Below are 55,726 nucleotides of genomic sequence, written 5' to 3'. Positions count from 1 at the left end.
GCCGGTAGGGCGGCGCCGGTCATAATGCAGGCTGCCGCCATGCGGGGAATAGAGGCGGGCTACGCAATACCTGTTTGCCCGCAGCCGTGAGCCGATCAGACGTGCAACGACACCGCCCTTGGCGCCATGTCCGTGCAGAATGTCCGGCTGCAAACTCTTGATGTGCCTGTAACTGGCCCGCAGCGCCACGATATCGGAAGGACTGATCGCGCGCCGGATCGGCAGGCGGTTCAGGCCAAGCGAAAGATGCGGCAGAAGCGCCTCGAACAGTTTCTCCTCGTGTGGCCCGCCCGTCGAACTGTCGCACAGGATGCCGACCGCATGGCCTTCCGCCGCATGACGTTCCACGAGATCGCGGACATGGCGAAAGATGCCGCCGACCGGCGAGCGGAAACAGTGGATGATCCGGAGCGGGGGCTCTGCGGCGGCCATGAAATCAGAACAGCCGTTCGCGAACGTAGATCGTGTCTCCTGCGAGGACCGTGCTCGAGATCGTCGTGCGTCCGGTCAGCACCCGCCCGTTGATCTTGCGGGTGACATCCACGTCACGCTGATTGCCGCGGGCGGTAAAACCACCGGCCACCGCCACGGCATTCTGCACCGTCATGCCGGGCACGTAGGAATACTGGCCGGGGCGTCCCACTTCGCCCATCACGAAGACGGGGCGGTAACGATCGACTTCGATCGTCACGTCTGGATCGCGCAGATATCCCTGGCGAAGCTTGGTCGCAAGCGCGCCCTCAAGGCTGGCAAGCGTTTCGCCGCGTGCCGGCACCTGACCGACCAGCGGGAAGGAGATGTAGCCGGCCTGGTCAACCGTATAGGTGTTGCTGAGGTTCGGCTGGTCGAACACCGTCACGCGCAAACGGTCGCCGCTGTCCAGCCGGTAGGGCTGGATGGTCGCCTGCTGGAAGGATTTCGGCGCCGGCTGGTAGGAGGTGCAACCGGACAGCGCCATTACGACGGCGCTCCCAAGCGCCAATGCCAACAATGGTTTGCGACGTGCGAAGATCATCCGCGCGGACTCCGGCTGAAAAAACATGAGCCTGTTATCCAACCATTAGGGTTAATGCCCGGTAAAGAGGTGGCGCATCGGGCCGTTTTCTTGCCTGAGATGCAGCAGGACCCGGCTTTCCCGCACTGTTAACGCCCTGCTTACCATGTTCCTTTACGCTCACCCGCGAGTGTTCAAGTGGAGAAGCGCGATGTCAGGCGTAAGCGGCAATCAGGATGCGGATATCGATATCGGCCAGCTTTTTGCTGCGGTCTGGGAACGACGCAAGACCATCCTGACCACCACGGCCATCGCCGCCGCCGTCGCGTTTGTCGGCTCCAGCCTGATGACGCCGGAATACAAGGCCGAAACGCGCATCCTCATCGAAGCCCGCGATACACACATGAGCGGGGAGGCGCCGCAGGGCGCCAATGATCAGGTTCTCGACCAGTACAACGTCGTCAGCCAGGCGCAGATCCTGCAGTCGGCGGATCTCATCCGCCAGGTGGCGCGCGACCTGAAGCTTTTTGATCTGAAAGAATTCGATCCCGAGGCGCATGCATTGCTGCCCGATCCGCTGGTGCTGCTCGGCCTGAAGCAGAACCCGATGGATCTGCCGCCCGAAGACCGCGTGATCAAGGCCTTCCGCGAGAAGCTGCAGGTCTATCCGGTGGAAGGGTCGCGCGTCATCGCGATCGAGCTTGCCTCGGAGGATCCGAAGCTTGCCGCCGGCATCCCGAACAAGATGGCGGAAGTCTACCTCTCGATGCAGAGTGGCGCCAAGCTCGATACCCACACCGAAACCACCCGCTGGCTGGAGCCGGAAATCGCCACGCTGCGGGAAAAGGTGCGCGAAGCGGAAAAGCGGGTCGCCGATTACCGCACCAATGCCGGTCTCTTCCAGTCCAGCGAAAACACCAGCTTCTCCTCGCAGCAGCTGAACGACATTTCCCAGGAACTGGCGCGTGTGCGCGGCGAACGGGCAAATGCCGAGGCGCGGGCGGAAAATGTGCGCACCGCGCTGAAGGCCGGTTCCGGCTTCGATACGCTCGGTGATGTCGTCAGCTCCTCCGTCATCCAGCGGCTGAAGGAAACCGAGGCGAATATCCAGGCCGATATTTCCCAGGCGCAGATCGCGCTGATGGACGGTCATCCGCGGCTGAAGGGCCTGCGTGCCCAGCTGGCCGGCATCCGTCAGCAGATCGAGGCGGAAACCCGAAAAATCCTCGCGAGCCTCGAAAGCGAAGCGACCGTTGCCAAGCTGCGGGAGCAGCAGCTGGTACAGCAGTTGAACGGCGTGAAGGCGGACAGCGCCCGCGCCGGCGAGGAGGAAGTCGGTCTGCGTGCCCTGGAGAGGGAAGCCGCGGCCCAGCGCCAGCTGCTGGAAACCTATCTCGCCCGTTACCGCGAGGCCGCCTCCCGTGTCGATCCGAATTCCACGCCGGCGGATGCCCGTGTGGTGTCCACTGCGATCGAACCGGTCGAAGCCTATTTCCCGAAGATCCTGCCAATCACCATCGTCGTCGCGCTGGCAACGTTCATTCTCTATTGCATCGGCATCATCGTGATCGCGCTCTTCACCGGCCGCGGGCTCCGGCCTGCCGATGATGGCACGCTGGACGCGGCGCAGGGGTATCGCCACGCCGGGCGTCAACCGCTTCTTGCGCAGAACGCATCCGAGGACGAGGCGGAGGAAGACGCCCGCCGCGACGAGTTTGCAGCGTCTGCGGAACGCGATCTGGCGGCTCTGGCCGGCTATCCGGCAAAGGATGGACGTGACTTTGACGAAAGCGACGCCGACGGGGAGGGGGCACCGGAAGATGTGGCCGCCTCGCATGCGGCCCTCAGCCTGGAAGCGGTGCGCGATTACCTCTTGCGCCGCGAGGCACCGATTGCGGTTGCCGTATCGCCGACGGGAGACGAGGGGTCGACCGCGACCGTGCTTCTGGCGCGCGAGATTTCCGAAGCCGGCCGGTCGGTCGTGCTCGTCGACATGACGGGTTCGGGCTGCCCGACGCGCCTGATGGCCGAAAGCGTCAGCCTGCCGGGGATCACCGATCTCCTGTGCGGCACGACCCCCTTCGGCGAGACTATCCATCCGGACCGGCTGTCCGATGCCCACATCATTCCGCAGGGCACTGCCGATACGGAACAGGCCATGCGTGGTGCCGACCGGCTGACCATGATCCTTGACGCGCTGTCCGGCGCTTATGAAGTGGTGCTGGTCGAGTGCGGCCAGGCGCAGGCCGCAGGCCTTGGCCGGCTGACACGCGGCGGCTCGAGCGAGGTCATTCTGTCGCTGCCACAGGCAAGCCCTGCCGAAATCGCCGAACTGCTGGAGGATTATGCGGAAGCCGGTTATCGCCATCCGCTGGTGATGTCCGCCGATATCGCCGGCCGGCCAAGCCGCAGCGGGCGCTACGCCGCCTGATCAGACGCCAATCAGTCGTCCCGGTCGCTCGGTGCAGTCGCCTGCGCCGAGCGAATGCGTTGCAGCACCCTGTAGAGAAGCGGATTGCGCTTGATCACCGCCTTGGTTCGCGTCACCGCCGTATGGGCTCGCGCCGCAATGTGGCCCTTCAGCGAGATCGGCAGCACGATATCGTATTGCACCGTCTCGACCGGGCACCAGCTGCGTTTGTAGAGCTGGTCTCCGACGCCGAAATCGAAAAGCGCCGCGCCCGTTCCGCAGGCTTCCTCGATCATGTGCCAGAACAAAAGCTCGCCGGGGCTCGTGTCCGGCACGCGGCTTTCGTCAATCGAACCGAACTGGCAGATGATGTGGTCGCCCTTGCGCGAGAGGCCCGCAATCGCCGGAATGTCCTTTTCGCCGCCACGGCGCAGGCGGATCGCGTGCAGCACCAGCGGATGGTCGTGCCCGTGGGGCGGCACATCGAGAAGCGCATGCAGGAAGGCGCGCACTTTTGCATCGGCAAAGACATCCGGCAGTCCTTGCGTCCGGAACCGCACGCTCTTCTGCTGGAAGAACAGGTCGAGCAGCGCGTGACGCTCGGACGCGGTCTGCGGGGTGACGTAGTCATACCCGCCGATCTCTTCCATGCGACGCGTCTGGACCCGGAACTTTTTGCGCCGACGTTTGGCGTTGATCTGCGCCAGCGTCTCCTCGAAACGGGAAAACAGCGGCAGCTGGAAGGAGTGGTTGGCGTGTTCCTGCACGGCAAGGCTTGCAAGCGGATGGCGGTGGCCGCGCCATTCCCGCGGCACCGCCTCCAGCACGATCATGTCCGCCCGACCGTGCAGAAGGCTTTTGAGCCGTGTCGCAATCTCCCGCTGTTCGTCGGCCGAGGGGACGAAATCCGCGGCAAACAGGCCGGTGTTGAGATTGTTGTAGCGACCGCCTGGAAAACCGGCCTGGCGGGTGCCGTGGCGCAGCTTCAGCGACAGCGGCAGCAGGAAAAGCGTCCGTGCGTCGCGCTGGCCGCGCAGCACGACGACCTGTTCACCACTCTTTTCGGACCAGGCCCGGGACCAGTCAAAACCCTGGTGCAGCGAATTACAGGAATGAGCTTCGAGCGCCCGCCAGTCCGTTTCGACCTGCCCCAGGTCCGTGACAAGGTCGAACTCCAGCGCCAGCGCGGCAGAGACTGTGGGGTGCTCCACGCGCGGCGTCTGTTCCGCGCCCTCGGTCATTGCTGGACGGTTGGTGTGCACGAAGGACCCCCTTGCCATTCAGGCGCAAGGGTAGGGGCAAGGTTCCAACAAGCGGTTTATTTCGGCACATAATCAAAGCACCGATCGGCCGTCATGGTAAACACTTGGTGAAAGAGCAGGCTGACGGCCAACACTTCAGCCCTTACGCGGGCCTGCCATCCAGCGAATGATCAGCATGGCGGGCAGGACCCACAGAACGCCGCTCAGGCCGAAATAGAGAAGATGCACCCACCAGGGGGCCGTGGCGAGCGTCAGCGTCGCAATCGTGGTGGCGAGAACGGCATAGGCCATGACCAGGATAACGATCAGCACCGTGCCGATGAGTTTCTTCAGCCGAACCGGCATGATACGCCTCCCACATTATTCTTGTCGTGCAGTTGATGCCGCGACGGCATGCCGCAAACCCTCAGCCCTTGTTTTGCACCGGGGCATGAGGCAAATCAACGGCCAACGGCATTGTTGACGAATGTCAGGAGACGGTCATGGCGACAACAGAGGCAATCCTTGCCGGTCAGGCGGGCGAGCAGGTGCGGGGCGTGGAACGGAACCGGCTTCTGCTGCGCCGCTGGCTGCAGGTCGTCATCGTCACGCTCTTCTGTCTGGTGCTGGTGGGGGGCGCCACCAGGCTCACCGATTCGGGTCTGTCGATCACGCAGTGGAAACCGATCCACGGCGTCATCCCGCCGCTGTCGGTGGCCGAATGGCAGGAGGAGTTCGATCTCTACCGCCAGATCCCGGAATACCAGCAGATCAACAAGGGCATGTCGCTCGACGAGTTCAAGTTCATCTTCTGGTGGGAATGGGCGCATCGCCTTCTGGCCCGCACCATCGGGCTGATCTTCGGCTTGCCGCTCCTCTATTTCTGGCTGACGGGTCGGGTGGAAAAACGCCTGCGCCTGCCGCTGGTCGGGCTGCTTGCGCTTGGCGGTTTCCAGGGTTTCATCGGCTGGTGGATGGTGTCGTCCGGCCTGTCGGTGCGCACCGACGTCTCGCAATACCGGCTGGCCACGCATCTGACGATCGCCTGCCTGATCTTCTCCGCCTGCGTGTGGATCATGCGCGGCCTGACGCCGCAGAAGGTCGACCGGCCACCGACGGCCTATTCGCATCTCGCCGCCGGCGGGCTTGCGTTTCTGGCACTGTTCCAGATCTATCTCGGTGCGCTTGTGGCCGGTCTCGATGCCGGTTTTGCCTACAACACCTGGCCATTGATGGACGGGTCTCTGGTGCCGGGCGATCTTTTCCTGCAACAACCCTGGTGGATCAACCTGTTCGAGAACCCGAAGACGGTGCAGTTCGTCCACCGCTGCGGTGCCTACCTTCTTCTGACGCTCACCTTCGTGCACATGATCGTCTCGATCAGCAAGACGCCGGGCTCGACCCATGCGAAGGGTGCCATGATCCTCTTCGGCCTCGTCTGCCTGCAGGCCGCAATCGGGATTGCGACCCTTCTTTTGCATGTGCCGATCGAGCTTGGCCTGCTCCACCAGGGCGGCGGCCTCGTTGTGCTCGCTTATGCGATGACACACTGGCGCGGTTTCTACGGCGAGTTTCGCCGCAGTGCGCCGGCCGCGAGTGTCGGCTAAGCGGGTTCAGCCGAAACGATAGGCTGAGTAGGGTTTGCCGAGGACGGTGGCCCGCAGGATCTGCCGGCCTGCATCGGACCCGGCGGCCCCTGCTGCGACGAATAGCGGCACCAGATGGTCATGGTCCGGCACATGGCAGGCCCGCGCATCCGGATTGTCCTGCCAGCCGGCGAGCCGAGCTTCCCGCTCCGATGGATCCTTGGTGGACACGGCCTGTGTCAGCCAGTCGTCGAAGCGGACGGCTTCCGCCACATGCTCCGGTTCGGCGGTACGGAACTTGCGCATATTGTGATAGCTCATGCCGGAGCCGATGATCAGCACGTCCTCATCGCGCAGTGGTTCCAGCGCCTTGCCGATCGCCACATGACTTTCCACGTCGAGTGTGTTCTTCAGCGAGATCATGGTGATCGGCACGTCCGCATCCGGATAGATCAGCATGAAGGGAATGAAGACGCCGTGGTCGAAACCGCGCGCCGGATCTTCCGCCGAGGCAATACCGGCATCGGACAATAGCTGGCGAGCGCGGGCGGCGAGCTCCGGCGAACTGGAAGCCGGATAGGACAGTTCGTAGGTGTGCGGCGGAAAATTGTAATAGTCGAACAACATCGGCGGCTTGGGAGCCGTGCTCAGCGTCGGCACCGGCTCGGTTTCCCAATGGCCGGAGACCACCAGGACCGCCTTCGGCCGCCGGCCGATCTCGGCGTCCAGCCCGCTCAGGAAATCGCGAAGCTCGTCCCAGGGACCGCGCCCCGCCGCGTCCTTCGGAAACTCCATGAACGGCCAGGGGCCGCCGCCATGCGGGATGAAATAAACGGGAAAACGGGCGTGCTGCATGACATAGGCCTCCGATGCTGTCGCAACGATAGCGCGGTTCGGCTGTTCACACTATGGCATAAATCTCAAACAGATTGTTACGCAATCAGTGAACGAATAAAGCCGGCGACAGCTGCACGCTCGCGGATGTTCTCCGCCGCCTCCGGGCTTTGCGGCGGGCGCAGCGACCAGGCGATCGAGACGACGGCATGGACGCCGGCGAACCGCAGGATCCGCAAGGGGCTGCAGTCCAACAGCGGCGCGAAGACCTCCGCCAGCGCCGCGACACGCTCCGGCGCAAAAAGATGCGGCCCGCCGGGATTGCCGAAGATATTGGCCACCTCATAGGCGGGATCGCCGATCAGTCCGTGCGGATCGATCACCCGCCAGGTGCCATCCGCGCCCTTCAGCACGTTGTCATGATGCAGGTCGCCATGCAGCGGGATCTGGCGCGTCTGGTGGTTGAGCAGGTCGCGCGCCTCCGCCGCCGCCCAGTTTGCCATCTCCCGGTGCGGGCCGTCCTGTTCCGCCAGTTCGAACAGGCAGCGGAAATGTCGCTCCAGCGTCGTCAGGTCTTGGGGGAACGGCCGGTCGGACGGTGCATGCAGCAGCGGCAGAAGCTGGCAGAGGATAGGTGTCGCAGCCGCGTCCCCCTCCGCCTTGTGCAGGGCGGCCAGGCTTTGCGTGCCAGCATCCTCCAGCAGGCAGGCGTCATCGTCCTGTGCCAGCAGGCGCACGGTGCCATGTCCCTCGCGCCAGGCGAGATAGGCAAAACCCGCGCGTTCATAGTGCCCCTCGGGCTTCAACTGCTTGAGGATGGCACTGCTGCCATCGGCGCGCCGCACGCGGTAAAGGCGGCTCGAATGCGTGTCGGCGATGAGCTCCGGTGATTGCAGCCGCCAGAGCGCCAGCAGATCTGTGCGCAGGTGCGGATCGTGAGGCGTGGCCTTGGCGTCGGTACTCATTGTGCCGCAGGTGGCAGGTGGCAGACAGCCTCGATATTGTGACCGTCCGGATCGAGCACGAAGGCACCGTAATAATTCGGATGGTAATGCGCACGGATCCCGGGCGGGCCATTGTCGGTGCCACCGGCTGCGATGGCCGCCGCATAAAAGGCGTCGACGGCCGCACGGCTTTCCGCCACGAAGGCGACATGCAGCGAGCCCTTTGTGCGCCCGCCGCTGCCGATCCAGAAGGAGGGTTTGCCATTCCGGCCGTAACCGGCGCCCTCATAGGTGCCGCCGGTCTCCTCCGCCGTCACCGCCATCACGCAGGCCGCTCCGAGTGTCGGCATGACCGCGTCGTAGAAGGCGCGGGAACGGGCAAGATCCGCAACCGAAAGACCGATGTGATCCAGCATTCCCGCCTCCCTCTTCTGTCGTCAGGCCGAGAGCATCAGGTCCATGTTCTGCACGGCCGCGCCCGAAGCCCCCTTGCCGAGATTGTCAAGCACGGCGACGAGGTTCACATGTGCGCCGCCGGTCGAACCGAAGACGAAGAGCTTCATCGTATCCTGACCCACCAGCTCTTCCGCATCGATGCGGGAAAGTTTGGCGCTTTCCTCCAGCGGCACGACGGTGACGATATCCTGGCCGGCATAATGGGCCGTCAGGGCCGCATGTACGCTTTCCAGCGTCGCGCCGTCCTTCAGATCCTCGAGGAACAGCGGCACCTGCACGATCATGCCCTGAGCGAAACGGCCGACGGAGGGCGAGAAGAGCGGGGCACGGTCCAGCAGGCCGTGGATCTTCATCTCCGGCACGTGCTTGTGCTTCAGCGTCAGCCCGTAGACGAAATTATTGGCGGTGATCGCATCCTCGCGGCTGGCGTCTTCCATCTGCGCGATCATCTGCTTGCCGCCGCCGGTATAACCGGAGACCGCATTGACCGAGACGGGATAACCGTCCGGCAACAGGCCGGCAGCGCGCAATGGGCGGATGAGGCCGATTGCCCCGGTCGGATAACAGCCCGGATTGGCAACGCAGCGAGCGGAGCGGATCTTGTCCGTCTGTGCCTTGTCCATTTCGGCAAAACCATAAGCCCAGTCGTCCGCCACGCGGTAGGCGGTGGAGGTGTCGATGATGCGCACCCTGTTGTTGCCGGACAGCATCGAGACCGCCTCGCGCGAGGCATCGTCCGGCAGGCAGAGGATGGCGATGTCGGCGCTGTTCAGGAGGTCTTCGCGCATGGCTGCATTGCGGCGTTCCGCTTCCGGGATCGACAGGAGCTCGACATCGCGGCGGCCGGCCATGCGGGTGCGGATCTGCAGTCCCGTGGTGCCGTGTTCGCCATCAATGAAGATCTTCGCGCTCATGTCATTCGTCCAATCGATCAGAGGGTTAGCAGCAGTAGCGGATTCACTTTATCCGCTTCATGATTCAGTTTGTTAACGGGATGCCGCAAGGCGTTCGGCCCGAAGGCCCAGCATATACATGGCGACCGTCGCACCGGCAATGGCGGTGATGTCGGCGTGATCATAGGCGGGTGCCACTTCCACGACGTCCGAACCACGGATGTCGAGCGGCCCGAGCTTGCGCAGCACGGACAGGATTTTCGCCGAGGAGGGGCCGCCGGCCACCGGTGTGCCGGTGCCGGGGGCAAAGGCGGGGTCCAGGCAGTCGATGTCGAAGGTGAGATAGCAGGGGCGGGTGCCGACATGGGCAAGGATCGTCTCGGCAATCGCCTGCGCGCCCATGTCCTCCACGTCGTAACCGTGCAGGATGCGGATGCCGAAATCCTCCGGCGCTTGCGTCCGGATGCCGATCTGGATCGAATGGGCGGCATCGATCACGCCTTCGCGCACCGCCCGGCAGACGAAGGAGCCATGGTCAATGCGGTGTCCGTCATCATCCCAGGTGTCCTGATGCGCATCGAAATGCACCAGCGCCAGGGGGCCGTGTTTGGCCGCATGCGCCTTCAGGAGCGGCCAGGTGACGAAATGATCGCCGCCGAGCCCGAGAAGATAGGCGCCGGAGCTTAGGATCGCCGCGGCCTGTTCCTCGATCCGTGCCGGTGTGCCTTGATGGTTGCCATAGTCGAGCAGCACGTCGCCATAATCCACCACCGCCATCTGTTCGAACAGGTCGCGGGCGAAGGGATATTGCGGGTCATTGTCGAAAATCGCTGAGGCCCGCCGGATTGCCTGCGGCCCAAAGCGCGCGCCGGGACGGTTGGAAACCGCCGCGTCGAACGGAATGCCGAGCACCACAGCATCGACGTCCGCCAGCGATTTCGAATACGGCCGGCGCATGAAGGAAAGCGCCCCGGCATAGGTCGGGTCGGTTGCGGCAGCCCGAAGGTTTTTCGCGGTAAAGGCATTGTCGATGGACTTGGACGGCATGGGTCAGGTGCTTTCCTTGCTGAAGCCATAGGCGCGCTGAATCACGCCGATGCGCACCGCATAATGCCGATACCAGTCGCGCCGTCCACGCTGTTGTGCGGCCAGATGATCGACGACCCGTTTCCAGGCGCGAATGCTTTCCTCGTCGGCCCAGAAGGAATTGGTGATGCCAAAGCCATCGGCCCCGCGCGCGCTTTCCACGCCCAGAAATCCCGGCTGACGGCGCGCCAGATCCACCATTGCCTCCGCCATCTCGCCATAACCGTTGTCACCTTGCGTGCGCTGCGAGGCAAAGGTGACCACGTAGTAGGGCGGGTCCGGCAGGCGGATGGGCAATGACATCTCGGTTGATCCTATCCGGAGAAATGCATCAGTAGTGTCAAAAGCTGTTCCAAAAGGCCGAAGCTGCGAAGAGCGTAATAGTGGTCCGGCGAAAGAGCCAGACCAATGATAATGAAAAAGGACAGCGCCAAGGGTCGTAACCGTTGTCGGAAGGAAAGCTTCGCCTGTAGACCCATCGTGCAGACAATAAAGACCATGCTGGTGATCTGCATGTCTAGCCACCGGCCCCAATCGATGGCGATCAGGTAAAGGGGCATGATTGGAACGCAGGCGATGAAGCAGGCGAGAAGGAGAGTCTTCCGGTTGATCAGTTGCCGGATAAAGTAAAGCAGCGGCAGCGCGGCCGCGATCCCCGCAACGCAGAATTTCCAGACGAAGTTTGGTTCCGCCGTGATGGCCCAAGTTCGGTTGATACCTTCGGCAAGTGGTACGTTGATCCAGGCGATGGCGCCTTGGCACAGAGACTGTGGTGCGCCACGTTCGAGAAGAGGAGCGCAAACGGCATCCACATCGCCATGAGAATGCATCAAGGCGTATATGAGGCCGGCAAGTGTGCCAAAAATTGCCAGGAACGCTGGCGAAAGCGTAAACCACCGATCTGACAACCAGGCTCCCGACATCCAGAGTAATGTTAGGAAGGCTGGCATCAGGAAGATGTTCCCTTCATGGGCCAGGCAACTGAGTGCGAATATCAGTCCGGATACGGTAAGCCAGAATCGGCGAAGGTTAGGTCCGTGATGGCCAAGCACCGGAAATATGCTTAGCATCGCCATTGCGCAGAATGCGATCAACTCCTTGCGTAAACTTCCCGCAGGATCGGCCGCCCAGAACAGGACATAAAAGCCGGGCGACAGAAGAAGCAGAAGATAATTAGATTGTAGAATCAAAGGGTTGAAGAGGGAGAATGTGAGCGCTAGCAGTGCGGAAAGAGCAGCGGACTGTATCAGCGCAACCACGACCACCGGGCTTGTTGATGTCCAGTCGGCGATATGCACAAACAGGCTGCCCGCAAGTCCGCGGCGCACATATCCGTTCAGCGCGTTGATCAACCAGTCGCCCTGTTGCCATTTGCTACCGCCCTGCTGGACCTCAAGCCAAACGTTTATGAGAATGATCATGGCGCTGATGGCCAGCAACCCAATCAGGGTAAGGCGTCTGCCGTCTGTGAATGGTCCAATTGCCTTGTCCATCAGGCGCCCTGTCGCCGATACAATTGCGTGCAATCTGGAGCCAAAGCATTGATTGCCGGTTAATCCCGTCTTCGCACCTAGGGCTGGCAACAAAAAAGGCGGAGCCGAAGCCCCGCCTTGATCTTGGACCGTAAACCGGTCTCCAGCGATTAACGCTTGGAGAACTGGAACGAACGGCGGGCCTTGGCCTTGCCGTGTTTCTTACGTTCGACAACGCGGCTGTCGCGGGTCAGGAAGCCACCCTTCTTCAGCACCGAGCGCAGGCCCGGCTCGAAGTAGGTCATGGCCTTGGAGAGACCATGACGAACGGCACCGGCCTGGCCGGAGAGACCGCCGCCGGCAACCGTGGCAACCACGTCGAACTGGCCCGAACGGGCAGCGGCGACGATCGGCTGCTGCAGGACCGGACAGGCGAAGTATGCCGATACCAGTCGCGCCGTCCACGCTGTTGTGCCGCCAGATGATCGACGACCCGTTTCCAGGCGCGAATGCTTTCCTCGTCGGCCCAGAAGGAATTGGTGATGCCAAAGCCATCGGTCCCGCGCGCGCTTTCCACGCCCAGAAATCCCGGCTGTCGGCGGGCCAGATCCACCATCGCCTCCGCCATCTCGCCATAACCGTTGTCACCTTGCGTGCGTTGCGAGGCAAAGGTGACCACGTAGTAGGGCGGGTCCGGCAGGGTCGCAAAAGGCAGGTTGGCGGCGGTCGACACGTCACAAGGCTCCAAGAGGCAAGCTCGCAAATGATGCCGATCGACGGAAGAGAATCAAATTCCGATTCGTGATGAATGGCATCACGGCCTGCTCCTTACCTCTCGGCGATTGAACTTGTGCGTGCGGAACGGCGTGTCGTCCCGAATCAGGGCGCTTTCCAGTCATTCCTAATAAAATATTGGCATCTCTCGGTGAGTGATCTGTTATTCATACAGACAATATTTGAACGCCCCTGTTTATGTTAGCGGTAACTATTATTGATCGGGCGCTGCCCGCATCTACACTCGCCTCCGATCAGAGGAGGAGGGTCATCGCATGTGCAATCAATGCGTGAACATGAGCAGACGGGGTTTCTTCGGAGTCACCGCCAGCGCCGCCATGGGGCTGACGGCATTCGCAGGCGCCAGCCTGTGGGGAGCCGTTCCTGCGGTCGCGAGCGCGGGAACGGCGATGACGCCGGATCAGGCGCTTGACCGGCTGAAGGCCGGCAACTTGAAATACCAGAAAGCGCCGGACATCTGCGCTGCGGACATGCTGAAGACGCGCGAGACGGTGGCAAAGGGGCAGAGCCCCTGGGCGATCGTGCTCGCCTGCGCCGATAGCCGCGTCGCACCCGAACTGGTTTTCGGCGGGGCAGGGCTTGGCGATCTCTTCGTCTGCCGCAATGCCGGCAACATGGCCGATACGGCAACGATGGGGTCGATCGAATATGCCGTCGAACATCTGGGAACGCCCCTGGTCGTCGTTCTGGGGCATGAACGGTGCGGTGCCGTGGCCGCGGCCTGCGAGGTGGCGGAGAAAGGAACGAAACTGCCCGGCTCCATCGGTCCGATGGTCAATGCCATTCTGCCCGCCGCCAGCGCCATGCGCGGCAAGACGGGAGACTTTACCGATAATGTCGTGCGCGAAAGCGCCCGCCGGACGGCGGTGAAGATCGCGACCGAAAGCCCGATCGTCGCCGAGTTCGTCCATGGCGGAAAGGTGAAGGTCACCTACGGCCGGTATGACCTGGACAGCGGCGCAGTCGATTTTCTCGGCTGAACCGGCGCCCGGCGCCGTGCCGGGAACACCGCAAGGCAACAAAAAAGGCGGGGCCGAAACCCCGCCTTGATCTTGGACCGTAACCGGTCTCCAGCGATTAACGCTTGGAGAACTGGAACGAACGGCGGGCCTTGGCCTTACCGTACTTCTTACGTTCGACAACGCGGCTGTCGCGGGTCAGGAAGCCACCCTTCTTCAGCACCGAGCGCAGGCCCGGCTCGAAGTAGGTCATGGCCTTGGAGATGCCGTGACGAACGGCACCGGCCTGGCCGGAGAGACCGCCGCCGGCAACCGTGGCAACCACGTCGAACTGGCCCGAACGGGCAGCGGCGACGATCGGCTGCTGCAGGATCATCTGCAGGACCGGACGGGCGAAGTATGCCGAATAGTCCTTGCCGTTGACGATGATCTTGCCGGAACCAGCCTTGACCCATACGCGGGCAACGGCGTTCTTGCGCTTGCCGGTTGCGTAGGAGCGGCCCTGTGCGTCAACCTTGCGCTCGCGAACCGGAGCGGAAGCCTGGGCGACCGTGCCGAGGTCCTTGAGAGAGGAAAGGTCAGCCATAATCAGGCGCTCCTTGTGTTCTTGTTGCTGAGCTTGGCGACGTCGAGCGTGACCGGCTGCTGGGCTTCATGCGGATGGTTGGAACCGGCGTAAACGCGCAGGTTCTTCATCTGGCGACGGCCGAGCGGGCCGCGCGGGATCATGCGCTCAACGGCCTTCTCGACAACGCGCTCCGGGAAGCGGCCTTCGAGAATGGCGCGTGCGGTACGCTCCTTGATGCCGCCCGGGTAACCGGTGTGCCAGTAGTACTTCTTGTCGGAGTACTTCTTGCCGGTGAAGACGACCTTGTCGGCATTGATGACGATGACGTTGTCGCCGTCGTCAACGTGGGGCGTGTAGGTGGCCTTGTGCTTGCCGCGCAGGCGGGTTGCGATGATGGTGGCGAGGCGGCCGACGACGAGACCTTCGGCGTCGATCAGCACCCACTTCTTCTCCACCTCAGCGGGCTTCTGTACGAAGGTAGACATGATAGCTCTCTTCTTGGTGATCCCGGAGCAAGGCCAGGGCCTCGTCTCAGGGCGTTTTTTGTTGCTTGGTTTTGACCGTCAGACGGTCGAGGGAGCGCGCACGAGACCGGGCCCGCATCCTGGCGGCGCTTATACGCAAGGCCTCGGCCAGCGTCAATTGACGTGGTTTCGACGCCTGCAAAAATAGACAAACAAATTCAATGGTTTGATTGTGTGGTTATATGTTACCACAAAATTATTCACGGCAGACCGAAGCAACCGGGCTCGAAAAAGCCACCGCAGTCCTCGGGCGAGGGGCGTTTCACGCAATGCTGGACGGGGCAATCCGCCCGGTCGCGCGTCGGAACGGTGTCGTCGTCGGCGAAATCGCCTCCCGAACAGAACCGGCTGGAGGCCACATAACGGTCGTAGAGCGTCACGCCCGTGCGGCCCGGATAACGCAGCACGACGGCGCCTTCGCGGGCGATCGCCGATTGCACGGCCTGGCAGGTCATGCCGGTCGAAGTGTAGCGGGAAATGGCGTGCGCCGGGGCGGAAGCTGTCAGACCCAGGGACAGGACGGCAAGGAGAACGGGAAGGGTCTGTCGCATCTTAGATTTCCTGTTAAAGCTCGTGGAACGGAAATAGCGCACAATGATTTACGGCCAAGTGGTGCTAATGGCGAATTGGCCGAACTTGGGAGGATGACGCGATGAATCACGATCGGTATGACGACGGTTATGTTGCAGAGATCCTGAAGACGGTCAAAACCATTGCCGTGCTCGGAGCTTCCCCCAATCCGGTCAGGCCCAGCTACGGGGTGATCGGGTTCCTGTTGTCGAAGGGTTACCATGTGATCCCGGTCAATCCGGGCCAGGCCGGCAAGAAGATCCAGGGACAGACCGTCTACGCCGCGCTGAGCGAGGTGCCGCAGGCGGTCGACATGGTGGATGTCTTCCGCGCGCCGGAGTTCCTGGAGGAGATCGTCGACGAGGTGCTGACGCTGTCCAGCAAACCGAAGGTGGTCTGGACCCAGCTCGGCGTTCGTGACGATGCCGCCGCCGCCCGTGCGGAGGCAGCCGGCATCAATGTCGTCCAGGATCGCTGCCCGGCAATCGAATATCCGCGGCTGCTCGGTCATCACTGAGCCGAACGGACGGGGCCGGGCGGAAGGGTCAGCACGGGCGCAATAAAAAGCCGCTGCCATCTCGTCATTGGGCAAATCGGAGCGGGCAGCGGTCGGGAAATCAGTCCCGCAGCAGCGGCGGTTCGGCCCGCATGACATTGAGCGCCGGCGCATTGGCGCAATATTCGGCAAAATTGACCGGCGCCGAGCCGTCCTTCAGATCATGCCGACAACGGCCCTTGTCCTGGCAGGTGGCGCAGGTCACCTGCATGTCGCGGAAGAGGTCCGGCAGATGCGCCTGGAGATCCGCCGGATCGATATGCAGCGCCTTCAGCATCTCGATCATTTCGTCGGCGCCATGCGCACCCGCGCGCACCACTTCCAGAAGCGTGTCGAAGTTGACGTTGCAATCATCCGCCAGCTGGCGGCGGCTTTCCGGATCGAGGTTCACCAGTGCCCGCTCATCGTCGTGCCGGACCCTGAGATCGGAATACCAGTCGACGAGTTGTTTGCCGACCCGCTGTGCAAGATGGGATTTGGCATCGTTCATGGTCATGTCACGGCTCCAGGCTGATCATTTGCCAGAAGCATGCCAGAGCGGTCGCCCCCGGCCTTGATCCTGGTCAAATCGGAACAGGCGCACGTCTTTTCCCCGATACGGCAGCATGCAGCAAAAAAATCCTCGGGATGTCGCGTTCCCGTTCGCTCCCGCCTGTCCGGCTGCAAGAAGCCCCGTTATAGTCTCGGCGCTTGGCGTCCGAGGGCGCCGACAAGAGACAACCATAGGGAGGAATTTTCATGACCGATCCGATGCCAGGCTTTTCGACGCTGGCCATTCATGCCGGTGCCAAGCCGGACCCGGCGACCGGCGCGCGCGCAACGCCAATCTACCAGACCACCTCCTTCGTCTTCGAAAATGCCGATCATGCGGCGGCCCTTTTCGGCCTGCAGCAGTTCGGCAATATCTACACCCGCATCATGAACCCGACCCAGGCGGTGCTCGAGGAAAAGGTGGCGGCGCTCGAAGGCGGCACTGCAGCGCTTGCGGTCGCCTCCGGCCATGCGGCGCAGATGCTGGTCTTCCACACGATCATGCAGCCGGGCTGCAATTTCGTTGCGGCAAAGCGGCTTTATGGCGGTTCGATCAACCAGTTCGGCCATGCGTTTAAGAATTTCGGCTGGGAGGTGCGCTGGGCCGACCCCGCCGATCCGGCAAGTTTTGCGTCCCAGGTGGACGAAAACACCCGCGGTTTCTTCATCGAGAGCCTCGCCAATCCCGGCGGGACTTTTGTCGATATCGCCGCGATTGCCGAGGTCGCCCAGGCGCATGGCTTGCCGCTGATCGTCGACAACACCATGGCGAGCCCTTATCTGGTGCGTCCGCTGGAACACGGCGCCGATATCGTCGTGCATTCGCTGACAAAGTTCCTCGGCGGCCATGGCAATTCCATGGGCGGCATTATCGTTGATGGCGGCACCTTCGACTGGTCGGCGTCGGGCAAATATCCGATGCTGTCGGAGCCGCGGCCGGAATATGCCGGTGTCGTGCTGCACCAGACCTTTGGCAATTTCGCCTTCGCAATCGCCTGCCGCGTGCTCGGGCTTCGCGATCTCGGCCCGGCGATCTCGCCGTTCAACGCCTTCATGATCCTGACCGGCATAGAGACGCTTTCCTTGCGCATGCAGCGCCATTGCGACAATGCCGCCGCGGTTGCCACTTGGCTGAAGGCGCATGAGAAGGTGTCCTGGGTGCATTATGCCGGCCTGGAAGACCATCCGAACCACGCGCTGCAGCAACGGTATTCGCCGTCCGGTGCCGGTGCCGTTTTCACCTTCGGCCTGAAGGGCGGTTACGAGGCGGGCAAGAATTTTGTCGAAGGGCTCAAACTCTTCTCGCATCTCGCCAATATCGGCGACACGCGTTCGCTGGTCATCCACCCGGCCTCCACCACGCACCGGCAGCTGACGCCGGAACAGCAGGTGTCCGCCGGCGCCGGCCCGGATGTCGTGCGCCTCTCCATCGGCATCGAGGATGTTGCCGACATCATCGCCGATCTGGAACAGTCGCTGGCGAAGGTCTAAGAACTCAAGGAGGCGGCGCAGCAGGCGCCGCCTCCCTCACCGGAGCCCGCCGATGTCTCGTTTTCTTTCGTTCGATCTGTCCGCCATCACCCCGGAAGAGGGCGCGCCGGCACCGGACCGCCTGATCTCGGGCGATCCACGCTTCACCACCTGGGATATCGAGGAGGCAGACGGCGGGCTTTATGCCGGCATCTGGCAATCGACCCCGGGCAAATGGCGGATCTCCTATGACGAGTGGGAATATTTCCACATCCTCGACGGTTATTCGATCGTCACGCAAGAGGGCGGCGAGCCGATTCACCTGAGGGCAGGCGACCGCCTGATCCTCCGACCTGGCTTCAAAGGAACCTGGGAAGTGATTGAAACAACTCGCAAGGACTATGTGATCCGGCTCTAGTCCGAATCTGCCAGCAGCTATTCCAGTACGCCGTCACCGAGGCGTTAATAATGAAGCGCATTAGCCCTTTTGGCTCTCACGGCGGAATTTCGCCAGCTCATGGAGCGTAAAGCCTTTCATTGAGGCACGCAGTTCCGCCAAGTCCCGCTGCAGCGCGCCGATATCCACGGGCTTCATTGGGGCTGGCGGAGCCTTTAGCTCGACGATGTTGCGACCATCCTCGGTCAGAACGACGGTCTCGCCGGCACGCACGAGCGTGATCAGCTTGTCGAACTTTTCCTTTGCTTCGGCAATCGAAACGTGGCGTATGCTCCAAACCATGGATCGCTTCGTCAGAATACACGCCTTCGGCTCTTTTCACGAGAGGCGGCAGGATCAAACCGTGCTATCTACCAGTGCAGAACGACGCCAAACTCGGCAATCTTCTCATCCGTCGAGATCAAGCCCATTCCCTCCTGGATCGCCTGTGCCGCAATAATGCGGTCGAAGGGGTCGCGATGCATTCCCGGCAGCAGACAGCTGCGAACCATGTGGACGCTCGTCACCGGAAGTTCCAGGAAACCTTCTTCAACGACCACAGCGACAAAATCAGGAAGTAGTAACACGGCAGAGGGCAACTTACCCCGCACCCACTTGGTGGTGACCTCCCACGCGGATGCCGCGCTGACGTAGATGTCATTGTCGCTGTCTTCTATCAGCCTGACGGCGGCGGGTGACAGTTGCGGGCTGTCTGCCAGCCACCAGAGGAGCGTGTGCGTATCCAGCAGATACTTCATGCCCGGTCGAAATCTTGCAGAACCTCCGGCGACAGCGGTTCGAAAAAATCGTCGCCCACCAGAAGACGGCCCTTAAATCGGCCGGGACGGCGTCTGCGTGTGGTCGCCATTTCGATCTTCGCAAGGGCCTGCTCGCTGGTCTGGCGGTCGCCCGTTTCCAGTGCCTCCACAACAAGATCGATCTCAGTTTGCTCGAGCCAGGTCTGCGAGCGGTCGGTGTCCCCACCGGCTGGAACCATGCGCGTATCGCGTGATGATCTGGTCGACATGACGAGCGTCCTGTTTCGTGCGGAAAACTATATCCTCCCCCAGGGAAAAGGGGAAGGATCTGCTCACCACGCCAGATCCAGCCGCTCCAGTCCGTGGAAATGATAGACGTCCTTCACGATAGGCCTCTCGGCAATCCTGAGCCCCGGCAGTCGCTTGAACAGCAGCGGCAGCACGATGTTGAGCTCGAGTCTCGCCAGCGGCGCGCCGATGCAAAAATGGATGCCGGCGCCGAAGGAGAGGTTGGCGCCCTCGTTGCGCTCCGGCTTGAAGGTCAGCGGATCGGGGAATTTCTTCGGATCGAGATTGGCGGCGGCGAGGATAAGGCTCACCTTGTCGCCGCGCTTGAAGGAAACGCCATCCACGTCGACATCTTCCAGCGCCCAGCGCTGGAAAATATGCACCGGTGCGCAGATGCGCAGGGTTTCCTCGACGGTGCGTTCGGTGGCTGCGGCATCGACAAACATCGCCTGCGGATCAAGCCCGCTTTCGAGGATCACCCTGACCGAATTGCCGATCTGGTGCACGGTCGCCTCGTGGCCGGCATTCAGCAGCACGATGGTGGTCGAAACCAGCTCGTCTTCGGTCAGCAGCTGGCCCTTGTGTTCGGTATGGATCATATGGCTCAAGAGGTCGTCGCGCGGATTGGCGCGGCGTTCAGCAATGACCGTCTTCACGTAATCGGCAAATTCCTTCGCCGATCGGTCGGCGGCCTCCTCGTCGGCGCGAGAGCGCTTGAACATGTACATGCCGACGTAATCATGGCTCCATTTGAGCAGCTGCGGCCCCATCTCTTCCGGAATGCCGATCATCCGCGCAATCATCGTGACCGGGATGATATCGGCGAAAGAGGAAAGCAGTTCTGTCCGCCCGTCTGTCTCGAAACGATCGATCAGGCGATTGGCAAGCGCTTCGATTTCCCCGCTCATCTTTTCCACATGCCGCGACACGAAGGCGCGGTTGACGAGCGTGCGCAGCCTTGTATGTTCCGGCGGTTCGATCTCCAGCAGCGAATGGCGCTCGGCGAGGTCGAAATGCGCGGTATGGGCGGCAGGTTCGGCCAAGCCCAGTTCCTCGCGGCTTGCAATATGCAGGATCTGCCGGCCGAAACGGCGGTCGCGCAGAAGCGCGTTCACGGGATCATAACCGCAGAAGAACCACTGCTTCTGTTCCTGCCAGTAGAAAGTCGGACAGTGCGCATGCAGCGCCGCGTAAGCGCGGTTCGGATCGCCGTAAAAGGCGGGGTTACGGGCATCGAGCGAGACCGTGCGGGTAGCGGGGTCGATATGGAGAAAGTCGGGTATCTGTGTCATACCTGCCTGCCTAGAACATCCGCTCGCGAAGGAAAAGAGGGGTGTCGTTGACGCAATCCCTGATTGATGTACGATATCGTATACACCTCAATGCCGTGGGGATCTGTCCATGAAGCATCCAGCGTCGCGTGAATACAAGATGATGCTGAAGCCCGGCCCCTTTGCCGGCAGTGATGCGGCGCGCGCCGCCGCGGTGGCTGCTGTCTGGCGAGACCTCGACCAGCATCTGGCCGATCATTCCGTCTCCGCCGCAAAACAGCTGGAACTGGCCGTCCGGCGAAAGGTGGTTTTCCTCGATACACCGGATCGCCAGCTTTATGGCCAGTTCGACCTCATCCTGCGGCTGCGGCAATCGCAGGAGGGCATGGCGCGCGCGGATGTCACCCTGAAATTCCGCCACGGCGACCGGCTACAGTCCGCCGCCCAACCGTTCAGGCCCCGCAAGGCCTATGCCGGCGACGGCCGCGAGGTGACCTTCGAGGAGGATGTGAAGGCGGTGCCGAGCGCCCGCGGTCTCGGTTTCTGGGCGCTTTTCAGCCGTTCTGCCAAGGCAGTCATCGAAGAGGTGACGATGCTCGCCACGGTGGAAGCCCTCGGCAGCGTCTATGCCAAGCTGCCGGCGCATCTGACGGTCATATCCGATCAGCCTCTGGTGATTGTCGGCGGGCTTGTGATCACCGAAGAGGTTTATGCCGGCGGCTGGTTCGACATCGCCGATGCGCGGGCCGAGGCCGCCGTGATCCTCTGGTTCCGCCCGGACGATCCCCGCATGCCGATCGCCGCGGAACTCAGCTTTCGCTTCGATCTGCACAAGGGGCGCGCCGATCCCGCGCTTGCCGCAGGGGCCTGGCGTCTCTTCCAGGCCCTTCACGCTCTCGACGACGTCGACCCTCAGGGGCCGACGAAAACGGCGCTCGTCTACGGAACCGCCCAGCCCTGATTATTCGCCGACGGCCACACCTTCACGCCGCGGGTCGGCGCTTCCGGCAAGGCCAGTCGGGGTGATCTCGATTGCGTGCAGTCCGGAATTCATTTCGGCCAGGTTCACGTCAAAGCCCAGCGCATTCAGCGGATCGGCAAACTTTTCCGCCGCGGTGCCGGCTTCCAGGTCGTATTTGCCGAACCGATTGATGAGATGCGGCTGTGCGACGATCTGCTCCACCGGCATGCCCCAATCGATATAGGCGATCAGCGCCTGGGCGACATAACCGATGATCTGGCTGCCGCCCGGCGAACCGATGGCAAGCAGCGGTGTGCCGTCCTTCATCACAATGGTGGGCGCCATCGAAGAGCGCGGCCGTTTGCCGGGTTCCACACGGTTTGCCACCGGCACGCCCTTGTCATGGGTCTTGAAGGAAAAGTCGGTCAACTCGTTGTTGAGCAGGAAACCACCCGTCATCAGCCGCGAGCCAAAACCGTTTTCGATCGTCGTCGTCATCGAAACGACATTGCCGGCCTTGTCGACGATGACGAAATGGCTGGTGGAGGGCAGTTCGATCGCCGCATCGCGTCCGAAGAGAAGCGCGTGATCCCAGGTCGGTTCGCCGGCCTTCACCTGGTCGGCGGCCAAAGCCCGCTCGCCATCCAGCAGTTTTGCCCGCTCGCCGAGATACTCCTTGGAGATAAGGCCCTTGATCGGCGAGGGCACGAAATCCGTGTCGGCGAGATAACGCTCGCGGTCGGCGAAGGCGAGCCGCTGGGCGTCACCAATCAGCCGCCAGCTCTGCACATTGTCGGGGCCGTACCCCTTGATATCGAAATTCTCCAGCAGGCCGAGCATCTGGCCGACGGCGACCGCGCCGGACGAGGGCGGTCCCATGCCGCAGACATCGAGCGCCCGGTAGGTCACGCAGACCGGTTGCCGTTCCTTTGTCCGGTAGTTGGCGAGATCGGTCAGCGACAGAACGCCCGGATTGCCGGTCGCCTCGCGCACGGTCTTGACGATCGCCTCGGCGATCGGCCCGGTGTAGAAGGCATCGGCGCCGCCCTTGGCGATGGCAGCCAGGGTCTTGGCGTAATCCGGGTTCTTCAGGACGGTGCCGGCCTTCAGCGGCGCACCGTCGGCCCCGAAGAAATAGGAGCGCGGCCCGTCAAAACGTTTCAACCGGTCGCCTTCGCCAGCCACCAGCGTCGCCAGTCGCGGCGAGACGACAAAACCGTCTTCTGCCAGTCTCTCCGCCGGGGCAAACAGGTCGGCCCAGGCAAGTTTACCGAATCGTTTGTGCACATCTCCCATCAACCGCACGGTGCCGGGTGTGCCGACCGAGCGCCCGCCGACCACGGCATCCATGAATTTCAACGGCTGACCCTTGTCATCGAGAAAGAGCTTGGGAGTTGCCGCCATCGGCGCCGTCTCGCGCCCGTCGAAGGTGGTGAGCGTCTTCGATGCCGCCTCGTAATAGACGAGGAAGGCGCCGCCGCCGAGGCCGGAACTCTGTGGTTCGACCAGGCCCAGCACCGTCTGCACCGCAACCAGGGCGTCGATCGCATTGCCGCCTTTTTCGATGATGGCGCGCCCGGCCTCTGCCGCGAGCGGATTGGCGGCCGCCACCATGAAGGACTTCGCCTCGACCCGCTTCGCCGTTGCAACGGTCGTGGCTTTTTCCGGCGCAACCGTGTCGGATGCCTGCTGCGCGCTACCGGTGGCTGTCTGCATCAGCAGTGTTGCGAAGGTAGTGACGAGGAAGATGTGACGCATGATTGCCTCCGGATATCGGGACGTCAGATGCCGGAGCGTCCCGGATCGGTACGCCCGTGTGAAAGAGGCAAGTGTTGCCGACAATCTGCGGCAGGGCAAGCTCTGCGAGAGGATATCAGATTCGTCCGCCGATGATCGGCACCAGGGCATGACGCTTCAGGGGCGTGACTTCCCGTTCCTCGGCGGCGGGATCGACGAAACCTGGACCGATCAGCTGGATGTCGTCGCCCGTGCCGGTTGCCAGCGCCGTGCCGTTGCGACCGGCAAACTTTGCGGCATAAAGCGCCCTGTCGGCGCTGATCAGCATGGCATCCAGGTCTGCCGAGGAGAGGGGAGAAAGCGCAATCCCGCAACTGACGGTGACCGGGATCGGAGCATCGCCCTCGGCAATGCGGATTTCGGTATGTTCGAGCGTCAGGCGGATCGCCTCGGTCACGCCGATTGCTTCGGGCGGACCGCCGACCTGCATCATGCAGGCAAATTCCTCGCCGCCCATGCGCCCGAAGATGCCGCGTTCGCCGAGGCAGGTCGTGGCGATGCGGCAGAATTCGGTCAGCACGACATCGCCCGCCTTGTGGCCATGCCGGTCATTGATCTGCTTGAAATGGTCGAGGTCGAAGAGCACGATGGCAATATGGCTTTTCGCGCCCGTGGTCTTGCGGCACAGCTGCTGGAAACGATCGAGCAGGCCGCGCCGGTTGAACACGCCGGTCAGCGGATCGCTGTCGGCCAGGCGCTGCAGGTGCGCCTCCGAGCGCGCCATCAGCAGTTTGGCGCCGAGAAGGATGCCGGCCACCAGGCAGAAGATGTTGCCGACGGCATAGGAGGCGACGTTCGGCATCTCCAGGAAACCCGCCGGGCGGAGATGCAAGCTGTCATAAGCCATCTTCAGCATCAGGCCGGCCTGCAAGCAGGCAACGCCGGCCAGGACGATCCGGGTCCTGTAGGCCTTCCGGCGTCCTGCAAAAACGATGGCAGCGAAGATCAGATAGGCCGTTGCGCCCGAGATCTGAAAGGCCGAGGTCCGCGCCCAGAAATGCGCCATGATCGCAGGCACCGTCAGTGCCGACAGCCACATCCCCAGGGGAATAAGCACCAGGGCCGTGGGGCGGCGCTCGTCATACACCAGCATTCCGTTGCACCAGCATGCGACGCCGACGAGGGCAAGGCCGTTGCCGCCGACGATCGAGACGAGATCGGGGATGATGCCACGCAGTGCGACGAGGAGGATCCCGCCTCCGTGCAGGGCAAAACCCAGGCCCCACAGGCCCGTGACCACCAGCCGGCGGTCATAGAACCAGGCGCCGATCATCAGGACGGCGAGGGTTGAGGCCTCCGTAGCCCAGAGCATCATGGCGGTGGAATAATCCAAACGGCGGTCTTTCCTGCAGATTTTCTACCGTGACAATGTGGGATAGAGTTTAAAGGCTGGTTGCCGCCGGAAGGCAATTGCTAACGATCTGCGCAGTTACCTGATGAAAAGCCCAAGGGATTAAGGATATCCACCGCCGAGTCTTGAAGTGCGGGGCTTCCAAGCTCTATGTAGGGAGCTGACCTGATGAAGACGATTCCTGGCGCGCACTTTAAGTCGTCGGGCGCCGATGAAACAAAGGAACACCATGAGAAATCCCGTTGATACCGCTATGGCCCTGGTGCCGATGGTCGTCGAGCAGACCAACCGCGGCGAGCGCTCTTACGACATCTACTCGCGCCTGCTGAAAGAGCGGATCATTTTCCTGACCGGTCCGGTCGAAGATCACATGGCCTCGCTCGTCTGCGCGCAGCTTTTGTTCCTCGAAGCCGAAAACCCGAAGAAGGAAATCGCGCTTTACATCAATTCGCCGGGCGGCGTCGTGACGGCAGGCATGTCGATCTACGACACGATGCAGTTCATCAAGCCGGCCGTGTCGACGCTCTGCATCGGCCAGGCGGCCTCGATGGGCTCGCTGCTACTGGCTGCCGGCGAGAAGGGCATGCGTTTTGCCATGCCGAATTCGCGCATCATGGTGCACCAGCCCTCCGGCGGCTTCCAGGGTCAGGCCTCGGACATCGAGCGCCATGCTCGTGACATATTGAAGATGAAAAAGCGGCTGAATGATGTGTATGTGAAGCACACCGGCCGCACCTACGAGGAAGTCGAAAAGACCCTCGATCGCGATCATTTCATGGATTGTGACGAGGCGCTTGCCTGGGGTGTTGTCGACAAGGTTCTGACCTCGCGTCAGGAACTGGAAGGCGGCTCCGCGGATTGACGCTGGCGGGGCCAGCGAAAGTGTCACCCCGTTGTGACCGAAAACGGGGTTTCAACTCGCTGTGAAAGCGCTAATAGTTGCATATTAATGCTGTGTTGAAATTTTATGACATAGCATTCGGTCTGGACGGGGTTTCGTTGCCACCGGACCGGGGACAGAATTGATCCCTGCCGGCAGAGTACCCCTTGAAGGAGTGGCGGGCACTGCCTCCCCGCGAGGCATGCTGGTCGGCAAGAGAAGTGTCCGCGCCCGGATGACGGGCTGGCGGTGTGCTGGAAGGGAAGTGATATGAGCAAGGTCAGCGGCAGCAACGGCGGCGACTCCAAGAATACGTTGTATTGTTCGTTCTGCGGCAAGAGCCAGCACGAAGTCCGCAAGCTGATTGCAGGACCGACGGTGTTCATCTGCGATGAATGCGTCGAATTGTGCATGGACATCATCCGCGAGGAGAACAAGAGCTCCATGATGAAGTCCTCGCGTGACGGCGTTCCGACGCCGCAGGACATCATCAAGGTGCTGGATGAATACGTGATCGGCCAGAGACAGGCGAAGAAGATCCTGTCGGTTGCCGTCCACAACCACTACAAGCGCCTGGCGCATGCCTCGAAGAACGGCGAAGTCGAACTGGCGAAGTCCAACATCATGCTCGTCGGCCCGACCGGCTGCGGCAAGACCTATCTCGCCCAGACGCTCGCCCGCATCATCGATGTGCCTTTCACCATGGCGGACGCCACGACGCTGACCGAAGCCGGTTACGTCGGCGAGGACGTCGAAAACATCATCCTGAAGCTTCTGCAGGCGGCCGACTACAACGTCGAGCGTGCCCAGCGCGGCATCGTCTACATCGACGAAGTCGACAAGATCTCCCGCAAGTCGGACAATCCGTCGATCACCCGCGACGTGTCTGGCGAAGGCGTGCAGCAGGCGCTTCTGAAGATCATGGAAGGCACTGTGGCTTCCGTTCCGCCGCAGGGCGGCCGCAAGCATCCGCAGCAGGAATTCCTGCAGGTGGATACGACGAACATCCTGTTCATCTGCGGCGGTGCCTTTGCCGGCCTCGACAAGATCATCTCCGCCCGTGGCGAAAAGACCTCGATCGGTTTTGCCGCTACCGTCAAGGCACCGGACGATCGTCGTGTGGGCGAAGTGCTGCGCGAACTGGAGCCGGAAGATCTGGTGAAGTTCGGCCTCATCCCGGAATTCATCGGTCGTCTGCCGGTTCTGGCAACGCTGGAAGACCTCGACGAGGACGCGCTGATCCAGATCCTGTCGGAACCGAAGAACGCGCTCGTCAAGCAGTACCAGCGCCTGTTCGAGATGGAAGACGTGGAACTGACCTTCCACGAGGACGCGTTGCGTGAAATCGCCAAGAAGGCGATCGTGCGCAAGACCGGCGCCCGTGGCCTGCGCTCGATCATGGAAAAGATCCTGCTCGACACCATGTTCGAACTTCCGGCGCTGGAAGGTGTTCGGGAAGTGGTGATTTCGGAAGAGGTCGTTCGTGGCGCTGCCCGTCCGCTCTACATCTATGCGGATCGCCAGGAAGAGAAGGCCAACGTTTCGGCCTGATGCATAAAGGGCGAGGGGCCTTGGGGCGCCTCGCCTTGACCGCCCTGCGGGTCCGATGCCGGAATGAGGCATCACGCCGCAGGTGCCGCGCCGGGCCGGGAGGCTGATCGGCAGCGAAGAACCGAGAGGGCATGGGTGCGCGGCGCGCAGGCCCTTCCAGGGTTCCGACGGACTAGCCAGTCACGCGTAAGCATCCCGTCATACCGTACCTCTTCAGCGCTCCAATCCACGGTGCGATGCGCAAGGCTTGAAAAGACCCGGTAAAACCTCCACTTTGGGGAGGAAAGAAGTGCCCGTCTCCTATGGTCGGGCCAGCTCCCGGAAACGGGACGAGTGAAAGGAAATGACATGACGAATACAGCGTCTGCGGCACCTGGCGGGGATGTCTATCCGGTCCTGCCTTTGCGCGACATTGTGGTCTTCCCCCACATGATCGTACCCCTGTTCGTCGGGCGCGAAAAATCCATTCGCGCGCTGGAAGAGGTCATGGGCTCCGACAAGCAGATCATGCTCGTCACCCAGATCAATGCCGGTGATGACGATCCGGCCCCGGCCGCAATCCACAAGGTTGGCACGGTTGCCAACGTCCTCCAGCTGCTGAAACTGCCCGATGGAACCGTCAAGGTTCTCGTCGAAGGCCGTGCCCGCGCCAAGATCGACAACTACACGGGCCGCGAAGACTTCTACGAGGCACATGCCAAGGTTCTGGGCGAGCCGGACGATGATTCCGTCGAGGTCGAGGCATTGGCTCGCTCGGTGGTCTCGGAATTCGAAAATTACGTCAAGCTGAACAAGAAGATCTCCCCGGAAGTGGTTGGCGCGGCAAGCCAGATCGAGGACTACTCGAAGCTGGCCGATACCGTTGCCTCGCATCTGTCGATCAAGATCACCGAAAAGCAGGAAATGCTGGAAACGGTGAGCGTGAAGATGCGCCTGGAAAAGGCGCTCGGCTTCATGGAAGGCGAGATCTCGGTCCTGCAGGTCGAAAAGCGCATCCGCTCGCGCGTCAAGCGCCAGATGGAGAAGACCCAGCGCGAGTATTATCTGAATGAGCAGATGAAGGCCATTCAGAAGGAACTCGGCGAGGGTGAGGACGGCCGCGACGAGATGGCCGAACTCGAAGAGCGCATTGCCAAGACGAAGCTGACCAAGGAGGCCCGCGAAAAGGCGGAGGCCGAACTGAAGAAGCTGAAGCAGATGAGCCCGATGTCGGCGGAAGCCACGGTCGTGCGCAACTATCTCGACTGGCTCTTGACCATTCCGTGGAACAAGAAGTCGAAGATCAAGGCTGACCTGAACAATGCCGAAAAGATCCTCGAGCAGGATCATTACGGCCTCGACAAGGTCAAGGAACGCATCGTCGAATATCTGGCGGTCCAGGCGCGTGCAACGAAGATCAAGGGCCCGATCCTGTGCCTCGTCGGTCCTCCGGGCGTCGGCAAGACCTCGCTCGCCCAGTCGATCGCTAAAGCCACCGGCCGCGAATATGTCCGTATGGCGCTCGGCGGCGTGCGTGACGAGGCCGAAATCCGCGGTCACCGCCGCACCTATATCGGCTCGATGCCCGGTAAGGTCATCCAGTCGATGAAGAAGGCCAAGCGCTCGAACCCGCTCTTCCTGCTCGACGAAATCGACAAGATGGGCATGGATTTCCGCGGCGATCCGTCGTCTGCTTTGCTCGAAGTGCTCGATCCGGCGCAGAACTCCACCTTCATGGACCATTACCTGGAAGTGGAATACGACCTGTCCGACGTGATGTTCATCACCACGGCGAACACGTTGAACATCCCGGCACCGCTGATGGACCGCATGGAGATCATCCGCATCGCCGGTTACACGGAAGATGAGAAGCGCGAAATCGCCAAGCGGCACCTGCTGCCGAAGGCCATCAAGGAACATGCGCTGAAGCCGGAGGAATTCTCCGTCAGCGACGACGCCCTGATGTCTGTCATCCAGCAGTACACCCGCGAAGCCGGTGTTCGTAACTTCGAACGCGAACTGATGAAGCTCGCCCGCAAGGCGGTCACCGAGATCATCAAGGGCAAGACGAAGACGGTGGAAGTCACCGCGGCCAATATCCACGACTATCTCGGCGTTCCGCGGTTCCGCCACGGCGAGGCCGAGCGTGAGGATCAGGTCGGTGTCGTCACCGGTCTCGCCTGGACGGAAGTCGGCGGCGAACTTCTGACGATCGAAGGTGTCATGATGCCCGGCAAGGGCCGCATGACCGTGACCGGCAACCTGAAGGACGTGATGAAGGAATCGATCTCGGCGGCTGCATCCTATGTGCGCTCCCGTGCAGTCGACTTCGGCATCGAGCCGCCGCGTTTCGACAAGTCGGACATCCACGTCCACGTGCCGGAAGGCGCAACCCCGAAGGACGGTCCGTCCGCCGGTGTTGCCATGGCAACCGCGATCGTCTCGATCATGACCGGTATCCCGGTCGACAAGAACGTGGCGATGACGGGTGAAATCACCCTGCGCGGTCGCGTGCTTCCGATCGGTGGCCTGAAGGAAAAGCTGCTCGCAGCCCTTCGCGGCGGCATCAAGAAGGTTCTGATCCCGGAAGAGAACGCCAAGGACCTGGCGGAAATTCCGGACAACGTGAAGAACAACATGGAGATCATTCCGGTCTCCCTGATGTCGGAAGTGCTCGAACATGCGCTGACCCGCAAACCGGAGCCCATCGAGTGGGACGGCACGGTGGAAACGCCGGTGATTGCGACGGTCGAGGGCGCCGAGGAAACCGGCACTTCGCTCGCCCATTGACGGGCTCTGAACTGTGCGAAAATTGCACATAGCTGTGAAAAAGGCCGGCAAATCGCCGGCCTTTTTTGTGAAAACTGGTCTGTACCCCTTGTTTTTCAGGTCATTGCGGAGCTTTTGGATTTGCGAAGGGGTCGTCGAAATCACGAGTCGCCCCCGACAGATCCATTGTATGTGAAACCATTGAAAGGGGTGGAAACATGAACAAGAACGAATTGGTATCCGCCGTCGCCGAAAAGGCAGGTCTCTCCAAGGCTGATGCAGCGTCCGCAGTTGACGCCGTATTCGAAGCCGTTCAGGGCGAGCTGAAGAACGGTGGTGAAGTTCGTCTTGCTGGCTTTGGCAGCTTCTCCGTTTCGCGCCGTGAAGCATCGAAGGGCCGTAACCCCTCGACCGGTGCCGAAGTCGATATCCCGGCTCGCAATGTTCCGAAGTTCTCGGCCGGCAAGGGCCTGAAGGACGCCGTCAACAGCTGAGGTTAGGCGCCGTCAGGCGGCAAACCTCTCGCGACCTGATCAAGGCCCGGCGACCCAGCCGGGCCTTTTTCGTGTCGCTTGTCACACCGGCGGTCATGCGTTAACGAAGGGGGTCGGCAAAAAGCCGGCAGCGTTCTCAGGGCGGGGTGCAACTCCCCACCGGCGGTAGGAAGCGCAGCTTCAAGCCCGCGAGCGCCCGTCAATACATCGTGTATTACGGGGTCAGCAGATCCGGTCGAATTCCGGAGCCGACGGTCACAGTCCGGATGAGAGAGAACGAGGCGCGCCTGCATTGCAGCAGGCGTCTGCAGGCTGCGTCTTGCCTTCTGACGAGGGCAGGGAGCGGCGTGTTGCTTCGTCGTCCTGGTATCGCAGAATTCGAGCGCCAGGAGCCTGCCGTGACTGCCAAGAGTGCCACAAAGCCTGCCAATCCCTCTGCCCTTCGTTCCCGTGCGGTCTTCGGCGCACTCTTCATGGTGCTGGCCGGCATCGTTTTTGCCGCGCTGAACGTTGCCACGCAATGGCTGGCCATGGTGCTGCATTTTCCCGCCGCCTCCACCGCCTTCTGGCAATATGGTTTTGCGCTCGTCTTCAGCCTGCCGCTTCTGTGGCGGCTCGGCCTGCGTTCCATGCGCACGCGTTATCCCGTCCGTCATCTGGTGCGGGTGGCACTCGCAGCACTCGGCGTGCAGGCCTGGGTGGTGGGGCTGGCGACCGTGCCGATCTGGCAGGCCATCGCGCTTGTGATGACCTCGCCCTTTTTCGTCATCATCGGCGCGCGGCTCTTTCTTGGCGAACGCATCGGCCTTCACCGCTGGCTTGCGACGGTGGCCGGTTTCCTCGGTGCGATGATCATCCTGCAGCCCTGGTCGGATGGGTTTACGGTCGCCGCGCTCCTGCCGGTTCTTTCGGCGCTTCTGTGGGGCGGTTCGTCGCTGATCATGAAGAACCTCACCCATCACGAGGCGCCGGAAACGGTCACGGTCTGGCTGCTGGTCCTGCTGACGCCGATCAACGCCGCGCTGGCATTTAGCACCGGATTTGCAATGCCGGAGGGGCTGAGCCTCTGGCTGCTCTTGGCCGCCGGCCTGCTGACTGCGTTTGGCCAGTATCTGCTGACGCTCGCCTACAATGCCGCCGATGCCGCCTATGTACAGCCCTTCGACGACCTGAAGCTGCCGCTCAATGTCTTGGCCGGCTGGCTCGTCTTCGGTTACGCCCCGAGCGGCACGCTCTGGCTCGGCGCGCTGCTGATCCTAGCCGCCTCGCTGTCGCTTCTATTACGCGAGGCGCGCCAGGAGACCCGCCAGGAGATCCGGCAGGCCTGAGACCCCCGGCAATTCGGGGTCGTGTCATCCCGCTGTCATGTGCATGCCGCAAAACCGCCCTGTTCCAATTCCCGGACATGGAGGGCTGTCTCATGAAAACGAAGATTTCGCGCGCCGCTTTGACGGCGGCACTGCTGGCATCGGTCGCGGCACCGGCCGCTGCCGAGCCGGTGTTCAACCGCATCGCCGCTTTCCCGGTGGCGCAGAATCTGCCGGCCGACAAGGACAAGCTGGCGCCGAGCTCGGCGGAAATCATCACGGCGTCCGAAGACGGCAACATGCTGGTCTATTCCGACAGCCCGCTTGGCGCCATCGGTTTCATCGACATCACCGATCCGAAGGCCCCTAAGGCTGCCGGCGCGTTGATGATGGATGGCGAGCCGACCTCGGTCGCGGTTGCCGGCAAGAAGGTTCTTGCTGCCGTCAACACCTCGGAAAGCAAGGTCAAGCCGTCCGGCCAGCTGCGCATCGTTGACATCGCCACGAAGAAGGTCGAGGCGAGCTGCGATCTCGGCGGTCAGCCGGATTCGGTTGCCGTTTCGCCCGACAAGAGCTTTGCCGCCGTCGCCATCGAGAACGAGCGCGACGAAGACCTCAATGACGGTGCCATCCCGCAGATGCCGGCCGGTGACCTCGTCATCGTGTCCCTGAAGGATGGTGCTGCCGATTGCGCCTCGATCAAGCACGTCACGCTGACGGGCCTGTCCGATGTTGCCGGCGATGATCCGGAGCCGGAATTCACCGCCATCAACGCCAATGGCGAGATTGCGCTGACGCTGCAGGAAAACAACACGATCGTCATCATCGACGGCAAGACCGGCACCGTGAAGACCAGCTTCACCGCCGGCAAGACCGCCGTCGAAGGCGTCGACACCAAGTCCGACGGCGCGCTGATTTTCACCGGCAAGGTGGACGAGCGCCCGCGCGAGCCGGATGCCGTGAAGTGGCTGGACAATGACCGCCTCGTCGTGGCCAACGAAGGCGATTGGAAGGGCGGTACCCGCGGCTTCACCATCTTCGACAAGACCGGCAAGGTTCTGTTCGAATCGGGCGCCTCCTTTGAACAGGCAATCGCCCGCCTCGGCCATTTCCCGGACAAGCGTGCCCGTTCCAAGGGCGTCGAGCCGGAAGGCCTGGAAGCCGCAACCTTCGGCGGCCAGAAGTATTTCTTCGTGCTGGCCGAGCGTGCCTCGATCGTCGGCGTCTACAAGGATACCGGTGCCGAGCCGCAGCTGACGCAGATGCTGCCCTCCGGCATCTCTCCGGAAGGCGCAGTGGCGATCCCCGGCCGCAACCTGCTCGCCACCGCCAATGAAGTCGATCTCGGCGAAGACGGCGGCGTGCGCTCGCATGTCATGCTCTACCAGTACGCCGAAGGCACGCCGAACTATCCCACGATCGTCTCGAAGGATGTCGACGGCAAGATCATCGGCTGGGGCGCGCTCTCCGGTCTCGTCGGCGATGCGGAAAAGGACGGCACGCTCTATGCCGTCTCCGATTCCTTCTACAGCATGCAGCCGTCGATCTTCACCATCGACGCCACCAAGAAGCCGGCCGAAATCACCAGCGTCCTGCGTGTGACGCGCGGTGGCCAGCCGGCCCAGAAGCTCGATCTGGAAGGCATCGCACTGGATGGCAAGGGCGGCTTCTGGCTGGCCTCCGAAGGCGACAGCGCCAAGCTCGTGCCGCATGCGCTCTACAATGTCGATGCCAAGGGCGAGATCAAGGCCGAGATCGCTCTGCCCGCCGAGCTTCTGGCCGGTGAGACCCGCTTCGGTTTCGAAGGTGTCACGAGCGTCGGCAAGGGTGACGACCTGACGCTGTGGATGGCCGTGCAGCGCGAATGGAAGGACGATCCGAAGGGCAGCGTCAAGCTTCTGGCCTACAAGCCGAAGGCCAAGGAATGGTCTGCCGTGCGTTATCCGCTGGATAAGGCGGGTGAGGGCTGGGTCGGCCTGTCGGAAATCACCGCCCATGGCGATTATCTCTACATCGTCGAGCGCGACAACCAGATCGGTGACAAGGCGAAGCTGAAGAAGCTCTTCCGCGTGGCGATCGCCGACCTGAAGGGCGCCAAGATCGGCGGCGAGCTGCCGGTGGTCAAGAAGGAGGAAGTCCACGACTTCCTGCCGGACCTGAAGGCCGCAACCAACGGCTACGTCGTCGACAAGCTCGAAGGTTTTGCCTTCGACAAGTCGGGCAAGGCCTATGCCGTCACCGACAACGACGGTGTGGACGATTCCTCCGGCGAGACGATCTTCTTCCCGGTCAACATGAAGGCGATCAACTGATCCTTTCGTCAGTCTTGTTTGCAGAACGCGAATGGGCCCCGGCAGCGATGCCGGGGCCCATTCTCATTGTCAAAACTGTCGGGCGTCGTTCAAGCCGCGCGGTTGAGGCCGTGCGTTGTGCGCGCCAGCTTGAAACGGGCGGTCAGCTGCATCAGGCTGGCGGTCTCGTCGGCAAGGCGTGCGGTGCTGGCGGCGGCTTCCTCCACCATGGCGGCGTTCTGTTGGGTCACCTGGTCCATCTGGTTGACGGCGGCACTCACTTCACCAAGGCCGGTTGATTGCTCGCGTGCGGCGGTGGCAATGGAATTGACCTGACCGGCAATGCCGACGACCTGTTCGCGGATCATCCGCAAGGCTTCGCCGGTCGAGTTGACCAGCTGCACGCCGCTTTCCACTTCGCCGGTGGACCGGCTGATGAGGGTCTTGATGTCCTTGGCGGCGGTGGCGGAGCGCTGTGCGAGTTCGCGGACCTCCTGGGCCACGACGGCAAAACCCTTGCCGGCCTCGCCGGCGCGGGCGGCTTCGACACCGGCATTCAGCGCAAGCAGGTTCGTCTGGAAGGCGATCTCGTCGATCACGTTGATGATCTGGCTGATTTCGTTCGAAGCCTGTTCGATCCGGTTCATCGCGGCGGTCGCATCCTGCACGACATTGCCGGACTGGTCGGCAAAACGCTGGGCATCGCTTACCATGCGGCTTGAATCCTGCGCGCGTTCGGTCGAATTGCGCACGGCTGCGGTGATTTCCTCAAGTGCCGAGGACGTTTCTTCCAGCGACGCGGCCTGGGTTTCGGTTCGCCGTGACAGATCCTGCGAGGCCTTGCGGATTTCACTGGCGCCGCTGTTGATGGCATCGGCGGAGTGCTGCACCTGTTCCATCACCTGGCTGAGGTTCTGCAGCGTTGCGTTGACGTTGCGCTGCAGGTCGGCAAAGACGCCCTGATAGGTGCCGCGCATCTGGTCGCTGAGGTCGCCCTGCGCCAGGGCCGAGACGACGCGCTGTGTTTCGGCGATGCCTGCATCGACGGACGAGACGAGTGTGTTGACGTTTTCGGCGAAGGCATCGAGATCCGGTCGGTCGTAACGTTTGGTGATGCGGCGGGTGAAATCGCCCGCCACGGCCGCTGCAACGACCGTTGCGATGTTCGACTGCAGATCCGCATTCTTTTCCTGCAGCGCAGCCTCCTGTGCGGCAAGGTCGCGCACCCGGATGCCGTTCTGCTTGAAGACGTTGACCGCACGCGCCATGGTGCCGATCTCGTTGCGGTCATCCAGGCCTGGAATGGTCACGGCAAAATCATTGTCCGCCAGTCGTCCCATGGCATCGGTCATCTGCCGGATCGGCAGGATGATGCTGCGGGCGATGGTATAGGCGAGGAAACCGGCGATCAGGATGGCCACGCCGCCGAGCACTTCGGCGATCAACACCGAGCTTTCGAAGATTTCGGCGAGTTCCGGCCCCAGAACATTCTGTGCGTCGCTGGCCTCCTTCTGCATGGCTTCCGTTTCTGTCGTCATTTTCGGCCCGATCTGGCTCATGACATCCTGGAAGATGTCATTGCGGCTGGCGATTGCCTTGTCGGCCGCATCAATCCCGGCGGAATAGGCGGCAAGTTCCTCTTCGACCTGGCCGAGGAGAGAAATTCGCTCGGGATCGGAGAGGGCCGCGCGCACAATGGTGATCTGTTGTGTGCCGACGGCAATCGCCTCGCGGGCCTTGACCAGCGTTTCCGGCGTGTTGTTGAGCAGGTATTTTGCAAGCGCCAGACGCATGGCGTAGATCTGGCCATCGAGAATCTTGGCCTGCAGCGTGGCGGCGACATTGCCGTCCTTCTCCAGGGCTGCTGTCAGAGCATGCATCTGTGACTGCATCGCCGGCCCCATCTTGTCCAGCGTCTCGTTGACGATCGTGTTGCGTGCCTGCTGGGCGGCGACATACTGCTTGAAGCCGCTGCCATAGGACTCGATCATCGTGACGAAGGTCTTGGCGACGTCACGGTCCGCCTGGTTTTCGCTGACCGCGATAACGCGCTCCGCAGCCTGTTTGGCGAGCTTCAGTCTTTCCTCGACCCGCGCAACGGACTCCGGGGTCTGTGCCGTCCGGTACTGGTAGAAGGCGAGACGCGCATCGAGGAAGGAGGACTGCAGCGTCGACACCTCGTTGGAGAACCGGGACATGCCGCGATATTCCGTAAAGTCCGCCTCGCCGGTCGTTCCGGACCAGATCGAGAAGCCGGCCAACACCGCCAGAATGGCGATGACGAGACCAAAACCCGTGTAGATCTTGGCGCCGATGGATAGGTTTTGCATGAACAGGACCCCTGACGGACGGTGGAGGATGAGGGCCTCATTTAATTCAGAATATATTTAAGTTAGAATTAAATAACCAAAGCATGTTGAGGGCGTGGGATGTGATGCCGCATCTCGGGCGATCTTCGGTAGAATGATTTTTTGTTCTTCCGCCTAAGGCTGCAACCATTGACGGTTTAAAGCCGATGATCCGTCACACTTCGCATTCTTTCGGCTTTCTCTCGACTATTCTTGGTGTGAACCTCGGCCACACGGCGAACGGCCGATCCGTTGCTCCCGTTGAATACGGTCGTACCGTACCGGGCGCTGCGGGGAATGCGGTTGCATCTCAAAGGCGGATGGTCTTCTATCCGCGCGCAATGACATGGGGTGCCACACGATGCATTATCTGATCACCGGAACCGCGGGTTTCATCGGCTTTCATCTGGCCAGGCACCTGCTGGAGGAGGGGCACCGCGTCACCGGTTTCGATGGCATGACCCCCTATTACAATCTGCGCCTCAAGGAAGCCCGCCACGCGGCACTCGGCCAGTTTCCAGGCTTTCGCCCGGTGATCGGCATGCTGGAGGATCAGCGCCTTCTGGAAAGCACGCTGGAGGAGGGGGCGCCGGAGGTGATCGTCCATCTCGCCGCCCAGGCGGGTGTGCGTTACAGCCTGGAAAACCCGAAGGCCTATCTTGATTCGAACCTCACCGGCTCCTGGAACATCCTCGAACTGGCAAAAACCGTCGGTGTTCGTCACCTGATGCTCGCCTCCACCTCCTCGGTCTACGGTGCGAACGACAAGATCCCGTTTGCCGAGAGCGACCGCGCCGACGAACCTTTGACCTTCTACGCGGCCACCAAAAAGGCGATGGAGATGATGGCGCATTCTTATGCCCATCTGCACAAGGTGCCGACCACCGCTTTCCGGTTCTTCACCGTCTACGGCCCCTGGGGCCGTCCGGACATGGCACTCTTCAAGTTCGTCAAGGCGATGCTGGAGGACCGCGAGGTGGACATCTACGGCGAAGGCAAGATGAGCCGCGACTTCACCTATATCGATGATCTGGTCGAGGGAATCGTTGCGTTGTCCAAGGTGGTGCCCGACGAATCGAATCGGGTGACGACCCCCGGCGTCACCGACACGCTGTCGCGCCAGGCGCCGTTCCGCGTCGTGAATATCGGCGGCGGCCAGCCCGTAGGCCTCCTGGATTTCGTGGAAACGATCGAACAGGTGATGGGAAAGCCGGCGCGGCGCAAAATGCTGCCGATGCAGAAGGGTGACGTGCCGCGCACCTATGCCAGCCCGGACCTGCTGGTGGCGCTGACCGGCAAGAAGCCGGAGGTCGGCCTTGACGTCGGCGTGAAGGCCTTTGTCGACTGGTACATTGAGCATCGCCAAGAGCTGGAGCTTTGAGCCCAGCCGGCAGCGCGAGCCTCTGACTGTTGGGGAAGGATGAGGGCGGCCACGTGGTCTCGTGGCAGCAACGTGACGTCAATCTGTCGCCCGAACCCGTTCTAAAGTTAACGGCGGTCGCGCCCTCAAGCGGGCTTGTGACAGAGGCGCAGCGGCGTGTCCAGAGATTGTTGGGACGGCGATTCGGGCGTAGTTGTTTCGCAAGCCGTGCAAGCCGACCCTCATCCGCCCTTCGGGCACCTTCTCCCCGACGGGAGAAGAAGGCGCCGCAGCCCTTGCGAGTCTCCTCTCCCCTCGGGGAGAAGGTGGGCGAGCAAAACCGAGGCCCGGTAAGTGATGACCTCAGACCGAAACGTTCAGAACAGATAAACAAGGGGATAGAATGGTGGGCGATGAGAGACTCGAACTCCCGACATCTTCGGTGTAAACGAAGCGCTCTACCAACTGAGCTAATCGCCCTGACGTCTGTGCGAACCAGTGTCCGCCGCGTCGGTGGCCGTGATCTATGCGGATCGCGGAAAAGACGCAAGAGTGTTTGTGAAGTTTTTTTGATTTTTTTCGCCGAAATCGTTTGGGTGGTTGCGAAAAGCCCTGAAAAACCGGGCGTTTGCCAAGATGCAAAGGATGCATCATCCACAGGCTCGTGCAGGCATGGGGGAAGGTTGGCGCATCATTTTCAGCCTCGTCACGGTTTTGTCTTGAAACCTGCTTGACACCTCCAAGTGAACCCCTTAGAGAGCCGCACATCGATTGGCGCTGCCGGTCGACGGGGTTGGTTTTCCCCTTTGAAATGCGCGGGTGTAGCTCAGTCGGTTAGAGTGCCGGCCTGTCACGCCGGAGGTCGCGGGTTCGAGCCCCGTCACTCGCGCCATTCAAAATCAACAACCATTGTCACGCAAGTGACAACAATGCGCGGGTGTAGCTCAGTCGGTTAGAGTGCCGGCCTGTCACGCCGGAGGTCGCGGGTTCGAGCCCCGTCACTCGCGCCATTTTCACTTCCCCTTACCTCCTCATTTCGTTTTGACGATGCCGCGCGGAACCGCGGTTCGCCTTGCTGGTTGTCTCTTCGGTACACCTTGCGTGATCGATCTGATGGAGGCGGCACATGGCAGACGAACGGAAGCTCGTGGGCGCAACCGACAAACACCGCGGCGAGGCGCCAAAAGACAATGTGCGACCCGACAAGGGCGGCGCGCTGGACGTCAAGGATGCCATGCTGGAACGTGTCGAATCGGACCGGGCGTTGAAGCGGGGTGACGCCGGGACCGATGGTCCGTCGCGCCCGAAGCGGCCGGAAGGCGAGCGCTAGGGTAGGGCGCTTATGCGTCCGCCTCTCCGTGCCTTGTTCGGATACGTTATTCTGATCCGCGTTCGGATGCCTTGATCTCTTCGTCCACCTGCCGCTTCAGTGTGTCGCGCGGCGAGGGTTCACCGAGTGCCCGGCGAACCGCCTTTTCTTCCTGCGGGGTCGCGCGGATGACGGCGCCCGAATCGTCCGGCAGGCCTGTGGCCGTTTGGCCAATGCTGGCATCTCTGGGGCGGTCATTGGTGCCCGTGCTCATCTTTTCGTGATCGACCATGGTTTTTGTCTCCTGTTTGGTGTCCAAACAGTCGGTAGCGCCGTTTGTGCCAGTGCATGTCAAAGTTTAGGTGCGGCGTTTTATCTCGTTGTGCTAAAATAATCCGTCGGGAACATTGCACCGTCCTTCCTCTGTCCTTATCTGCCTGTCACAAGGTCGTTTGCCTTGCATACCTTTGCGGATCAGGGAGGGGTGGCAGGGTGTGTCGCGACCGTCGTCGTAACATGATGAAGATTATCATGTTATTCCTCGTCTCCGACAGTTTTTGCTGATATGTTCGCATGGCGGGCCGAAGTCTGAAGCAATACATAGCGCGCTTTTGGCTTTGTGCCATTTTGGTGCGGGACCGGTCGTTCAAAGCTCTTGCGCCCGGACCCCGCCTGCGCTAGTCACGGCTTGTTGCAATGCACGTTCGCTTGCCGCGCATTCGCTTTCGTGCCGCCCGGCACTGCTTGGCAAGCAGGGATCGAATACCATGACAGAACTCCTGAGTTCCTATGTTCCGATAGCGATCTTCATAGGCATCTCTCTCGTGATCGGCATCGCGCTTCTGATTGCGCCGTTTGCCGTTGCCTACAAGGCGCCTGACTCGGAAAAGCTCTCGGCCTACGAATGCGGCTTCAACGCGTTCGATGACGCGCGCATGAAGTTCGACATTCGTTTCTATCTGGTGTCGATCCTCTTCATCATCTTCGACCTGGAAGTGGCGTTCCTCTTCCCCTGGGCTGTGTCCTTCGGGGAAATCGGCTGGTTCGGCTTCTGGTCCATGATGGTCTTCCTCGGGGTTCTGACCATCGGCTTTATCTATGAATGGAAGAAAGGAGCGCTCGAATGGGAGTAGTGGATAATTCTGCGACCCTCATGGCGCCGCAGCCCAAGGGCATCATCGATCCCCGCACGGGCAAGCCCATCGGCAGCGACGACGCTTTCTTCGGCGAGATCAACAATGAGCTCGCCGACAAGGGTTTTCTCGTCACCTCGACCGACGAGCTGATCAACTGGGCCCGTACCGGCTCGCTGATGTGGATGACCTTCGGTCTCGCCTGCTGTGCGGTCGAGATGATGCAGCTCTCGATGCCGCGTTATGACGTCGAGCGTTTCGGTTTTGCGCCGCGCGCCAGCCCGCGCCAGTCCGACGTCATGATCGTTGCCGGCACGCTGACCAACAAGATGGCGCCCGCTCTGCGCAAGGTCTATGACCAGATGCCGGAGCCGCGTTACGTCATCTCCATGGGCTCCTGTGCCAATGGCGGCGGTTATTATCATTATTCCTATTCGGTGGTGCGTGGTTGCGACCGCGTCGTACCGGTGGATATCTACGTTCCCGGCTGTCCCCCCACGGCGGAAGCGCTGCTTTACGGCGTGCTTCTGCTGCAGAAGAAGATCCGCCGGACCGGAACGATCGAACGCTAAGGGCGAGGACGGACAATGAGTGAAGCCCTGAACGAATTCGCCTCCTACCTGGCCGAAGTGCGGCCGGGTCTCGTCGCATCCTCGACGATTGCCTATGGCGAGCTGACGCTGACGGTGGACGCCGACAAGCTGATCCCGCTTCTGACTTTCCTTCGGGATGACGTGCAGTGCGGTTTCGTCAACATGATCGATGTCTGCGGCGTCGATTGGCCGCAGCGTGCGCGCCGCTTCGATGTGGTCTACCATCTCTTGTCGCCGCGCCAGAACATGCGTGTGCGCGTCAAGGTGGAGACGGCGGAAGACGAGGCGGTGCCGTCGTCCTGTTCCGTCTATCCGGGCGCCGACTGGTTTGAGCGCGAGGCCTGGGATCTCTACGGCATCATGTTCACCGGTCACCCGGACCTGCGCCGCATCCTCACCGATTACGGTTTCGAAGGCCATCCGCTGCGCAAGGATTTCCCGATGACCGGGTTTGTCGAGGTGCGTTACGACGACAGCGCCAAGCGCGTCGTCTACGAACCCGTCAGCCTGAGACAGGAATTCCGCAGCTTCGATTTCTTGAGCCCCTGGGAAGGCACGGATTACGTGCTTCCGGGGGATGAGAAGGCAGCGAAGTAGGAATGAGGCAGTAGGCAGTAGCCAATAGGCAAGTGCCGATAGACGAGAAGGAGCAGGCCGACGACGATCAACTCCTACCAGGATCTAAAGGTGTGGCAACGCGCGATGGATCTGGCGGTAGAGAGCTATGAGCTAACCAGGAATTTTCCGCGAGAAGAGGTCTATGGACTGACCTCGCAGATCAGGCGGGCGGCGACATCCGTTCCGGCCAATATCGCGGAAGGTCATGGTCGACATGCGACGGGCGCTTATGTCCAGCATCTGAAAATCGCTCAAGGGTCTCTCAAGGAGTTGGAAACGCATCTTATTCTCAGTTCCCGCCTCGGGTTGGTCTCCAGAGACAGAATCCAGGTCGCCATGGCAATAAGCGAGGAGATTGGGAAGATGATGCGTTCACTGATCCGAAGCCTGCAGGAAGAACGCAATGGTCGAACCACTGATTAAAGCCCTACTGCCTATTGCCTACTGGCTATTGGCTCAAGGCGCGGAGCGCATTGATGACTGAACACAACGTCCGCAATTTCAACATCAACTTCGGCCCGCAGCATCCTGCGGCGCACGGCGTTCTGCGGTTGGTTCTCGAGCTGGACGGTGAAATCGTCGAGCGTGTCGACCCGCATATCGGGCTTCTGCACCGCGGCACCGAAAAGCTGATCGAGGCCAAGACCTATCTGCAGGCGCTGCCTTACTTCGATCGCCTCGATTACGTGGCGCCGATGAATCAGGAACATGCCTACTGTCTGGCGGTGGAAAAGCTGCTCGGGATTACGGTTCCGATCCGCGGCCAGCTGATCCGCGTGCTCTATTCGGAAATTGGCCGTATCCTGTCGCATCTTCTGAACGTCACGACGCAGGCGATGGACGTCGGCGCGCTGACGCCGCCGCTTTGGGGTTTCGAAGAGCGCGAAAAGCTGATGGTGTTTTACGAGCGTGCCTCGGGCTCGCGCATGCACGCCGCCTATTTCCGTCCGGGCGGCGTTCACCAGGACCTGCCGGTCGAGCTGGTCGAGGATATCGGCAAGTGGTGCGACCAGTTCCCGGAAAAGCTCGATGACATCCACGGGCTCATCACCGACAACCGCATCTTCAAGCAGCGCAACGTCGACATCGGCGTCGTCAAGCTGGAAGACGCCTGGGCCTGGGGTTTCTCGGGCGTCATGGTCCGCGGTTCCGGCGCCAAGTGGGATCTGCGCAAGTCGCAGCCTTACGAGTGCTACGCCGACCTCGACTTCGACATCGCCATCGGCAAGAACGGCGACTGCTACGACCGTTACCTGATCCGCATGATCGAGATGGCGGAATCGGTGAAGATCATGAAGCAGTGCGTCAATCGCCTGCTGTCGGATGCCAAGACCGGTCCGGTCTCGTCAATCGATGGTAAGGTGGTTCCGCCGAAGCGCGGCGAGATGAAGCGCTCGATGGAAGCCCTCATCCACCACTTCAAGCTTTACACCGAAGGTTTCCACGTGCCGGCCGGTGAGGTTTATGCCGCCGTCGAAGCGCCGAAGGGCGAATTCGGCGTCTACCTCGTCTCCGATGGCACCAACAAGCCGTATCGCTGCAAGATCCGCGCGCCGGGTTATGCGCATCTGCAGTCGATGGACTTCATGTGCCGTGGCCACCAGCTCGCCGACGTGTCGGCCGTGCTCGGCTCGCTCGACATCGTGTTCGGAGAGGTGGACCGCTGATGCGTCGTCTGGTTCTCGCACTCCTGGCCTGCTCGGTTGCATCCGGCGTCTCTGCGCAGACGCTCGGTAATGCCGTCTCGTCGGAGCGCGGAACCGATGCCACCATGGCGCAACTTCTGTCGAAAGAGTATGAAATCAAGTCTGCCGTGCCCAATGGATCGAAGCTGATCGTCTTTCATGCAGAAGGGCACGTCTGCTTATGCCTGCGAATTCGTCAATGTCGCGAAGACGCGTTGTGCATCGATCAATTGATAAGGCGTGAGAAAGAATGTCCGTTCGTCGACTAGCCGAAGATCAGTTCCAGCCGGCCGCTTTTGCCTTCACTGCGGATAACGCAGCCTGGGCCGAAGCGACGATCCGGAAATACCCGGAAGGTCGCCAGCAATCGGCGGTCATCCCGCTGCTCATGCGTGCGCAGGAGCAGGACGGCTGGGTGACCCGCGCGGCGATCGAATTCGTCGCCGAAAAGCTGTCGATGCCCTATATCCGCGTGCTGGAGGTTGCCACCTTCTACACGCAGTTCCAGCTGAAGCCGATCGGCACGAAGGCTCACATCCAGGTGTGCGGTACAACGCCGTGCATGCTGAGAGGTTCCGAAGCGCTGATGGAAGTCTGCAAGCGCAAGATCCATCACGATCCCTTCGAGCGTAACGCGTCGGGCACGCTGTCCTGGGAAGAGGTCGAATGTCAGGGCGCCTGCGTCAACGCGCCGATGGTGATGATCTTCAAGGATGCCTACGAGGACCTGACGCCGGAGCGTCTCGAAGAGATCATCGACGCGTTCGAGGCAGGCAAGGGCGCTGAGGTCAAGACCGGCCCGCAGGTCGATCGTCACACGTCTGCACCGGAAGGTGGCCCGCTGACGCTGCTCGAAGAGGTGAAGCCGGTTCGCACAAACCTCGAGGTTCAGCCGGAAGCTCCGGCCGCCGCGGTGCCGCCCGCCGATGCCGCACGTCCGAAGGACACGGCTGCCGAGACCAATCCGGCGGTGAAGACACCGGCAACCGCACCGGCTGCGGCAGAAGCCAATGCCAGGGCTGCCGAAGCAGGCCCGCTGTCCGGCACCAAGGCCTCCGATCCGGATCCGAAGGCGCCCGGCAGCACCGCGGAAGGCGCTCCGGTGAAGGTCTCGCTTGACGATCCGTCGCGCCCGCAGGCCATCGAGAAGCCGGCGGTTGTCGATGACCTGAAGCTGATCTCCGGCGTCGGCCCGAAGATCGAAAATACGCTGCACGAACTCGGCATCTACACCTTCGCACAGGTTGCGGCCTTTACGCCGGAACAGTCGGCCTGGGTGGACAGCTACCTGAAGTTCGGCGGCCGCATCCAGCGCGATGACTGGATCCGCCAGGCCGATGCGCTCGCGCGTGGCGGTGAAGAAGAATATATCCGGGTTTTCGGCAAGAAGCCGCGGTAAGAGGTGAGACATGCTTAAGGATCAGGATCGCATCTTTACCAATATCTACGGCCTCAAGGACAAGTCCGTGAAGGGCGCCATGAGCCGTGGCCATTGGGATGGAACCAAGCAGATCATCGAAAAGGGCCGCGACTGGATCATCAACGAGATGAAGGCCTCCGGTCTTCGTGGCCGTGGTGGTGCAGGCTTCCCGACGGGCCTGAAATGGTCCTTCATGCCGAAGGAAAGCGACGGTCGCCCGCATTACCTCGTCGTCAATGCGGATGAGTCGGAGCCCGGCACCTGCAAGGACCGCGATATCATGCGCCACGATCCGCACACGCTGATCGAAGGCTGCGTGATTGCCGGTTTCGCCATGGGTGCGCATACCGCCTATATCTATGTGCGCGGCGAATACATGCGCGAACGTGAAGCCCTGCAGGCGGCGATCGACGAATGTTACGAGGTCGGTCTCCTCGGCAAGAACAACAAGTGCGGCTGGGATTTCGACGTCTACGTCCATCACGGCGCCGGCGCCTATATCTGCGGTGAAGAAACCGCGCTGCTGGAAAGCCTGGAAGGCAAAAAGGGCCAGCCGCGCCTGAAGCCGCCGTTCCCGGCCAACATGGGTCTCTACGGCTGCCCGACCACGGTCAACAACGTCGAGTCGATCGCCGTTGCCCCGACCATCCTGCGTCGCGGCGCCTCGTGGTTTTCGTCCATCGGCCGCGCCAACAATGTCGGCACGAAGCTGTTCATGGTCTCCGGTCACGTCAACAAGCCCTGCACCTTCGAAGAGGCGATGGGCCTGTCGTTCCGCGAAATCATCGAGCGCCACTGTGGCGGTATCCGCGGCGGCTGGGACAACCTGCTCGGCGTCATTCCGGGCGGCGCATCCTGCCCGGTCGTGCGTGGCGAAGACATGGCCGATGCGATCATGGATTTCGACGGCATGCGCGAGGTGAAGTCCTCGTTCGGCACCGGCGGCATGATCGTGATGGACAAATCGACGGACATCATCAAGGCGATCTGGCGTATCGCGGCTTTCTTCAAACACGAAAGCTGCGGCCAGTGCACGCCGTGCCGTGAAGGCACCGGCTGGATGATGCGTGTTCTGGAGCGCATGGTGAAGGGCAACGCGCAGAAGCGCGAGATCGACATGCTGTTCCAGGTTTCCAAGCAGATCGAAGGACACACGATCTGTGCTCTGGGTGATGCGGCCGCATGGCCGATCCAGGGCCTGATCCGCAACTTCCGTCCGGAGATCGAACAGCGGATCGACCAGTACACCGCCCGTGCGACCAGCGAAGGCGCGGTACTCGAAGCAGCGGAGTGACAACCGATGGCAGGTGACGCAGGCAAGACTGGTGCGGATCAATCGACGGAGAAATCGTCGATCGGATTTTCTCTGCCCTTTGCCGAGCGCGCGCCGGCCAATCCGATGGAAGTCATGGCGGTGGCAACGGCAGCCGGCATGGCACTCACCACCCAGTTCGCCAATGCCTTTTTCGGCATGATGCAGGCGGCCATGGACGCAACGGGCAAGCCGGCACGCGCCGAAAGCCCGGCAGCGCCGGTCGTGCAGGTGGCCGAGACGGTCAAGGCAGAGGTGAAACCGGAGCCGGTGGTGGTCGCAAAGGCGGCGGCGCCGGTGGCGGAGGCAAAACCGGCAGTCGCCGCAAAGCCTGTCGCCACGCCGGTGGCAAAGGTGGCGAAACCGAAGCCCGCGGCGAAAGCCGTTGCGGCGACGGACGAAAAGCCTGCGGTGAAGGCCAAGGCCGCGAAAGCGGCTCCGGTTGCAAAGGCAAAGGCCGAGCCGGCAGCGGCGAAACCTGCCGCGGCTGGCAAGACGGCAAAGGCTGGCAAGGCGACAGCGGCTCCTGTGGCGGAAACGCCTGCGCCGGTCGCCGCAAAGCCTCAGCCGCGCAAGAAGGCAGCAAAGGCCGCCGACGATCTGAAGAAGATCTCCGGCATCGGTCCGAAGCTCGTCGAAATGCTGGGTGGCATGGGTGTGACCCGTTTTGCGGAGATCGCCGCCTGGACGGACAAGGATGTGGAGCATTTCGACCGCGAGCTCGGGCTCGATGGCCGTATTGCGAAGGACAATTGGATCGCGCAGGCCAAGGCCCTGCTGCGGTGACGGAATGTGTCGCTGGTCTCTTCCGGTGGAAGAGGGCAGGGGACTGGAAACAGGACGTAAGTGACGATGGTTAAGCTCAAGGTAGACGGCAAAGAGATCGAGGTTCCGGATCACTTCACGCTGTTGCAGGCGTGCGAGGAAGCTGGTGCCGAAGTTCCGCGCTTCTGTTTCCATGAACGCCTGTCGGTGGCCGGTAACTGCCGCATGTGTCTGATCGAGGTGAAGGGTGGCCCGCCGAAGCCGGCAGCCTCCTGCGCCATGGGCGTACGCGACATCCGTGGCGGGCCGAATGGCGAGCTGCCGGAAGTCTACACCAACACGCCGATGGTCAAGAAGGCGCGCGAAGGGGTGATGGAGTTCCTGCTCATCAACCACCCGCTGGATTGCCCGATCTGCGACCAGGGCGGCGAGTGCGACCTGCAGGACCAGGCCATGGCGTTTGGCATGGACGCCTCCCGTTACACGGAAAACAAGCGCGCGGTCGAAGACAAGTATATCGGCCCGCTCGTCAAGACCGTGATGAACCGCTGCATCCACTGCACGCGCTGCGTCCGTTTCACGACGGAAGTCGCCGGCATTTCCGAACTCGGCCTGATCGGCCGTGGTGAGGATGCGGAAATCACCACCTATCTCGAACAGGCGATGACCTCCGAGCTGCAAGGCAACGTCATCGACCTCTGCCCGGTCGGCGCTCTGACCTCGCGTCCCTTCGCTTTCACCGCCCGTCCGTGGGAACTCGGCAAGACCGAATCGATCGACGTCATGGATGCCGTCGGCTCGGCAATCCGCGTCGATACCCGTGGCCGCGAAGTCATGCGCATCATGCCGCGCGTCAATGAGCAGGTGAATGAGGAGTGGATCTCCGACAAGACCCGTTTCATCTGGGATGGCCTGAAGACCCAGCGTCTGGACCGGCCTTATGTGCGCCGCGACGGTCGCCTGCAGCCGGCCACCTGGGGTGATGCCTTTGCCGCGATCAAGGCTGCAGTCTCCGCAACGACCGGCGCTCGCGTCGGCGCGATTGCCGGCGACATGGCCTCGGTCGAGGAAATGTATGCCATGAAGGAACTGCTGACCGCCCTCGGTTCACAGAACATGGATTGCCGCCAGGATGGTGCCAAGCTCGACCCGTCGCTCGGTCGCGCTTCCTACATCTTCAACCCGACCATCCAGGGGATCGAAGATGCCGACGCACTGCTTCTGATCGGCGCCAACCCGCGCTTCGAAGCTGCCGTCTTGAACGCCCGCATCCGCAAGCGCTGGCGCCGTGGCACCCTGCCGGTCGGCGTGATCGGCGAAGCGTCTGACCTGCGTTACACCTATGAGTATCTGGGTGCTGGCGCCGATACGCTGAACGACCTGGTGAATGGCTCGAACAGCTTCGTCGAGAAGCTGCGTGCTGCGAAGAAGCCGATGATCATCGTTGGTCCGGGCGCGCTCGTGCGCGAAGACGGCGACAGCATTCTGGCTGCGGCAGCAAACCTTGCCGAATCGGTCGGTGCGATTGGCGAAGAGTGGAACGGTTTCGGTGTGATCCACACCGCAGCTTCCCGCGTCGGTGGCCTGGATCTCGGTTTCGTGCCGGGTGCCAACGGCGCCAATGCCGCCACCATGCTGCGTTCGATGGACGTGCTCTTCCTGCTCGGCGCCGACGAGATGGAATTCTCGTCCAAGCACGCAAAGTTCACCGTCTACATCGGCAGCCACGGCGATGCCGGTGCGCACAATGCCGACGTCATCCTGCCGGGCGCTGCCTATACGGAAAAGTCGGGCACCTGGGTCAACCTCGAAGGTCGCGTCCAGATGGGCAACCGCGCCGGTTTCGCACCGGGCGAGGCCCGTGAGGAATGGGCGATCCTGCGTGCGCTATCCGACGTGCTCGGCAAGAAGCTGCCCTTCGATTCGCTCTCGCAACTGCGCCAGAAGCTTTATGCGGCCTATCCGCATTTCCGCGAGCTGGACGAGATTGCGCCGGGCACCGCCGACCAGATTGCCACGCTCGCCAAAAAACCGGTGAGCATGGCGAAGTCCGGGTTTGCGTCGCCGGTCAAAGACTTCTATCTCACGAACCCGATCGCACGTGCTTCGGCCGTGATGGCGGAATGTTCTGCGCTGGCCCGCAACAACTTCAAGGCTGCGGCAGAGTAAAGGCTGAAATAACATGGACTCTTTTTTCTTGACCTATCTCTGGCCGGCGATCGTCATGATCGGTCAGTCCCTGTTGCTGCTGGTCTGCCTTCTGGTCTTCATCGCCTACATTCTTTTGGCTGACCGCAAGATCTGGGCTGCCGTTCAGCTGCGCCGCGGCCCGAACGTCGTCGGTCCCTGGGGTCTGTTCCAGTCCTTCGCCGACCTTCTGAAGTTCGTCTTCAAGGAGCCGATCATCCCGGCCGGCGCCAACAAGGGCGTCTTCCTGCTGGCGCCGCTCGTCTCCGTGACGCTTGCGCTCGCCACCTGGGCGGTCGTGCCGGTGAATGAAAACTGGGTGATCGCCAACATCAATGTCGGCATCCTCTACGTCTTCGCGATCTCCTCGCTCGAAGTTTACGGCATCATCATGGGTGGCTGGGCGTCGAACTCCAAATATCCGTTCCTCGGCGCGCTGCGCTCTGCGGCACAGATGGTCTCCTACGAAGTCTCGATGGGCCTCATCATCGTCACCGTGCTGCTGACGGTCGGTTCGTTGAACCTCTCGGACATCGTCCTGGCGCAGAAGGATGGCATCGGCACCATGCTCGGCCTGCCGAACACCTTCCTCGACTGGAACTGGCTCGTGCTCTTCCCGGCCATGGTGATCTTCTTCATCTCGGCGCTGGCAGAAACCAACCGTCCGCCCTTCGACCTTCCGGAAGCGGAATCGGAACTTGTCGCCGGCTTCATGGTCGAATATGGCTCGACCCCGTACATGATGTTCATGCTCGGTGAATATGCTGCCATCGTTCTGATGTGCGCGCTCACCACCATCCTGTTCATGGGTGGCTGGCTTCCGCCGGTGGATGTGTGGTTCCTGAACTGGGTACCGGGCATCATCTGGTTCATCCTCAAGGCCGGGTTCGTCTTCTTCATGTTCGCCATGGTGAAGGCCTTCGTTCCGCGCTACCGCTACGACCAGCTGATGCGTCTCGGCTGGAAGGTCTTCCTTCCGCTGTCGCTCGTCCTGGTCATCGTGACTGCATTCGTTGTCAAGCTGACGGCTGGCGCCTAAAGGGGCGCCGCCTGCCGGCTGAAGTGGAGAATAACAATGGCAAGTCTGGCACAATCCGTCAGTTCGCTGTTTCTGAAGGAGTTCGTCGGGGCGTTTTTCCTGTCGATGCGCTACTTCTTCAAACAGAAGGCCACCATCAACTACCCGTTCGAAAAGGGCCCGGTTTCCCCGCGCTTCCGCGGTGAACACGCGCTGCGCCGGTATCCGAACGGCGAGGAACGTTGCATCGCCTGCAAGCTGTGCGAAGCCATCTGTCCTGCCCAGGCCATCACCATCGAAGCCGGCCCGCGCCGCAATGACGGCACCCGCCGTACGGTGCGTTACGACATCGACATGGTGAAGTGCATCTATTGCGGTTTCTGCCAGGAAGCCTGCCCGGTCGATGCCATCGTCGAAGGTCCGAACTTCGAGTTCTCCACGGAGACCCGCGAAGAGCTCTACTTCGACAAGCAGCGTCTGCTGGACAATGGCGACCGCTGGGAACGCGAAATCGCGCGCAACATCTCGATGGATGCGCCGTACCGTTGATCGATTGACACTGCCGGCACCGGAGCCTCCTGTGCCGGACCGATATTGAAGCTTTGAACCTGGCCGGTGAAACCGACCGCCAGGTTTTGACGGTGAGGGGTTCTTGGCCTCACTGGGGAAGACGAAAAGGCACCACCATGGGTTTGCAGGCTGTTTTCTTCTATTTGTTCGCCTTCGTCGCGGTCGCGTCGGCGTTCATGGTCATTTCGGCCAGGAACCCGGTGCATTCCGTCCTTTACCTGATCCTGGTGTTCTTTAACGCCGCCGGTCTGTTCCTGCTGACGGGCGCCGAGTTCCTCGCCATGATCCTGCTCGTCGTTTATATCGGCGCCGTGGCAGTTCTCTTCCTCTTCGTCGTCATGATGCTCGACATCGACTTCGCTGAGCTTCGCTCCGGCATCCTGCAATATGCGCCGATCGGCGCACTGGTCGGGCTGATCGTGGCAGCGGAACTCATCATCGTCGTCGGTGGCAGCTTCATCACGCCGGAAGCCGCCAAGGCGATCACCATGCCGATCCCGTCGCCGGCCACCCGCACCAACACGGCGGCCCTCGGCGACGTGCTCTATACGAATTACATCTACTTCTTCCAGGTGGCAGGTCTCGTTCTTCTCGTGGCCATGATCGGCGCAATTGTGCTGACGCTTCGCCACCGGCAGCACATCAAGCGCCAGGACATTTCGAAGCAGGTGGCCCGCACGCCGGCCACCGCCGTCGAGGTGGTCAAGGTTAAGCCTGGCCAGGGTCTCTGAGCGCGCGATCAAGGAACAGCGAATATGGAAATCGGACTTTCTCATTACCTGACCGTCAGCGCCATTCTCTTCACGCTCGGCGTCTTCGGCATCTTCCTGAACCGGAAGAACGTCATCATCATCCTGATGTCGATCGAACTGATCCTGCTCTCGGTCAACCTGAACATGATCGCGTTCTCCTCCTTCCTGAACGATATCGTCGGCCAGGTCTTCGCGCTGTTCATTCTGACCGTCGCGGCTGCGGAAGCGGCGATCGGTCTTGCAATTCTGGTGGTCTTCTACCGCAACCGCGGCTCGATCGCGGTCGAAGACGTCAACATGATGAAGGGCTGATCAGGTCATGATCTACAAGGCTATCGTCTTTCTTCCCCTGATCGGCTTCCTGATCGCCGGCCTGTTCGGCCGTTCGATCGGCGCCAAGGCATCCGAATACGTCACCAGCGGCCTGATGATCATCGCCGCCATCCTGTCGTGGATCGTCTTCTTCGATGTGGCGCTCGGCCACAGTGAAAGCCACGAGGTGATCAAGGTCACCGTGCTGCGCTGGATCCAGTCCGGCGGCCTCGATTTCGAATGGGCCTTCCGCATCGATACGCTGACGGCGGTGATGTTCGTCGTCGTCAACTCGGTGTCGACGCTCGTTCACCTCTATTCGATCGGCTACATGCACCACGATCCGCATCGGCCGCGCTTCTTCGCCTACCTGTCGCTGTTCACCTTCGCCATGCTGATGCTGGTGACCTCCGACAACCTGGCGCAGATGTTCTTCGGCTGGGAAGGCGTGGGTCTGGCCTCCTACCTGCTGATCGGTTTCTGGTTCAAGAAGCCGTCCGCGTCTGCCGCTGCGATGAAGGCCTTCATCGTCAACCGCGTCGGCGACTTCGGTTTCGTGCTCGGCATTTCGGGTGTGTTCGTCCTCTTCGGTTCGATCAACTTCGAAACCATCTTTGCCACTGCCCAGACCTATCTGCCGGCGGAAGGCTCTGCCGATGCCGGCCAGGCCGTCATCAACCTCTTCGGCATGCAGCTCGACAAGGCGCATGCGCTGACCGGCGTCTGCCTGCTGCTCTTCATGGGCGCCATGGGTAAGTCGGCGCAGTTCCTGCTGCACACCTGGCTGCCGGACGCGATGGAAGGCCCGACCCCGGTTTCGGCCCTCATTCACGCCGCAACCATGGTCACCGCCGGCGTCTTCCTCGTCGCCCGCATGTCGCCGCTCTTCGAACTGTCGCCGGATGCGCTGACCGTCGTCACCATCATCGGTGCGATCACCGCCTTCTTCGCGGCCACCGTCGGCCTCGTGCAGAACGACATCAAGCGCGTCATCGCCTATTCGACCTGTTCGCAGCTCGGTTACATGTTCGTGGCGCTCGGCGTCGGCGCCTATGGTGCGGCCGTTTTCCACCTCTTCACGCACGCCTTCTTTAAGGCCCTGCTGTTCCTTGGCGCCGGTTCGGTCATCCATGCCGTTGATGGCGAGCAGGACATGCGCCACATGGGTGGTCTGCGCAAGCACATCCCCTATACCTTCTGGGCGATGACGATCGGCACGCTTGCGCTGACCGGCGTCGGTATCCCGGGCACGATGATCGGTTTTGCCGGTTTCTTCTCCAAGGATGTGATCATCGAATCCGCCTTCGCCTCGCATTCGGCGGTTGCCGGTTTCGCCTTCACGCTCCTGGTGATCGCAGCCCTCTTCACGAGCTTCTATTCGTGGCGCCTGGCCTTCCTCACCTTCTTCGGCAAGCCGCGCGCCTCCTCGGATGTCATGCACCACGTGCATGAGAGCCCGATGATCATGCTCCTGCCGCTCGCCTTCCTGACGGTCGGTGCGATCTTCGCCGGTGTCGTGTTCGAAGGTTATTTCTTCGGCCACCACTACAACGAGTTCTGGAAGGGCGCGCTGTTCACCGGCCCGCACAACGAGATCCTCGAAGAGTTCCACCACGTTCCGCTGTGGGTGAAGTGGAGCCCGTTCGTGGCGATGCTCACCGGTTTCGTGACGGCCTGGTACATGTATATCAAGTCGCCGCAGACGCCGAAGCGTCTCGCCGAAAACCACCGGATCCTCTACCAGTTCCTGCTCAACAAGTGGTACTTCGACGAACTGTACGATTTCCTCTTCGTCCGGTCCGCCAAGGCGCTTGGTAGGTTCCTCTGGAAAAAGGGTGACGTCGCCGTCATCGATGCCTACGGTCCGAACGGCATTGCCGCGCGCGTCGCAGACATCACCCGCGGTGTCGTGCGCCTGCAGTCCGGTTACCTTTATCATTACGCGTTTGCGATGCTGATCGGCATCGCAGCCCTCGTCACCTGGATGATGCTCGGGAGTTCCTTCTGATGACCGATTGGCCGATTCTCTCAACGGTCACCTTCCTGCCGCTCGTCGGCGTCGTTCTCCTGCTTCTGACGCGGGAAGACGGCCCCTTCGGCCGCCGGAATATCCTGAACGTTTCGCTTCTGACGACCGTCTTCACCTTCGTCGTGTCGCTGTTCATCTGGATCGGGTTCGACAATTCGAACCCGGGCTTCCAGATGGTCGAAAAGCATGAGTGGATGAACACTGGCATCGCCTATCACCTGGGCGTCGACGGTATCTCCATGCTGTTCGTCATCCTGACGACCTTCCTGATGCCCTTCTGCGTGCTCGCCAGCTGGGAATCGGTGGAGAAGCGCCTGAAGGAATACATGATCGCCTTCCTGCTTTTGGAAGTGGTCATGATCGGCGTCTTCGTGTCGCTCGATATCGTTCTCTTCTACGTCTTCTTTGAAGCGACGCTGGTGCCGATGTTCATCATCATCGGCGTCTGGGGCGGCAAGGACCGCGTCTACGCCTCCTACAAGTTCTTCCTCTACACGCTGCTCGGTTCGGTGCTGATGATGGTCGCCATCATGGCCATGTACTGGCAGGCTGGCACGACCGACATCACGGAACTGCTGAAGTTCGGTTTCCCCGCCGGTCTGCAAACCTGGCTCTGGCTCGCCTTCTTCGCCTCCTTTGCGGTCAAGATGCCGATGTGGCCGGTGCACACCTGGCTTCCGGATGCCCACGTCCAGGCGCCGACGGCAGGCTCCGTCATCCTGGCCGGTGTCATGCTGAAGCTCGGCGGTTACGGTTTCATCCGTTTCTCGCTTGCCATGTTCCCGCTGGCGTCTGACTACTTTGCGCCCTTCGTTTTCACGCTCTCGGTTCTCGCCATCATCTACACCTCGCTGGTCGCGATGATGCAGGACGACATCAAGAAGCTGATCGCCTATTCCTCGGTTGCCCACATGGGTTACGTGACGATGGGCATCTTTGCGGCCAACCAGCAGGGTATCCAGGGCGCCATCTTCCAGATGCTGTCGCACGGCATCGTGTCCGGCGCGCTCTTCCTCTGCGTCGGCGTGATCTATGACCGGCTGCACACCCGCGAGATCGCGGCCTATGGCGGCCTCGTCAACAACATGCCGAAATATGCCGTCGCCTTCATGGTCTTCACCATGGCCAATGTCGGTCTGCCCGGCACCTCCGGTTTCGTTGGTGAATTCCTGACGATCATCGGCGTCTTCCGCGTCAACACCTGGGTGGCGCTGTTTGCGGCAACCGGCGTGATCCTGTCGGCCTCTTATGCGCTGTGGCTCTATCGCCGCGTCATCTTCGGCGCGCTCGAGAAGGAAAGCCTGAAGGGCCTGCTCGATCTCAACACGCGCGAAAAGGTCATCCTTTATCCGCTGGTTGCTCTCACCATCTTCTTCGGCGTCTATCCGGCTCCCGTCTTCGATGCGACGGCAGCTTCGGTAGACCTGCTGATCAACAACTACTCCGCTGCCCTGCAGGCGGCCGGGAAACTCGCACTGCTGGTGCATTGAGACGGGACACGACTGGACATGACTGCTGAAATCCTGCTTGCGAGCCTGCAGATCTCGACGCCCGAGCTGATCCTTGCGATCGGCGCCCTGGCGCTCCTGATGATCGGCGTTTTCTCGGGCGACCGGTCGGCTCCGACGGTCACCGGCCTTGCCGTGGCGATCATGATCGCCGCGGGTCTCTGGCTCGTGTTTGTCCCGGCACAGGGCGAAGCCTGGGGCGGCGCCTTCATCCTCGATCCGTTCAGCCGCTTCATGAAGGTGATCGCGCTGGTCGGTTCCATCACCGCCATGGTGATGACGGTCGGTAATGCCCGTTCCGAACAGCTGGACCGTTTCGAGTTCCCGGTTCTGCTGGTGCTTGCCACCCTCGGCATGATGCTGCTGATCTCGGCCAACGACCTGCTCGCCGTCTACATGGGCCTCGAGCTGATGTCGCTCGCGCTCTACGTGGTCGCTGCGATCAACCGTGACAGCCTGCGCTCGACGGAAGCCGGTCTGAAGTATTTCGTGCTCGGCGCGCTCTCCTCCGGCATGCTGTTGTATGGCATGTCGCTGGTCTACGGTTTCACCGGCAATACCGGCTTCGACAACATCGCAGCCGTCTTGACCGCAGAAACCCGTTCGCTCGGCGTCGTTTTCGGCCTGGTCTTCATCCTCGCCGGTCTCGCCTTCAAGATCTCCGCCGTGCCGTTCCACATGTGGACGCCGGACGTCTACGAAGGTGCGCCGACGCCGGTCACCGCCTTCTTCGCCTCGGGTCCGAAGGTCGCCGCCATGGCCGTCCTCGTGCGCGTCGTCACCGA

General features: G+C 61.6%; 54 protein-coding genes, 3 tRNA genes, 3 pseudogenes and 1 riboswitch (1 of these 61 cut by a window edge). Of the genes and pseudogenes, 34 read left to right on the top strand and 26 right to left on the bottom strand.

What is annotated here, in order from left to right; genetic code table 11:
* Both OU993_RS00300 and OU993_RS00295 read right to left on the bottom strand, forming a co-directional pair.
* Window positions 1-432: the start of a glycosyltransferase family 4 protein gene (locus tag OU993_RS00300; RefSeq protein WP_268153883.1), read on the bottom strand. 729 nt of this gene lie to the left of the window's left edge; the window shows 432 of its 1,161 coding nt (coding positions 1-432); it begins with the start codon at window positions 430-432; the stop codon falls past the left edge of the window.
* A 4-nt stretch (window positions 433-436) separates the two neighbouring features.
* On the bottom strand, window positions 437-1,015 hold the full coding sequence (locus OU993_RS00295; protein ID WP_268153881.1) for a polysaccharide biosynthesis/export family protein: 579 nt from the start codon (window positions 1,013-1,015) through the stop codon (window positions 437-439).
* 190 nt (window positions 1,016-1,205) lie between these two features.
* On the opposite strand from OU993_RS00295, the gene OU993_RS00290 reads away from it, so the two are divergent.
* Window positions 1,206-3,425, top strand: a complete 2,220-nt coding sequence (locus OU993_RS00290) for a GumC family protein (protein WP_268153879.1) — start codon at window positions 1,206-1,208, stop codon at window positions 3,423-3,425.
* An 11-nt stretch (window positions 3,426-3,436) separates the two neighbouring features.
* On the opposite strand, the gene OU993_RS00285 is transcribed toward OU993_RS00290, so the two are convergent.
* Window positions 3,437-4,666 (bottom strand): GNAT family N-acetyltransferase, encoded by a 1,230-nt coding sequence (locus tag OU993_RS00285; protein WP_268153877.1) that lies wholly within the window; start codon window positions 4,664-4,666, stop codon window positions 3,437-3,439.
* 135 nt (window positions 4,667-4,801) lie between these two features.
* Window positions 4,802-5,011: a DUF2842 domain-containing protein gene (locus OU993_RS00280; protein ID WP_268153875.1), complete on the bottom strand. Its 210-nt coding sequence runs from the start codon at window positions 5,009-5,011 to the stop codon at window positions 4,802-4,804.
* 137 nt (window positions 5,012-5,148) lie between these two features.
* Between OU993_RS00280 and OU993_RS00275 the strand changes: the two genes are divergently transcribed.
* Window positions 5,149-6,252 carry a COX15/CtaA family protein gene (locus OU993_RS00275; protein ID WP_268153873.1) on the top strand — a complete coding sequence of 368 codons (1,104 nt, stop codon included), beginning with the start codon at window positions 5,149-5,151 and terminating at the stop codon, window positions 6,250-6,252.
* A gap of 6 nt (window positions 6,253-6,258) precedes the next feature.
* Here OU993_RS00275 and OU993_RS00270 read toward each other — a convergent pair whose 3' ends face one another.
* From OU993_RS00270 to OU993_RS00230, 9 genes and pseudogenes are all read right to left on the bottom strand, one after another.
* Window positions 6,259-7,086, bottom strand: coding sequence for a DODA-type extradiol aromatic ring-opening family dioxygenase (locus OU993_RS00270; protein WP_268153871.1), 828 nt, complete (start codon window positions 7,084-7,086; stop codon window positions 6,259-6,261).
* Between the two features lie 77 nt (window positions 7,087-7,163).
* The gene (locus tag OU993_RS00265; RefSeq protein ID WP_268153868.1) at window positions 7,164-8,030 is read right to left on the bottom strand and encodes an aminoglycoside phosphotransferase family protein; all 867 of its coding nucleotides are present in this window, start codon (window positions 8,028-8,030) and stop codon (window positions 7,164-7,166) included.
* Window positions 8,027-8,425 carry a VOC family protein gene (locus OU993_RS00260; RefSeq protein WP_268153866.1) on the bottom strand — a complete coding sequence of 133 codons (399 nt, stop codon included), beginning with the start codon at window positions 8,423-8,425 and terminating at the stop codon, window positions 8,027-8,029. Before OU993_RS00260 ends, OU993_RS00265 begins: the two co-directional genes overlap by 4 nt.
* Window positions 8,426-8,446: 21 nt before the next feature.
* Window positions 8,447-9,379 (bottom strand): N-acetyl-gamma-glutamyl-phosphate reductase, encoded by a 933-nt coding sequence (gene argC, locus OU993_RS00255; RefSeq protein WP_268153862.1) that lies wholly within the window; start codon window positions 9,377-9,379, stop codon window positions 8,447-8,449.
* Window positions 9,380-9,451: 72 nt separating this feature from the next.
* On the bottom strand, window positions 9,452-10,405 hold the full coding sequence (speB, locus tag OU993_RS00250) for an agmatinase (protein WP_268153859.1): 954 nt from the start codon (window positions 10,403-10,405) through the stop codon (window positions 9,452-9,454).
* A gap of 3 nt (window positions 10,406-10,408) precedes the next feature.
* Entirely contained in the window at window positions 10,409-10,747 is a 339-nt protein-coding gene (locus OU993_RS00245) for an antibiotic biosynthesis monooxygenase family protein (protein ID WP_268153857.1), read from the bottom strand.
* 11 nt (window positions 10,748-10,758) lie between these two features.
* A complete protein-coding gene (locus tag OU993_RS00240) occupies window positions 10,759-11,937 on the bottom strand; it encodes a hypothetical protein (protein ID WP_268153855.1) in 1,179 nt (392 codons plus the stop codon).
* A 149-nt stretch (window positions 11,938-12,086) separates the two neighbouring features.
* Window positions 12,087-12,362, bottom strand: a pseudogene (gene rpsI / locus OU993_RS00235) (30S ribosomal protein S9); the annotation flags it as partial.
* Window positions 12,362-12,631 (bottom strand): annotated as a pseudogene (locus OU993_RS00230) (antibiotic biosynthesis monooxygenase family protein); the annotation flags it as partial. The pseudogenes OU993_RS00230 and rpsI (OU993_RS00235), both read right to left, overlap by 1 nt.
* A 355-nt stretch (window positions 12,632-12,986) precedes the next feature.
* Here OU993_RS00230 and OU993_RS00225 point away from each other — a divergent pair.
* Window positions 12,987-13,691: a carbonic anhydrase gene (locus OU993_RS00225; protein WP_268153853.1), complete on the top strand. Its 705-nt coding sequence runs from the start codon at window positions 12,987-12,989 to the stop codon at window positions 13,689-13,691.
* A 97-nt stretch (window positions 13,692-13,788) separates the two neighbouring features.
* Here the strand turns inward: OU993_RS00225 and rpsI (OU993_RS00220) are convergent, their stop codons facing one another.
* From rpsI (OU993_RS00220) to OU993_RS00210, 3 genes are all read right to left on the bottom strand, one after another.
* Entirely contained in the window at window positions 13,789-14,256 is a 468-nt protein-coding gene (gene rpsI, locus OU993_RS00220) for a 30S ribosomal protein S9 (protein ID WP_268153851.1), read from the bottom strand.
* Between the two features lie 2 nt (window positions 14,257-14,258).
* Entirely contained in the window at window positions 14,259-14,723 is a 465-nt protein-coding gene (gene rplM, locus OU993_RS00215; protein ID WP_252751450.1) for a 50S ribosomal protein L13, read from the bottom strand.
* A 239-nt stretch (window positions 14,724-14,962) separates the two neighbouring features.
* On the bottom strand, window positions 14,963-15,313 hold the full coding sequence (locus OU993_RS00210; RefSeq protein ID WP_268153849.1) for a hypothetical protein: 351 nt from the start codon (window positions 15,311-15,313) through the stop codon (window positions 14,963-14,965).
* Window positions 15,314-15,414: 101 nt separating this feature from the next.
* Here OU993_RS00210 and OU993_RS00205 point away from each other — a divergent pair, with 101 nt between their 5' ends.
* A complete protein-coding gene (locus OU993_RS00205; RefSeq protein ID WP_268153847.1) occupies window positions 15,415-15,849 on the top strand; it encodes a CoA-binding protein in 435 nt (144 codons plus the stop codon).
* A 100-nt stretch (window positions 15,850-15,949) separates the two neighbouring features.
* Here the strand turns inward: OU993_RS00205 and OU993_RS00200 are convergent, their stop codons facing one another.
* A complete protein-coding gene (locus OU993_RS00200) occupies window positions 15,950-16,384 on the bottom strand; it encodes a DUF6455 family protein (RefSeq protein WP_268153845.1) in 435 nt (144 codons plus the stop codon).
* A 242-nt stretch (window positions 16,385-16,626) separates the two neighbouring features.
* Between OU993_RS00200 and OU993_RS00195 the strand changes: the two genes are divergently transcribed.
* Together OU993_RS00195 and OU993_RS00190 are read left to right on the top strand one after the other, a co-directional pair.
* Window positions 16,627-17,910 carry an O-acetylhomoserine aminocarboxypropyltransferase gene (locus OU993_RS00195; RefSeq protein WP_268153844.1) on the top strand — a complete coding sequence of 428 codons (1,284 nt, stop codon included), beginning with the start codon at window positions 16,627-16,629 and terminating at the stop codon, window positions 17,908-17,910.
* A 52-nt stretch (window positions 17,911-17,962) separates the two neighbouring features.
* The gene (locus OU993_RS00190; protein ID WP_268153842.1) at window positions 17,963-18,307 is read left to right on the top strand and encodes a cupin domain-containing protein; all 345 of its coding nucleotides are present in this window, start codon (window positions 17,963-17,965) and stop codon (window positions 18,305-18,307) included.
* A 60-nt stretch (window positions 18,308-18,367) separates the two neighbouring features.
* Here the strand turns inward: OU993_RS00190 and OU993_RS00185 are convergent, their stop codons facing one another.
* The 4 genes from OU993_RS00185 to OU993_RS00170 all read right to left on the bottom strand — a co-directional run bounded on the left by OU993_RS00185 (window position 18,368) and on the right by OU993_RS00170 (window position 20,663).
* Complete coding sequence (locus tag OU993_RS00185; protein ID WP_268153840.1) at window positions 18,368-18,628, bottom strand: type II toxin-antitoxin system Phd/YefM family antitoxin; 261 nt, start codon at window positions 18,626-18,628, stop codon at window positions 18,368-18,370.
* 68 nt (window positions 18,629-18,696) lie between these two features.
* Window positions 18,697-19,083, bottom strand: a complete 387-nt coding sequence (locus tag OU993_RS00180; RefSeq protein WP_268153839.1) for a type II toxin-antitoxin system VapC family toxin — start codon at window positions 19,081-19,083, stop codon at window positions 18,697-18,699.
* Complete coding sequence (locus tag OU993_RS00175; RefSeq protein ID WP_268153837.1) at window positions 19,080-19,352, bottom strand: hypothetical protein; 273 nt, start codon at window positions 19,350-19,352, stop codon at window positions 19,080-19,082. Before OU993_RS00175 ends, OU993_RS00180 begins: the two co-directional genes overlap by 4 nt.
* Window positions 19,353-19,415: 63 nt before the next feature.
* Window positions 19,416-20,663 carry a cytochrome P450 gene (locus OU993_RS00170; protein ID WP_268153835.1) on the bottom strand — a complete coding sequence of 416 codons (1,248 nt, stop codon included), beginning with the start codon at window positions 20,661-20,663 and terminating at the stop codon, window positions 19,416-19,418.
* Between the two features lie 109 nt (window positions 20,664-20,772).
* Between OU993_RS00170 and OU993_RS00165 the strand changes: the two genes are divergently transcribed.
* The gene (locus OU993_RS00165; RefSeq protein WP_268153833.1) at window positions 20,773-21,603 is read left to right on the top strand and encodes a hypothetical protein; all 831 of its coding nucleotides are present in this window, start codon (window positions 20,773-20,775) and stop codon (window positions 21,601-21,603) included.
* Here the strand turns inward: OU993_RS00165 and ggt are convergent, their stop codons facing one another.
* Window positions 21,604-23,361 (bottom strand): gamma-glutamyltransferase, encoded by a 1,758-nt coding sequence (ggt, locus tag OU993_RS00160; RefSeq protein WP_268153831.1) that lies wholly within the window; start codon window positions 23,359-23,361, stop codon window positions 21,604-21,606.
* A gap of 115 nt (window positions 23,362-23,476) precedes the next feature.
* Complete coding sequence (locus tag OU993_RS00155) at window positions 23,477-24,733, bottom strand: GGDEF domain-containing protein (RefSeq protein ID WP_268153829.1); 1,257 nt, start codon at window positions 24,731-24,733, stop codon at window positions 23,477-23,479.
* A gap of 247 nt (window positions 24,734-24,980) precedes the next feature.
* Here OU993_RS00155 and clpP point away from each other — a divergent pair, with 247 nt between their 5' ends.
* The 6 genes from clpP (at window position 24,981) to OU993_RS00125 (ending at window position 34,043) form a co-directional block, all read left to right on the top strand.
* Entirely contained in the window at window positions 24,981-25,613 is a 633-nt protein-coding gene (gene clpP / locus OU993_RS00150; RefSeq protein WP_165220389.1) for an ATP-dependent Clp endopeptidase proteolytic subunit ClpP, read from the top strand.
* 288 nt (window positions 25,614-25,901) lie between these two features.
* Window positions 25,902-27,182, top strand: coding sequence for an ATP-dependent Clp protease ATP-binding subunit ClpX (gene clpX, locus OU993_RS00145; RefSeq protein WP_268153827.1), 1,281 nt, complete (start codon window positions 25,902-25,904; stop codon window positions 27,180-27,182).
* A gap of 348 nt (window positions 27,183-27,530) precedes the next feature.
* Window positions 27,531-29,951 carry an endopeptidase La gene (gene lon / locus OU993_RS00140; protein ID WP_268153825.1) on the top strand — a complete coding sequence of 807 codons (2,421 nt, stop codon included), beginning with the start codon at window positions 27,531-27,533 and terminating at the stop codon, window positions 29,949-29,951.
* A 197-nt stretch (window positions 29,952-30,148) separates the two neighbouring features.
* Window positions 30,149-30,424: a DNA-binding protein HupB gene (gene hupB, locus OU993_RS00135; protein WP_165220380.1), complete on the top strand. Its 276-nt coding sequence runs from the start codon at window positions 30,149-30,151 to the stop codon at window positions 30,422-30,424.
* A gap of 128 nt (window positions 30,425-30,552) precedes the next feature.
* Window positions 30,553-30,706, top strand: a riboswitch (FMN riboswitch).
* A 116-nt stretch (window positions 30,707-30,822) separates the two neighbouring features.
* Window positions 30,823-31,752, top strand: coding sequence for a DMT family transporter (locus tag OU993_RS00130; protein ID WP_268153822.1), 930 nt, complete (start codon window positions 30,823-30,825; stop codon window positions 31,750-31,752).
* A 92-nt stretch (window positions 31,753-31,844) separates the two neighbouring features.
* Window positions 31,845-34,043, top strand: coding sequence for an esterase-like activity of phytase family protein (locus tag OU993_RS00125; RefSeq protein ID WP_268153820.1), 2,199 nt, complete (start codon window positions 31,845-31,847; stop codon window positions 34,041-34,043).
* An 89-nt stretch (window positions 34,044-34,132) separates the two neighbouring features.
* Here OU993_RS00125 and OU993_RS00120 read toward each other — a convergent pair whose 3' ends face one another.
* The gene (locus tag OU993_RS00120) at window positions 34,133-36,352 is read right to left on the bottom strand and encodes a methyl-accepting chemotaxis protein (RefSeq protein WP_268153818.1); all 2,220 of its coding nucleotides are present in this window, start codon (window positions 36,350-36,352) and stop codon (window positions 34,133-34,135) included.
* Between the two features lie 379 nt (window positions 36,353-36,731).
* On the opposite strand from OU993_RS00120, the gene OU993_RS00115 reads away from it, so the two are divergent.
* Window positions 36,732-37,751 carry an NAD-dependent epimerase gene (locus OU993_RS00115; RefSeq protein ID WP_268153816.1) on the top strand — a complete coding sequence of 340 codons (1,020 nt, stop codon included), beginning with the start codon at window positions 36,732-36,734 and terminating at the stop codon, window positions 37,749-37,751.
* Window positions 37,752-38,134: 383 nt separating this feature from the next.
* Here OU993_RS00115 and OU993_RS00110 read toward each other — a convergent pair.
* Window positions 38,135-38,210 (bottom strand) — tRNA-Val (locus tag OU993_RS00110).
* Between the two features lie 335 nt (window positions 38,211-38,545).
* Here OU993_RS00110 and OU993_RS00105 point away from each other — a divergent pair.
* From OU993_RS00105 to OU993_RS00095, 3 genes are all read left to right on the top strand, one after another.
* A tRNA-Asp gene (locus OU993_RS00105) sits at window positions 38,546-38,622 on the top strand.
* A gap of 41 nt (window positions 38,623-38,663) precedes the next feature.
* Window positions 38,664-38,740 (top strand) — tRNA-Asp (locus OU993_RS00100).
* A 116-nt stretch (window positions 38,741-38,856) separates the two neighbouring features.
* Window positions 38,857-39,060 (top strand): hypothetical protein, encoded by a 204-nt coding sequence (locus OU993_RS00095; RefSeq protein ID WP_268153813.1) that lies wholly within the window; start codon window positions 38,857-38,859, stop codon window positions 39,058-39,060.
* 46 nt (window positions 39,061-39,106) lie between these two features.
* Here OU993_RS00095 and OU993_RS00090 read toward each other — a convergent pair whose 3' ends face one another.
* The gene (locus OU993_RS00090; protein ID WP_268153811.1) at window positions 39,107-39,331 is read right to left on the bottom strand and encodes a hypothetical protein; all 225 of its coding nucleotides are present in this window, start codon (window positions 39,329-39,331) and stop codon (window positions 39,107-39,109) included.
* Between the two features lie 475 nt (window positions 39,332-39,806).
* Here OU993_RS00090 and OU993_RS00085 point away from each other — a divergent pair, with 475 nt between their 5' ends.
* The 17 genes and pseudogenes from OU993_RS00085 to OU993_RS00005 form a co-directional block, all read left to right on the top strand.
* Complete coding sequence (locus OU993_RS00085; protein WP_165220328.1) at window positions 39,807-40,172, top strand: NADH-quinone oxidoreductase subunit A; 366 nt, start codon at window positions 39,807-39,809, stop codon at window positions 40,170-40,172.
* Window positions 40,163-40,744 (top strand): NuoB/complex I 20 kDa subunit family protein, encoded by a 582-nt coding sequence (locus tag OU993_RS00080; protein WP_268153808.1) that lies wholly within the window; start codon window positions 40,163-40,165, stop codon window positions 40,742-40,744. Before OU993_RS00085 ends, OU993_RS00080 begins: the two co-directional genes overlap by 10 nt.
* 15 nt (window positions 40,745-40,759) lie before the next feature.
* Complete coding sequence (locus OU993_RS00075) at window positions 40,760-41,362, top strand: NADH-quinone oxidoreductase subunit C (RefSeq protein ID WP_268153806.1); 603 nt, start codon at window positions 40,760-40,762, stop codon at window positions 41,360-41,362.
* A gap of 66 nt (window positions 41,363-41,428) precedes the next feature.
* Window positions 41,429-41,806, top strand: a complete 378-nt coding sequence (locus OU993_RS00070; RefSeq protein WP_268157418.1) for a four helix bundle protein — start codon at window positions 41,429-41,431, stop codon at window positions 41,804-41,806.
* A 53-nt stretch (window positions 41,807-41,859) separates the two neighbouring features.
* The gene (locus OU993_RS00065; RefSeq protein WP_268153804.1) at window positions 41,860-43,050 is read left to right on the top strand and encodes an NADH-quinone oxidoreductase subunit D; all 1,191 of its coding nucleotides are present in this window, start codon (window positions 41,860-41,862) and stop codon (window positions 43,048-43,050) included.
* Window positions 43,050-43,302: pseudogene (locus OU993_RS00060) on the top strand (hypothetical protein). The gene OU993_RS00065 and the pseudogene OU993_RS00060 overlap by 1 nt, the downstream one beginning before the upstream one ends.
* Before the next feature lie 16 nt (window positions 43,303-43,318).
* Window positions 43,319-44,467: an NADH-quinone oxidoreductase subunit E gene (locus OU993_RS00055; RefSeq protein WP_268153802.1), complete on the top strand. Its 1,149-nt coding sequence runs from the start codon at window positions 43,319-43,321 to the stop codon at window positions 44,465-44,467.
* Window positions 44,468-44,477: 10 nt separating this feature from the next.
* Complete coding sequence (gene nuoF / locus OU993_RS00050; RefSeq protein WP_268153800.1) at window positions 44,478-45,782, top strand: NADH-quinone oxidoreductase subunit NuoF; 1,305 nt, start codon at window positions 44,478-44,480, stop codon at window positions 45,780-45,782.
* Window positions 45,783-45,788: 6 nt separating this feature from the next.
* Complete coding sequence (locus OU993_RS00045; protein WP_268153798.1) at window positions 45,789-46,586, top strand: 5' DNA nuclease; 798 nt, start codon at window positions 45,789-45,791, stop codon at window positions 46,584-46,586.
* Window positions 46,587-46,652: 66 nt separating this feature from the next.
* On the top strand, window positions 46,653-48,734 hold the full coding sequence (gene nuoG / locus OU993_RS00040) for an NADH-quinone oxidoreductase subunit NuoG (RefSeq protein ID WP_268153796.1): 2,082 nt from the start codon (window positions 46,653-46,655) through the stop codon (window positions 48,732-48,734).
* 13 nt (window positions 48,735-48,747) lie between these two features.
* Window positions 48,748-49,791, top strand: a complete 1,044-nt coding sequence (gene nuoH / locus OU993_RS00035; RefSeq protein ID WP_268153794.1) for an NADH-quinone oxidoreductase subunit NuoH — start codon at window positions 48,748-48,750, stop codon at window positions 49,789-49,791.
* Window positions 49,792-49,827: 36 nt separating this feature from the next.
* Complete coding sequence (gene nuoI / locus OU993_RS00030) at window positions 49,828-50,319, top strand: NADH-quinone oxidoreductase subunit NuoI (protein WP_268153792.1); 492 nt, start codon at window positions 49,828-49,830, stop codon at window positions 50,317-50,319.
* A gap of 137 nt (window positions 50,320-50,456) precedes the next feature.
* A complete protein-coding gene (locus tag OU993_RS00025; RefSeq protein WP_268153790.1) occupies window positions 50,457-51,071 on the top strand; it encodes an NADH-quinone oxidoreductase subunit J in 615 nt (204 codons plus the stop codon).
* A 24-nt stretch (window positions 51,072-51,095) separates the two neighbouring features.
* Window positions 51,096-51,404: an NADH-quinone oxidoreductase subunit NuoK gene (gene nuoK, locus OU993_RS00020; RefSeq protein ID WP_165220304.1), complete on the top strand. Its 309-nt coding sequence runs from the start codon at window positions 51,096-51,098 to the stop codon at window positions 51,402-51,404.
* A 7-nt stretch (window positions 51,405-51,411) separates the two neighbouring features.
* Window positions 51,412-53,412, top strand: a complete 2,001-nt coding sequence (nuoL, locus tag OU993_RS00015; RefSeq protein WP_268153785.1) for an NADH-quinone oxidoreductase subunit L — start codon at window positions 51,412-51,414, stop codon at window positions 53,410-53,412.
* On the top strand, window positions 53,412-54,923 hold the full coding sequence (locus OU993_RS00010) for an NADH-quinone oxidoreductase subunit M (protein ID WP_268153783.1): 1,512 nt from the start codon (window positions 53,412-53,414) through the stop codon (window positions 54,921-54,923). Before nuoL ends, OU993_RS00010 begins: the two co-directional genes overlap by 1 nt.
* 18 nt (window positions 54,924-54,941) lie before the next feature.
* On the top strand, window positions 54,942-55,726 hold a 785-nt coding region (locus OU993_RS00005), incomplete at its 3' end, for an NADH-quinone oxidoreductase subunit N (protein WP_268153781.1).

This window comes from Rhizobium sp. SL86 (genome assembly GCF_026672545.1).
Classification (GTDB): domain Bacteria; phylum Pseudomonadota; class Alphaproteobacteria; order Rhizobiales; family Rhizobiaceae; genus Neorhizobium.
Note: the sequence above shows the minus strand (reverse complement) of the source record. Positions and strands in the feature narration are given on the sequence as shown.

Coding starts and splice junctions, on each gene's coding strand:
- OU993_RS00120 (WP_268153818.1), bottom strand. CDS start 36,352: ATGCAAAACCTATCCATCGGCGCCAAGATCTACACGGGTTTTGGTCTC.
- clpP (WP_165220389.1), top strand. CDS start 24,981: ATGAGAAATCCCGTTGATACCGCTATGGCCCTGGTGCCGATGGTCGTC.
- OU993_RS00245 (WP_268153857.1), bottom strand. CDS start 10,747: ATGTCATTGCCCATCCGCCTGCCGGACCCGCCCTACTACGTGGTCACC.
- clpX (WP_268153827.1), top strand. CDS start 25,902: ATGAGCAAGGTCAGCGGCAGCAACGGCGGCGACTCCAAGAATACGTTG.
- OU993_RS00180 (WP_268153839.1), bottom strand. CDS start 19,083: ATGAAGTATCTGCTGGATACGCACACGCTCCTCTGGTGGCTGGCAGAC.
- OU993_RS00205 (WP_268153847.1), top strand. CDS start 15,415: ATGAATCACGATCGGTATGACGACGGTTATGTTGCAGAGATCCTGAAG.
- OU993_RS00260 (WP_268153866.1), bottom strand. CDS start 8,425: ATGCTGGATCACATCGGTCTTTCGGTTGCGGATCTTGCCCGTTCCCGC.
- OU993_RS00275 (WP_268153873.1), top strand. CDS start 5,149: ATGGCGACAACAGAGGCAATCCTTGCCGGTCAGGCGGGCGAGCAGGTG.
- OU993_RS00090 (WP_268153811.1), bottom strand. CDS start 39,331: ATGGTCGATCACGAAAAGATGAGCACGGGCACCAATGACCGCCCCAGA.
- nuoH (WP_268153794.1), top strand. CDS start 48,748: ATGGACTCTTTTTTCTTGACCTATCTCTGGCCGGCGATCGTCATGATC.
- OU993_RS00085 (WP_165220328.1), top strand. CDS start 39,807: ATGACAGAACTCCTGAGTTCCTATGTTCCGATAGCGATCTTCATAGGC.
- OU993_RS00175 (WP_268153837.1), bottom strand. CDS start 19,352: ATGTCGACCAGATCATCACGCGATACGCGCATGGTTCCAGCCGGTGGG.
- nuoF (WP_268153800.1), top strand. CDS start 44,478: ATGCTTAAGGATCAGGATCGCATCTTTACCAATATCTACGGCCTCAAG.
- OU993_RS00200 (WP_268153845.1), bottom strand. CDS start 16,384: ATGACCATGAACGATGCCAAATCCCATCTTGCACAGCGGGTCGGCAAA.
- OU993_RS00195 (WP_268153844.1), top strand. CDS start 16,627: ATGACCGATCCGATGCCAGGCTTTTCGACGCTGGCCATTCATGCCGGT.
- OU993_RS00225 (WP_268153853.1), top strand. CDS start 12,987: ATGAGCAGACGGGGTTTCTTCGGAGTCACCGCCAGCGCCGCCATGGGG.
- ggt (WP_268153831.1), bottom strand. CDS start 23,361: ATGCGTCACATCTTCCTCGTCACTACCTTCGCAACACTGCTGATGCAG.
- OU993_RS00075 (WP_268153806.1), top strand. CDS start 40,760: ATGAGTGAAGCCCTGAACGAATTCGCCTCCTACCTGGCCGAAGTGCGG.
- nuoL (WP_268153785.1), top strand. CDS start 51,412: ATGATCTACAAGGCTATCGTCTTTCTTCCCCTGATCGGCTTCCTGATC.
- OU993_RS00065 (WP_268153804.1), top strand. CDS start 41,860: ATGACTGAACACAACGTCCGCAATTTCAACATCAACTTCGGCCCGCAG.
- OU993_RS00125 (WP_268153820.1), top strand. CDS start 31,845: ATGAAAACGAAGATTTCGCGCGCCGCTTTGACGGCGGCACTGCTGGCA.
- OU993_RS00265 (WP_268153868.1), bottom strand. CDS start 8,030: ATGAGTACCGACGCCAAGGCCACGCCTCACGATCCGCACCTGCGCACA.
- OU993_RS00240 (WP_268153855.1), bottom strand. CDS start 11,937: ATGGACAAGGCAATTGGACCATTCACAGACGGCAGACGCCTTACCCTG.
- OU993_RS00270 (WP_268153871.1), bottom strand. CDS start 7,086: ATGCAGCACGCCCGTTTTCCCGTTTATTTCATCCCGCATGGCGGCGGC.
- argC (WP_268153862.1), bottom strand. CDS start 9,379: ATGAGCGCGAAGATCTTCATTGATGGCGAACACGGCACCACGGGACTG.
- OU993_RS00280 (WP_268153875.1), bottom strand. CDS start 5,011: ATGCCGGTTCGGCTGAAGAAACTCATCGGCACGGTGCTGATCGTTATC.
- nuoI (WP_268153792.1), top strand. CDS start 49,828: ATGGCAAGTCTGGCACAATCCGTCAGTTCGCTGTTTCTGAAGGAGTTC.
- OU993_RS00115 (WP_268153816.1), top strand. CDS start 36,732: ATGCATTATCTGATCACCGGAACCGCGGGTTTCATCGGCTTTCATCTG.
- OU993_RS00295 (WP_268153881.1), bottom strand. CDS start 1,015: ATGATCTTCGCACGTCGCAAACCATTGTTGGCATTGGCGCTTGGGAGC.
- OU993_RS00010 (WP_268153783.1), top strand. CDS start 53,412: ATGACCGATTGGCCGATTCTCTCAACGGTCACCTTCCTGCCGCTCGTC.
- OU993_RS00025 (WP_268153790.1), top strand. CDS start 50,457: ATGGGTTTGCAGGCTGTTTTCTTCTATTTGTTCGCCTTCGTCGCGGTC.
- OU993_RS00045 (WP_268153798.1), top strand. CDS start 45,789: ATGGCAGGTGACGCAGGCAAGACTGGTGCGGATCAATCGACGGAGAAA.
- OU993_RS00190 (WP_268153842.1), top strand. CDS start 17,963: ATGTCTCGTTTTCTTTCGTTCGATCTGTCCGCCATCACCCCGGAAGAG.
- OU993_RS00290 (WP_268153879.1), top strand. CDS start 1,206: ATGTCAGGCGTAAGCGGCAATCAGGATGCGGATATCGATATCGGCCAG.
- nuoG (WP_268153796.1), top strand. CDS start 46,653: ATGGTTAAGCTCAAGGTAGACGGCAAAGAGATCGAGGTTCCGGATCAC.
- OU993_RS00080 (WP_268153808.1), top strand. CDS start 40,163: ATGGGAGTAGTGGATAATTCTGCGACCCTCATGGCGCCGCAGCCCAAG.
- OU993_RS00185 (WP_268153840.1), bottom strand. CDS start 18,628: ATGGTTTGGAGCATACGCCACGTTTCGATTGCCGAAGCAAAGGAAAAG.
- speB (WP_268153859.1), bottom strand. CDS start 10,405: ATGCCGTCCAAGTCCATCGACAATGCCTTTACCGCGAAAAACCTTCGG.
- OU993_RS00165 (WP_268153833.1), top strand. CDS start 20,773: ATGAAGCATCCAGCGTCGCGTGAATACAAGATGATGCTGAAGCCCGGC.
- rpsI (WP_268153851.1), bottom strand. CDS start 14,256: ATGGCTGACCTTTCCTCTCTCAAGGACCTCGGCACGGTCGCCCAGGCT.
- rplM (WP_252751450.1), bottom strand. CDS start 14,723: ATGTCTACCTTCGTACAGAAGCCCGCTGAGGTGGAGAAGAAGTGGGTG.
- nuoK (WP_165220304.1), top strand. CDS start 51,096: ATGGAAATCGGACTTTCTCATTACCTGACCGTCAGCGCCATTCTCTTC.
- OU993_RS00095 (WP_268153813.1), top strand. CDS start 38,857: ATGGCAGACGAACGGAAGCTCGTGGGCGCAACCGACAAACACCGCGGC.
- hupB (WP_165220380.1), top strand. CDS start 30,149: ATGAACAAGAACGAATTGGTATCCGCCGTCGCCGAAAAGGCAGGTCTC.
- OU993_RS00210 (WP_268153849.1), bottom strand. CDS start 15,313: ATGCGACAGACCCTTCCCGTTCTCCTTGCCGTCCTGTCCCTGGGTCTG.
- OU993_RS00170 (WP_268153835.1), bottom strand. CDS start 20,663: ATGACACAGATACCCGACTTTCTCCATATCGACCCCGCTACCCGCACG.
- OU993_RS00055 (WP_268153802.1), top strand. CDS start 43,319: ATGTCCGTTCGTCGACTAGCCGAAGATCAGTTCCAGCCGGCCGCTTTT.
- lon (WP_268153825.1), top strand. CDS start 27,531: ATGACGAATACAGCGTCTGCGGCACCTGGCGGGGATGTCTATCCGGTC.